The organism is Nocardia sp. CDC153 (assembly GCF_035818515.1).
In the GTDB taxonomy this organism is placed as follows: domain Bacteria; phylum Actinomycetota; class Actinomycetes; order Mycobacteriales; family Mycobacteriaceae; genus Nocardia.
In genome coordinates, this window is the sequence record NZ_JAYKYU010000002.1 from 1,656,415 (window position 1) to 1,712,488 (window position 56,074).

Annotated in this window: 57 protein-coding genes (1 of these 57 cut by a window edge); 26 read left to right on the forward strand and 31 right to left on the reverse strand. The window is 68.4% G+C overall.

The features are described from left to right. Positions 1–137: 137 nt before the first annotated feature. The 4 genes from gatB to VMT65_RS16250 form a co-directional block, all read right to left on the reverse strand. Entirely contained in the window at positions 138–1,652 is a 1,515-nt protein-coding gene (gatB, locus tag VMT65_RS16235; protein ID WP_326309026.1) for an Asp-tRNA(Asn)/Glu-tRNA(Gln) amidotransferase subunit GatB, read from the reverse strand. Between the two features lie 87 nt (positions 1,653–1,739). Then, positions 1,740–4,235, reverse strand: coding sequence for an FtsX-like permease family protein (locus tag VMT65_RS16240; RefSeq protein WP_326309027.1), 2,496 nt, complete (start codon positions 4,233–4,235; stop codon positions 1,740–1,742). Further along, complete coding sequence (locus VMT65_RS16245; protein WP_326309028.1) at positions 4,232–5,014, reverse strand: ABC transporter ATP-binding protein; 783 nt, start codon at positions 5,012–5,014, stop codon at positions 4,232–4,234. The genes VMT65_RS16240 and VMT65_RS16245 overlap by 4 nt, the downstream gene beginning before the upstream one ends. 37 nt (positions 5,015–5,051) lie before the next feature. After that, positions 5,052–5,399: a hypothetical protein gene (locus VMT65_RS16250; RefSeq protein WP_326309029.1), complete on the reverse strand. Its 348-nt coding sequence runs from the start codon at positions 5,397–5,399 to the stop codon at positions 5,052–5,054. A 183-nt stretch (positions 5,400–5,582) separates the two neighbouring features. On the opposite strand from VMT65_RS16250, the gene VMT65_RS16255 reads away from it, so the two are divergent. The 6 genes from VMT65_RS16255 to VMT65_RS16280 all read left to right on the forward strand — a co-directional run bounded on the left by VMT65_RS16255 (position 5,583) and on the right by VMT65_RS16280 (position 12,610). Next, positions 5,583–6,917: a sensor histidine kinase gene (locus tag VMT65_RS16255; protein ID WP_326309030.1), complete on the forward strand. Its 1,335-nt coding sequence runs from the start codon at positions 5,583–5,585 to the stop codon at positions 6,915–6,917. A 29-nt stretch (positions 6,918–6,946) separates the two neighbouring features. Further along, on the forward strand, positions 6,947–7,600 hold the full coding sequence (locus VMT65_RS16260; protein WP_326309199.1) for a response regulator transcription factor: 654 nt from the start codon (positions 6,947–6,949) through the stop codon (positions 7,598–7,600). Between the two features lie 55 nt (positions 7,601–7,655). After that, entirely contained in the window at positions 7,656–9,488 is a 1,833-nt protein-coding gene (locus tag VMT65_RS16265) for a serine/threonine-protein kinase (protein ID WP_326309031.1), read from the forward strand. After that, positions 9,478–10,431: a hypothetical protein gene (locus VMT65_RS16270; protein WP_326309032.1), complete on the forward strand. Its 954-nt coding sequence runs from the start codon at positions 9,478–9,480 to the stop codon at positions 10,429–10,431. The genes VMT65_RS16265 and VMT65_RS16270 overlap by 11 nt, the downstream gene beginning before the upstream one ends. Positions 10,432–10,628: 197 nt before the next feature. Further along, positions 10,629–11,501 (forward strand): hypothetical protein, encoded by an 873-nt coding sequence (locus VMT65_RS16275; protein ID WP_326309033.1) that lies wholly within the window; start codon positions 10,629–10,631, stop codon positions 11,499–11,501. A gap of 77 nt (positions 11,502–11,578) precedes the next feature. Next, a complete protein-coding gene (locus VMT65_RS16280) occupies positions 11,579–12,610 on the forward strand; it encodes an ATP-dependent 6-phosphofructokinase (protein WP_326309034.1) in 1,032 nt (343 codons plus the stop codon). On the opposite strand, the gene VMT65_RS16285 is transcribed toward VMT65_RS16280, so the two are convergent. Beyond that, complete coding sequence (locus VMT65_RS16285; protein ID WP_326309035.1) at positions 12,580–12,837, reverse strand: hypothetical protein; 258 nt, start codon at positions 12,835–12,837, stop codon at positions 12,580–12,582. The two genes, VMT65_RS16280 and VMT65_RS16285, sit on opposite strands and share 31 nt — an antisense overlap. A 132-nt stretch (positions 12,838–12,969) precedes the next feature. After that, positions 12,970–13,548: a CGNR zinc finger domain-containing protein gene (locus VMT65_RS16290; RefSeq protein WP_326309036.1), complete on the reverse strand. Its 579-nt coding sequence runs from the start codon at positions 13,546–13,548 to the stop codon at positions 12,970–12,972. 88 nt (positions 13,549–13,636) lie between these two features. Here VMT65_RS16290 and VMT65_RS16295 point away from each other — a divergent pair, with 88 nt between their 5' ends. Further along, on the forward strand, positions 13,637–14,131 hold the full coding sequence (locus VMT65_RS16295; RefSeq protein ID WP_326309037.1) for a carboxymuconolactone decarboxylase family protein: 495 nt from the start codon (positions 13,637–13,639) through the stop codon (positions 14,129–14,131). Between the two features lie 44 nt (positions 14,132–14,175). Continuing rightward, on the forward strand, positions 14,176–14,388 hold the full coding sequence (locus VMT65_RS16300; RefSeq protein ID WP_326309038.1) for a hypothetical protein: 213 nt from the start codon (positions 14,176–14,178) through the stop codon (positions 14,386–14,388). On the opposite strand, the gene VMT65_RS16305 is transcribed toward VMT65_RS16300, so the two are convergent. Both VMT65_RS16305 and VMT65_RS16310 read right to left on the reverse strand, forming a co-directional pair. Next, positions 14,385–14,582 carry a DUF397 domain-containing protein gene (locus tag VMT65_RS16305; RefSeq protein WP_326309039.1) on the reverse strand — a complete coding sequence of 66 codons (198 nt, stop codon included), beginning with the start codon at positions 14,580–14,582 and terminating at the stop codon, positions 14,385–14,387. The two genes, VMT65_RS16300 and VMT65_RS16305, sit on opposite strands and share 4 nt — an antisense overlap. Further along, positions 14,579–15,460: a helix-turn-helix domain-containing protein gene (locus VMT65_RS16310; RefSeq protein ID WP_326309200.1), complete on the reverse strand. Its 882-nt coding sequence runs from the start codon at positions 15,458–15,460 to the stop codon at positions 14,579–14,581. Before VMT65_RS16310 ends, VMT65_RS16305 begins: the two co-directional genes overlap by 4 nt. Positions 15,461–15,832: 372 nt before the next feature. On the opposite strand from VMT65_RS16310, the gene VMT65_RS16315 reads away from it, so the two are divergent. Further along, positions 15,833–16,030, forward strand: coding sequence for a hypothetical protein (locus VMT65_RS16315; protein ID WP_442790230.1), 198 nt, complete (start codon positions 15,833–15,835; stop codon positions 16,028–16,030). Here the strand turns inward: VMT65_RS16315 and VMT65_RS16320 are convergent. From VMT65_RS16320 to VMT65_RS16330, 3 genes are all read right to left on the reverse strand, one after another. After that, entirely contained in the window at positions 16,027–17,940 is a 1,914-nt protein-coding gene (locus VMT65_RS16320; protein ID WP_326309040.1) for a serine/threonine-protein kinase, read from the reverse strand. The two genes, VMT65_RS16315 and VMT65_RS16320, sit on opposite strands and share 4 nt — an antisense overlap. A gap of 68 nt (positions 17,941–18,008) precedes the next feature. After that, positions 18,009–18,668 (reverse strand): response regulator transcription factor, encoded by a 660-nt coding sequence (locus tag VMT65_RS16325; RefSeq protein ID WP_326309041.1) that lies wholly within the window; start codon positions 18,666–18,668, stop codon positions 18,009–18,011. 131 nt (positions 18,669–18,799) lie between these two features. Next, complete coding sequence (locus VMT65_RS16330) at positions 18,800–20,002, reverse strand: sensor histidine kinase (RefSeq protein ID WP_326309042.1); 1,203 nt, start codon at positions 20,000–20,002, stop codon at positions 18,800–18,802. A 166-nt stretch (positions 20,003–20,168) separates the two neighbouring features. Here VMT65_RS16330 and VMT65_RS16335 point away from each other — a divergent pair, with 166 nt between their 5' ends. Next, a complete protein-coding gene (locus tag VMT65_RS16335; protein ID WP_326309043.1) occupies positions 20,169–20,999 on the forward strand; it encodes a hypothetical protein in 831 nt (276 codons plus the stop codon). Then, entirely contained in the window at positions 20,996–22,465 is a 1,470-nt protein-coding gene (locus tag VMT65_RS16340) for an alpha/beta-hydrolase family protein (protein ID WP_326309044.1), read from the forward strand. Before VMT65_RS16335 ends, VMT65_RS16340 begins: the two co-directional genes overlap by 4 nt. Here VMT65_RS16340 and VMT65_RS16345 read toward each other — a convergent pair. The 3 genes from VMT65_RS16345 to gatC all read right to left on the reverse strand — a co-directional run bounded on the left by VMT65_RS16345 (position 22,426) and on the right by gatC (position 26,338). Continuing rightward, on the reverse strand, positions 22,426–24,417 hold the full coding sequence (locus tag VMT65_RS16345) for an ADP-ribosylglycohydrolase family protein (protein WP_326309045.1): 1,992 nt from the start codon (positions 24,415–24,417) through the stop codon (positions 22,426–22,428). The two genes, VMT65_RS16340 and VMT65_RS16345, sit on opposite strands and share 40 nt — an antisense overlap. A gap of 155 nt (positions 24,418–24,572) precedes the next feature. Next, positions 24,573–26,042 carry an Asp-tRNA(Asn)/Glu-tRNA(Gln) amidotransferase subunit GatA gene (gene gatA / locus VMT65_RS16350; protein ID WP_326309046.1) on the reverse strand — a complete coding sequence of 490 codons (1,470 nt, stop codon included), beginning with the start codon at positions 26,040–26,042 and terminating at the stop codon, positions 24,573–24,575. Beyond that, the gene (gatC, locus tag VMT65_RS16355; protein ID WP_033087118.1) at positions 26,039–26,338 is read right to left on the reverse strand and encodes an Asp-tRNA(Asn)/Glu-tRNA(Gln) amidotransferase subunit GatC; all 300 of its coding nucleotides are present in this window, start codon (positions 26,336–26,338) and stop codon (positions 26,039–26,041) included. Before gatC ends, gatA begins: the two co-directional genes overlap by 4 nt. A gap of 243 nt (positions 26,339–26,581) precedes the next feature. Here gatC and VMT65_RS16360 point away from each other — a divergent pair, with 243 nt between their 5' ends. The 3 genes from VMT65_RS16360 (at position 26,582) to VMT65_RS16370 (ending at position 28,626) form a co-directional block, all read left to right on the forward strand. Continuing rightward, positions 26,582–27,232, forward strand: a complete 651-nt coding sequence (locus VMT65_RS16360) for an amino acid-binding protein (RefSeq protein WP_326309047.1) — start codon at positions 26,582–26,584, stop codon at positions 27,230–27,232. Positions 27,233–27,463: 231 nt separating this feature from the next. Continuing rightward, complete coding sequence (locus VMT65_RS16365) at positions 27,464–27,934, forward strand: hypothetical protein (RefSeq protein WP_326309048.1); 471 nt, start codon at positions 27,464–27,466, stop codon at positions 27,932–27,934. A 44-nt stretch (positions 27,935–27,978) separates the two neighbouring features. Continuing rightward, positions 27,979–28,626 carry a hypothetical protein gene (locus VMT65_RS16370; protein ID WP_326309049.1) on the forward strand — a complete coding sequence of 216 codons (648 nt, stop codon included), beginning with the start codon at positions 27,979–27,981 and terminating at the stop codon, positions 28,624–28,626. Positions 28,627–28,786: 160 nt separating this feature from the next. Here the strand turns inward: VMT65_RS16370 and VMT65_RS16375 are convergent, their stop codons facing one another. Both VMT65_RS16375 and ligA read right to left on the reverse strand, forming a co-directional pair. Next, positions 28,787–29,293, reverse strand: coding sequence for a GNAT family N-acetyltransferase (locus VMT65_RS16375; protein WP_326309050.1), 507 nt, complete (start codon positions 29,291–29,293; stop codon positions 28,787–28,789). Between the two features lie 260 nt (positions 29,294–29,553). Next, positions 29,554–31,632 (reverse strand): NAD-dependent DNA ligase LigA, encoded by a 2,079-nt coding sequence (gene ligA, locus VMT65_RS16380; protein WP_442790231.1) that lies wholly within the window; start codon positions 31,630–31,632, stop codon positions 29,554–29,556. Positions 31,633–31,753: 121 nt separating this feature from the next. Between ligA and VMT65_RS16385 the strand changes: the two genes are divergently transcribed. From VMT65_RS16385 to VMT65_RS16395, 3 genes are all read left to right on the forward strand, one after another. Beyond that, positions 31,754–32,173, forward strand: a complete 420-nt coding sequence (locus tag VMT65_RS16385; RefSeq protein ID WP_326309051.1) for a PPOX class F420-dependent oxidoreductase — start codon at positions 31,754–31,756, stop codon at positions 32,171–32,173. Positions 32,174–32,287: 114 nt separating this feature from the next. Beyond that, positions 32,288–33,529, forward strand: coding sequence for an AAA family ATPase (locus VMT65_RS16390; RefSeq protein WP_442790232.1), 1,242 nt, complete (start codon positions 32,288–32,290; stop codon positions 33,527–33,529). A 51-nt stretch (positions 33,530–33,580) separates the two neighbouring features. Then, the gene (locus VMT65_RS16395) at positions 33,581–33,991 is read left to right on the forward strand and encodes a hypothetical protein (RefSeq protein ID WP_326309053.1); all 411 of its coding nucleotides are present in this window, start codon (positions 33,581–33,583) and stop codon (positions 33,989–33,991) included. A gap of 16 nt (positions 33,992–34,007) precedes the next feature. Here VMT65_RS16395 and VMT65_RS16400 read toward each other — a convergent pair whose 3' ends face one another. Then, entirely contained in the window at positions 34,008–34,853 is an 846-nt protein-coding gene (locus VMT65_RS16400; RefSeq protein ID WP_326309054.1) for an SAM-dependent methyltransferase, read from the reverse strand. 120 nt (positions 34,854–34,973) lie between these two features. On the opposite strand from VMT65_RS16400, the gene VMT65_RS16405 reads away from it, so the two are divergent. Beyond that, positions 34,974–35,531, forward strand: a complete 558-nt coding sequence (locus tag VMT65_RS16405; RefSeq protein ID WP_326309055.1) for a TetR/AcrR family transcriptional regulator — start codon at positions 34,974–34,976, stop codon at positions 35,529–35,531. 9 nt (positions 35,532–35,540) lie between these two features. On the opposite strand, the gene VMT65_RS16410 is transcribed toward VMT65_RS16405, so the two are convergent. From VMT65_RS16410 to VMT65_RS16425, 4 genes are read right to left on the reverse strand one after another with little or no spacing between them, the layout of a single operon-like run. Beyond that, positions 35,541–36,581, reverse strand: coding sequence for a methionine synthase (locus VMT65_RS16410; RefSeq protein ID WP_326309056.1), 1,041 nt, complete (start codon positions 36,579–36,581; stop codon positions 35,541–35,543). A 48-nt stretch (positions 36,582–36,629) separates the two neighbouring features. Continuing rightward, positions 36,630–37,118 carry a hypothetical protein gene (locus VMT65_RS16415; RefSeq protein WP_326309057.1) on the reverse strand — a complete coding sequence of 163 codons (489 nt, stop codon included), beginning with the start codon at positions 37,116–37,118 and terminating at the stop codon, positions 36,630–36,632. After that, positions 37,115–38,236 (reverse strand): tRNA 2-thiouridine(34) synthase MnmA, encoded by a 1,122-nt coding sequence (mnmA, locus tag VMT65_RS16420; protein ID WP_326309058.1) that lies wholly within the window; start codon positions 38,234–38,236, stop codon positions 37,115–37,117. The genes VMT65_RS16415 and mnmA overlap by 4 nt, the downstream gene beginning before the upstream one ends. Continuing rightward, entirely contained in the window at positions 38,237–39,472 is a 1,236-nt protein-coding gene (locus VMT65_RS16425; protein ID WP_326309059.1) for a cysteine desulfurase family protein, read from the reverse strand. A 319-nt stretch (positions 39,473–39,791) separates the two neighbouring features. On the opposite strand from VMT65_RS16425, the gene VMT65_RS16430 reads away from it, so the two are divergent. The 5 genes from VMT65_RS16430 to VMT65_RS16450 all read left to right on the forward strand — a co-directional run bounded on the left by VMT65_RS16430 (position 39,792) and on the right by VMT65_RS16450 (position 44,194). After that, positions 39,792–40,121, forward strand: coding sequence for a hypothetical protein (locus VMT65_RS16430; RefSeq protein WP_326309060.1), 330 nt, complete (start codon positions 39,792–39,794; stop codon positions 40,119–40,121). Positions 40,122–40,125: 4 nt separating this feature from the next. Further along, on the forward strand, positions 40,126–40,467 hold the full coding sequence (locus VMT65_RS16435) for a hypothetical protein (RefSeq protein WP_326309061.1): 342 nt from the start codon (positions 40,126–40,128) through the stop codon (positions 40,465–40,467). Further along, a complete protein-coding gene (locus VMT65_RS16440; protein ID WP_326309062.1) occupies positions 40,464–42,329 on the forward strand; it encodes an alpha/beta hydrolase in 1,866 nt (621 codons plus the stop codon). Before VMT65_RS16435 ends, VMT65_RS16440 begins: the two co-directional genes overlap by 4 nt. Positions 42,330–42,400: 71 nt before the next feature. Further along, a complete protein-coding gene (locus tag VMT65_RS16445) occupies positions 42,401–42,868 on the forward strand; it encodes a hypothetical protein (RefSeq protein ID WP_326309063.1) in 468 nt (155 codons plus the stop codon). 213 nt (positions 42,869–43,081) lie between these two features. Continuing rightward, on the forward strand, positions 43,082–44,194 hold the full coding sequence (locus VMT65_RS16450) for an oxygenase MpaB family protein (RefSeq protein ID WP_326309064.1): 1,113 nt from the start codon (positions 43,082–43,084) through the stop codon (positions 44,192–44,194). Positions 44,195–44,206: 12 nt separating this feature from the next. Here the strand turns inward: VMT65_RS16450 and VMT65_RS16455 are convergent, their stop codons facing one another. The 4 genes from VMT65_RS16455 to VMT65_RS16470 form a co-directional block, all read right to left on the reverse strand. After that, positions 44,207–44,839 carry a class F sortase gene (locus VMT65_RS16455; RefSeq protein WP_326309065.1) on the reverse strand — a complete coding sequence of 211 codons (633 nt, stop codon included), beginning with the start codon at positions 44,837–44,839 and terminating at the stop codon, positions 44,207–44,209. After that, positions 44,836–45,819, reverse strand: a complete 984-nt coding sequence (locus tag VMT65_RS16460; protein ID WP_326309066.1) for a hypothetical protein — start codon at positions 45,817–45,819, stop codon at positions 44,836–44,838. Before VMT65_RS16460 ends, VMT65_RS16455 begins: the two co-directional genes overlap by 4 nt. Positions 45,820–45,978: 159 nt before the next feature. After that, positions 45,979–46,608 carry a VOC family protein gene (locus VMT65_RS16465; protein ID WP_326309067.1) on the reverse strand — a complete coding sequence of 210 codons (630 nt, stop codon included), beginning with the start codon at positions 46,606–46,608 and terminating at the stop codon, positions 45,979–45,981. A gap of 78 nt (positions 46,609–46,686) precedes the next feature. Further along, complete coding sequence (locus VMT65_RS16470; RefSeq protein WP_326309068.1) at positions 46,687–47,262, reverse strand: RBBP9/YdeN family alpha/beta hydrolase; 576 nt, start codon at positions 47,260–47,262, stop codon at positions 46,687–46,689. Between the two features lie 149 nt (positions 47,263–47,411). Here VMT65_RS16470 and VMT65_RS16475 point away from each other — a divergent pair, with 149 nt between their 5' ends. Genes VMT65_RS16475 through VMT65_RS16485 form a run of 3 tightly spaced genes read left to right on the forward strand, consistent with a single transcriptional unit; the run spans position 47,412 to position 50,623 of the window. Beyond that, positions 47,412–48,584 (forward strand): AI-2E family transporter, encoded by a 1,173-nt coding sequence (locus tag VMT65_RS16475; protein ID WP_326309069.1) that lies wholly within the window; start codon positions 47,412–47,414, stop codon positions 48,582–48,584. A 52-nt stretch (positions 48,585–48,636) separates the two neighbouring features. Beyond that, entirely contained in the window at positions 48,637–49,032 is a 396-nt protein-coding gene (locus VMT65_RS16480) for a DUF6153 family protein (protein ID WP_326309070.1), read from the forward strand. A gap of 49 nt (positions 49,033–49,081) precedes the next feature. Next, positions 49,082–50,623, forward strand: a complete 1,542-nt coding sequence (locus VMT65_RS16485; protein ID WP_326309071.1) for a multicopper oxidase family protein — start codon at positions 49,082–49,084, stop codon at positions 50,621–50,623. Here the strand turns inward: VMT65_RS16485 and VMT65_RS16490 are convergent. The 6 genes from VMT65_RS16490 to VMT65_RS16515 form a co-directional block, all read right to left on the reverse strand. After that, positions 50,611–51,579, reverse strand: coding sequence for a lysophospholipid acyltransferase family protein (locus VMT65_RS16490; RefSeq protein ID WP_326309072.1), 969 nt, complete (start codon positions 51,577–51,579; stop codon positions 50,611–50,613). The genes VMT65_RS16485 and VMT65_RS16490 overlap by 13 nt on opposite strands. Positions 51,580–51,585: 6 nt before the next feature. After that, positions 51,586–52,434 (reverse strand): GNAT family N-acetyltransferase, encoded by an 849-nt coding sequence (locus tag VMT65_RS16495; RefSeq protein WP_326309073.1) that lies wholly within the window; start codon positions 52,432–52,434, stop codon positions 51,586–51,588. 312 nt (positions 52,435–52,746) lie between these two features. Next, positions 52,747–54,027: an S-adenosylmethionine:tRNA ribosyltransferase-isomerase gene (locus VMT65_RS16500; RefSeq protein WP_326309074.1), complete on the reverse strand. Its 1,281-nt coding sequence runs from the start codon at positions 54,025–54,027 to the stop codon at positions 52,747–52,749. Positions 54,028–54,193: 166 nt separating this feature from the next. After that, positions 54,194–54,904, reverse strand: a complete 711-nt coding sequence (locus VMT65_RS16505) for an SDR family NAD(P)-dependent oxidoreductase (RefSeq protein ID WP_326309075.1) — start codon at positions 54,902–54,904, stop codon at positions 54,194–54,196. A 59-nt stretch (positions 54,905–54,963) separates the two neighbouring features. Then, positions 54,964–55,725, reverse strand: a complete 762-nt coding sequence (locus tag VMT65_RS16510) for an ABC transporter permease (RefSeq protein WP_326309076.1) — start codon at positions 55,723–55,725, stop codon at positions 54,964–54,966. Next, positions 55,722–56,074, reverse strand: the final stretch of a protein-coding gene (locus tag VMT65_RS16515; RefSeq protein ID WP_326309077.1) for an ATP-binding cassette domain-containing protein. 664 nt of this gene lie beyond the right edge of the window; the window shows 353 of its 1,017 coding nt (coding positions 665–1,017); the start codon falls outside the window, past its right edge — the gene reads right to left on this strand; the stop codon is at positions 55,722–55,724. Before VMT65_RS16515 ends, VMT65_RS16510 begins: the two co-directional genes overlap by 4 nt.

The window sequence follows — 56,074 nt, forward strand, 5'->3', positions numbered from 1 at the left end:
GGGGGTGGGCACCGCCCTTGATCACTCGACGGCGCGGGGCGCGCGGCTGTTGCCGCCCGCCCCGATACGAGAAATTGGTGGGTGAGGTAGGACGCCGTGGCGCACAGGGTCAGCCGTGCGCCGCAGGCTGATTCAGATCAGCCCTCGACTCCGCAGGCGGCGAGGACGAGTTCGCGGACGCGGGCGGCGTCGGCCTGGCCGCGGGTGGCCTTCATGACGTCGCCGACGACCTTGCCCGCGGCCTGGATCTTGCCGGAGCGGATCTTGTCGGCGATGTCGGGGTTGGCGGCGAGGGCCTTCTCGACCTCGGACTGCAGGGCGGAGTCGTCGGAGACCATGCCGAGGCCCTTGGCCTCGACGATCTGGGCGGGCTCGCCCGCACCGGCCAGGACGAAGTCGACGACCTGCTTGGCGACCTTGTTGTTGATGGTCTTGGCCTCGACCAGCGCGGCCACCTCGGCAACCTGCTTCGGGGTGATGGGCAGGTCCTCCAGGGAAACCTGGCTCTCCTTGGCCTTTTCGGTGAGGTAGGCGACCCACCAGGAGCGCGCGGCGTCCACGGACGCGCCCGCGTCGACGGTCGCGATGATCAGGTCCAGCGCACCGGCGTTGACCAGGTCGCGGAACACCTCGTCCGAGAGACCCCAGTCGGACTGAATGCGGGCGCGGCGCAGCCACGGGTACTCCGGAATGGTGCCGCGCAGTTCCTCGACCCAGGCGGCGTCGGGCGCGATGGGCTCGAGGTCCGGCTCCGGGAAGTAGCGGTAGTCCTCGGCGGTCTCCTTGATGCGGCCGGACGAGGTGGTGCCGTCGGTCTCGTGGAAGTGCCGGGTCTCCATCAGGATCGAGCCGCCCGAGACCAGCACCGCGGCCTGCCGCCGCATCTCGTAGCGCACCGCGACCTCGACGCTCTTGAGCGAGTTCACGTTCTTGGTCTCGGTGCGGGTGCCGAACTCCTTGGCGCCCTTGGGCATCAGGGAGACGTTGACGTCGCAGCGCATCGAGCCCTGCTCCATCTTCACGTCGGAGACGTTGAGCGACTTGAGCACCTCGCGCAGCGCGGTCACGTACGCGCGCGCCACCTCGGGCGCCCGTTCGCCCGCGCCCTCGATGGGCTTGGTGACGATCTCGATGAGCGGCACGCCCGCGCGGTTGTAGTCGAGCAGCGAGTGCGAGGCGCCGTGAATGCGACCGGTCGCGCCACCGACGTGCAGCGACTTGCCGGTGTCCTCCTCCATGTGGGCGCGCTCGATCTCGACGCGGAACACCGTGCCGTCGTCGAGCACCACATCCAGGTGGCCATTGGCCGCGATGGGCTCGTCGTACTGGCTGATCTGGTAGTTCTTCGGCTGATCCGGGTAGAAGTAGTTCTTGCGTGCGAACCGTCCCCACGGGGTGATGGAGCAGTTCAGCGCCAGCCCGATGCGGATCGCGGACTCGACGGCCTTCTCGTTCACCACCGGCAGCGAGCCCGGCAGGCCCAGGCAGACCGGGCACACCTGGGTGTTGGGCTCGGCGCCGAATTCGGTGGGGCACCCACAGAACATCTTGGTCGCGGTGCCCAGCTCGACGTGTACCTCCATGCCGAGCACCGGTTCGTACCGGTCGATGACATCGGAGTAGTCCATCAAGTCCACGGTCGCTGCGCTCATGCGCACCATCCTATTAGTGCCCGGTCCGACCACCTCGCGGGCGGTCGGACCGGGCGATCGAACCGATCAGTCGACGGCAGTGCTCGATCAATCGACCGCAATGGCCTCGACGATCGGCAGCCGGGCCGCACGCAGCGCGGGCGGCAGCGCCCCCAGCAGCGACAACCCGAGCGCGATGATCGCGTACGCCACCAGCAGCGGACTGGGGTGGTAGGCGATATCCATCGAGATGGCGTGCCCGAGCGCGAAGGTCGCCAGATAGTGCACGGCCGACCCGACCACGAGCCCCATGACCGCGCCGATCACGCCGATGCCCGCCGCCTCGGTGAGCACCGCCCGCAGCAGGAATCGACGGCTGGTGCCCATGGCCCGCAGCACCCCGAGTTCGCGGCGGCGGTCCAGCACCGACAGCATGAGGGTATTGAGCAGGGCGACGGCCGAGACCAGTACCACGATCCAGAGGATGGCGGCACTGATCGAGGTGCCCTGCCGGACGCTGGACGAAATCGCCGTCACCGCTTGGCGTCCGGTGTCGACGTGAATATCGGCCGGCACCGCCGCGCGCACGGCGGCCATGACCGCCGCGTGATCCGAGCCGGGCGCGAAGTCGACGCCGATGATGGTCTCACCGGGCCGCTGGTACCACTGGCGCATGACGTCGAGATCCAGCACGACCACGCCCGCGATGGCGGAGAAGTAGGGAACGACGCGCAGCACCGTCACCTTGTGCTCACCGGTCGGCGTGGGCAGGGTCAGGTCCGAGCCCTCGTGCACATCGAGCGAGCGGGCCACGTCGCGGGAGATGACGACGCCCTCACCCCGCGCCATGCGTCCCAGATCGGCCTGGCTGACATTGTCCAGCGCGGAGGTGCGTGCCACACCGCCCTCGTAGGCCTGCAACATGACTCGACCGCGCCCCAGCGTGGCGAAAGCCATTTGCGCCGAACCGATTTGGCCGACACCCGGGATGGCGCGCAGCTTCTCCTTCAGATCCGAGGGCAGCAGCGGCCCGGTCGGGAACTGCTCCATGGCGGTCGGGCTGACGAACACGTCGGTGCGCGCCAGACCCTCGAAGCTGTCGGTGGCCGCCGACACCATATTGCGGCTGGCATTGCCGATGGCCACGATGGCGGTCACCGCGATCATCACCGTCATGACCGTGGCCCACACCCGGCGCGGGGCCCGCTCGATGGTGGTCGCGCCCAAAGCGCCCGGGGCGCCGAAGGTTCGGGCCACCGCCGCGACCGCGCGCACGATGGGTTCGGTGGCGGCGTAGCACAGGAAGACGGCTCCGGTGATGGCCAGCGAGATGGAGCCGATCGAGAGCCTGCCGATATCGGCCCGCGCCAATACCACCGCGCCGACCACGATCGCCAGTCCGAGAACCGCCGCGGCCCAGCGCATCACCGGTTTCACGGCGTCGGCGGCACCCACGCCGACCGGGGCCAGCGCCTCGATGGGCGCGACCTTGTACACCTGCCGCGCGGCAATGGCGGCAGCCGCCACGCTGGCCAGCACGCAGGCCAGGATCGCCACCGGCACCGCGTATCCCGGCACCTCGTATTCGGTGCGCGACTCCACCGAATTCACAATCGCGGCGGGCAGCTGATGGATCGCGGTGCGGCCCATGAAGATTCCGATGATCGACCCGCTGATCGCACCGAACAGCCCGAGCAGCGCCGCCTCGGCCAGCAGATCATGCACCATCGGCGCACGTTTGCCGCCCATGGCGCGCAGCAGCGACAGCGTCGGACGGCGTTGCGCCACGGCCATGCTCATGGCGTTGTAGATGAGGAACGAGGACACGATGAGCGCGGCCGCAGAGGATGCGAGCGTGGAGTAGCGCACCAGGGTCAGCGCACCGCCCGCCTGCGCGGTGCGCAGATCCGGGTCGGCGACCACGGCCCGGCCCGCGACCACCTTGGTCAGATCCGAACGTAGTTGGTCCACATCGGTATTCGGCGCGGCGATGATCTGCACCGAGTCCAGCCGCCCGACCCGGTCGGTGATCTTCTGCGCCACCGGCAGCAGCGCGATGGCGATATGCCCGCCATTGAGTTTGGCGGCGGTGCCGTCGTCGATGACGCCCGCGACGGTCGCGGTCACGGTGCCGAGCTGGAGCTTGTCGCCTTCCTGGTGTCCCATGGCGGACCCGACGAGCACTCCGTTGGAGACGGTGAGCAGCTTGCTTGCCTGATCCTTCAGCGTCCCGCCGAGGTCGCTGCCGAGCTGGGCGACCGATTGATCCGCGCCGATCAGCAGCGCCCGGTTGTCGTCGGCCCCGATCGACTGCCGCAGCATCGGCACGGCCGTCTCGACCCCGCCGACGGACCGGATCTGTTGCAGTAGTGACTGATCGAATCCGGCGTCGGTAATGCCGCTGACCTCCAGCGACGCCTTGCCGCCGAGACTGTGGGTGAGCTTGTCCACCGATCCGGTAATGGATCCGGAGATGCTGAACACCGAAACCAGCAGTCCCGCCGAGACTCCCATGACGACCATCGCCATGGTGGTGCGACCGCGGTGGGCGAACAGCTCACCGATATTGAACAGCCGCAACCGATCCCATGCCGCACGGATCATGCGCGCACCGCCCCGGCGTCATCGGCGGCGTCGGTGGCAGCGTCGGTGGGGATGGCGGCGGTGAGTTCCTCGGGGACGGTGCGAACCTCGCCGTCATCGGCGCGCTCGACCCGGTCGATGGATCCGATCCGCCCGTCGCGCAGGTTGATCACCCGGTCGCAGTAGCGCACCGCACCCATGTCATGGGTGACCATGACCACCGAGTTGCCCTCCTTGGTGATATCCGCGAGCAGCTGCAGGATCGACGCGCCGGTCTTGGAATCCAGGTTGCCGGTGGGCTCGTCGGCCAGGATCAGCGGCGGATCCATGATGAGCGCCCGCGCCACCGCGACCCGCTGCATCTGCCCGCCGGACAGTTCGGCGGGCCGGTGCTCGGCGCGCTGGGAGAGTCCGACCAGATCCAGCAACTCCAGCGCGCGCGGCTTGGCCTTGCGCAATCCGGTGCCGTCCAACAGTTTCGGGATGGCGACGTTCTCCCAGGCGGTCAGCGTGGGCAGCAGATTGAAGAACTGAAAGACGAAACCCACCTGGTGTCTGCGGAATTCGGACTGCCGGTCGTCGTCCAGATCGCCGATCTCCTTGTCCTGAAACCGGATCGAACCCGAATCCGGTGAGTCCAGCGCGCCGAGCAGATGCAGCAGTGTGCTCTTGCCCGAACCGGAGGGCCCCACGATGGCGGTGAACTCCCCCGCCTCGATGCGCAGGTCGATCCCGTCCAGGGCGCGCACACTCTGCTCACCCACCCGGTATTCCTTGACGACGTCGGTCAATTCCAGCATGTCCGTTCCCCTCTAACTTCGATGGCCGCCGCTGTGGTCAGCTGGCCATCGCCCGCGCCCGCGGATGGCGCGCATACAAACGATCGGTGTCATAGGTGTCGAGGATCGCGCGCAGTGAAGGCTGCTCGGACGCCAGTTCCTGCCAGACCTGCGGTGCCGATTTGCCTTGTGCCAGTGCGTGATCCAGTTTGACGTTGAGGTGATTCTCCCAGCGATTGCGCAGCGCCAGCAGCACGCCCTCGGGTCCGCCGAACAACCGGGCGAGGTCCGGAATGTCGTCGAACAACCTGGGATCGGCCGGGTTCTTTTCGAAATCCCAGTGAGCCGCCCGATCGAGGACGGTGTGCAGGATGTCGGTACGAGCGTGAAAGTCTGCCCAGGACATGGCCTCAACCTCTCTAGGTGCGCCCAGCTCGTGGCGGGCGCGTGTGCCGTTGTCCTCAAACTACGATCGCCGTCCGGCCCTGTCTTCGTGCCGCGGACCCGACTTGGCCTCCTACTCCGGTAGGAGACCAGCCCCTGCCACCGAACGATTTACGCTGTCTGATTCGGGGGATAGCCTTGCAGAATGAACGTGACCAGCGCCACCCCTGAAGCAATCGGGCGGACGGCGCGGGAACTACGCGAGTGGACGCAGGGCAGTCGCGAGCGCGTCCGCCACTTTCTGCGGCACCCGATCAGCGAGTACCGGCGCTACGTCGAGGAGTTCGGATACGACTATCCCGTCGCGCTGGTCACGCTGGTGGACCTCGTCCTGCTGACGACCGGAGCCGGTGCCGTGGCCCAGCGGTACGCCGCCGGATACTTCCCGAGCCTCGTCCCGCTCGCCGCGCTGCTGATCATCGCCCTGATCGGTCCGCCGTGCGTGATCTTCAACGTCCCGCCGCATCCGGTGTTCATGGCCGGACTCGTCGTGTTCGCCGAAGCCCTGTTCCTGATTCAACCGGTGTCGACGGATATGGCACCCGGGCTACTGGTGATCGGCGCGGGCGAGATCGCCGCGACCGCGTCGACCGCGATCAGCCTGCCGTGTACCGCGATCATGGGCGCGGAGCTGGCCTTCTTCGCGATACGGGGTCATGTCGACGGTCTGGTCTGGTACAGCCTCGCCATGGTCATGGGCTGGATGACCGGGCGAATGCTGAACTATCAGCGCCGCTATCTCTATCAAGAACGCGAAAACCAAGACGTCCGCGCCCGCGCCGCGGCCGAAGAGGAGCGCCGCCGCATCGCCCGCGAGGTGCACGACGTGATCGCGCACTCGCTGAGCGTGACACTGCTGCACGTGACCGCCGCCCGCCACGCCCTGCAGACCGATCGAGACGTGGACGAGGCGATCGACGCGCTCTCCGACGCCGAACGTCTGGGGCGGCAGGCCATGGCCGATATTCGGCGCACGGTCGGCCTGCTCGGCCGGCGGTCGTCGCTGATACCGGAACCCGGCCTGGCCGATATCGCGGATCTGGTCGAGGATTTCGTGCGCGCGGGCCTCACCATCGACTATCGGCTGGAGGGCGACGCGTCCACGGTGTCGGCGGGGCTCGGTCTGACGCTGTACCGGATCTGCCAGGAATCGCTGTCCAATATCGCCAAACACGCCCCGGGCGAGCGGGCCGTCCTACGAATCGTGTTGCACGCCAAATACATCGACGTGACCGCCACCAATACGCTGCCCGGCAACGCGAGCCCGCGGATCGGCCGCGGCATGGGCATAGCCGGTATGCATCAGCGCATCGCACCGGTCAATGGCAGCCTGACCGCCGGACCCGAGGGCGATGGCTGGCGCGTACACGCCCGCATCCCCCTCAACGGCCAATTCCTGTGCCCGGCAGCGCCCGCCGAGGAGCATCTGCGCACAATTCTGCAAACGATGATCGCCAAGCCTGCTCGGGAGGGCATGTGAACGACCGCACCGACGCGGAACTGGTCAGTGTGCTGGTCGTGGATGATCAGGAGTTGGTGCGCGGTGGACTGCGCCGAATCCTGCGCCGGCGTGACGGATTCGTGGTGAGCGAATGCTCCGACGGCGACGAGGTGCCCGCCGCGGTCGCCGCGCACACCCCCGATGTCGTGCTGATGGATCTGCGCATGAAGCGGATCGGCGGGATCGAGGCCACCCGCACGCTGCGGACCATTGCCGACACTCCCCCGGTGCTGGTGCTCACCACCTTCGACGACGATCAGTTGCTGTCGGGCGCGCTGCGTGCCGGTGCGGCGGGATTCATACTCAAGGACTCCCCCGCCGAGGATCTGATCCGCGCGGTCCGGACCGTCGCGTCCGGCGGGTCGTGGCTGGATCCGACCGTCACCCCGCGTGTCCTGACGACCTATCGTTCGGCGCGTCCCGCGCCCGCGCCCGGCGGCAATCGCCTGTCCGAACTGACCGTTCGGGAGCTGGAAGTGCTGGAACTCATCGGCCGCGGCCGGTCGAACGCTGAGATCGCGGCCACACTCGGTATCTCGGAGGTAACGGTGAAGAGCCATGTGGGACATATCTTCGGGAAGCTTGGGTTACGCGACCGGCCCGCGGCCATTGTCTTTGCGTTTGACCACGGCGTAGTGGCACCGGGAGAATCCACCCCCTAGAGGGTGGGTCGCGGATCTCGTCTGCTGCCCTCCCGAGAGTTGGAGGTTTGACGGGGTGGATGCACCGCCATCGCGGGCCGGAAGCAGGTTCGGGCCGTACGAGTTGCGCTCGCTGCTGGGCAGGGGCGGTATGGGAGAGGTCTACCAGGCCTACGACACCTCCAAGGACCGGGTCGTCGCGCTCAAGCTGCTGCCCTCCGAGCTCGCGAAAGATCCCGCCTACCAGGAACGTTTCCGCCGCGAATCGCAGGCGGCGGCGCGGCTGGCGGAACCGCACATCATCCCCATTCACGACTGGGGCGAGATCGACGGTGTGCTCTACATCGATATGCGGCTGGTGAGCGGGCGTGATTTGCGTTCGCTATTGGACGAATTGGGGCCGCTGCCGCCGCTGCGGGCGATCGGGATCATCGAGCAGATCGCGGCCGCGCTGGACGCCGCGCACTACTCGGGCCTGGTGCACCGCGACGTCAAACCCGCGAACATCCTTGTCACCGACGCGGATTTCGCCTATCTCGCCGACTTCGGCATCGCCCGGGCCGAGGGCGATTCGACCATCACCATGACCGGTACGGCCATCGGCTCCTACGCCTACATGGCCCCCGAACGCTTCGACGCCGGGCCGGTGTCCGGTCGCGCCGACATCTATTCGCTGGGCTGCGTGCTGCACGAGTGCCTCACCGGGGAGAAGCCGTTCCCGGCGCACAACATGAGCGTGCTGGTGCGCGCGCACCTGTCCGAGCCGCCGCCCGCGACGAGCATGCTGCGCGCCGGGATTCCGCCGCAGCTGGATGCCGTGGTGGCCAAGGCGTTGGCGAAGGACCCGAACGCCCGGTTCTTCACGGCGGGCGAATTCGCCCGGGCCGCCCGGATGGCGCTCGCGGGTGGCCGTCCGGTGCCGCCGCCGGGCGAGCCACCACGCCCGGGCCGGACCGTACCGCCGGGTCCGCCCGTGGGTGCCCAGCCGGGTCCGGTTGGGGCACAGCCGACCACGGTCATGCCGCCCGCGGCGGGGCCCTTCGGTCCGCTGACGACGGTGCTTCCGGGCGGTTCGACACCGCCACCGCAGGGCGAACCCCGCAATGCCGATCCGACCCTGCGGCAACCGAGTCCACGCCTGACCACACCCACCGGTTCGATTCCGGCCTACATCACCGGCTCGTTCCCGGCCGCCGAGGACTCCTCGCCCTCCGGCGACCTTCCGGTCATCCGCCCCTCGGACCCGACCCGGGTGCGGGTCAGCGACTTCCACTACACCCCGCTCCCGGCCGACGCCCAGGAACACGCCGCGTGGGGACACGCTCAGGCGCAGGAGTTTCCGTACGCGCCCGCCCCCGATGACTCGCTGTATCCGACCGCCGAGCACGCGGTCGTCTACACCGATCCGCCGCGCGCCCGCCAGCGGCGCCGGCGCTCGGTGGCGGTCCCGGTGGCGATCGGCGTCCTGGTGATCGCGGGCGCGGCGGTGGCCGGTGCGGTGGGCTGGCAAGTCCTCGACCGCTCCGGCAACGAAACACCCATAACGACGGCAGCACAGGGTGTTCCGGGGACCACGTCCGCTCCGCGTTCGCAATCGGCGAACCCGACGGTCACGACCACGGCTCCCACCACCGTGCAATTGCCGACGGGAGCGACGTCGTGTCCACCGGTGTACGCGGCGCTCGGCGGTTACGCCACTTCCGCGATCGGAAACACGGTCACGACTTGTCCTTTCGCGGAAGAGGTTCGCCGGGCCTATGCCGACGCGGCTGCGAGTCGGCCGGGTTCGGCAGTTAGTGTGGTGGCAGTGAGCCCGGTGACCGGCCGGTCTTACACGATGAACTGCACGGCCGCAGGCAAATTGGTGACCTGCGTCGGTGGTGAGAACGCGGTGGTGTATGTCTACTGATCCGATTCCGGCCTGTCGCAAGGGGTTTGTGCGCGGGCTGGCCCTGGCGGCCGTCCTGGCCGTCTCCGCGTGCAGCGTGAATCTCGGTGCGCCACACCATTCTTCGTCGCAGTCCGATGGCATCAAGCCGGTCGGCGACAGCTCCAAGTTGCCGTCCTCGAACATGATCGCGCCCGATTTGCCCGAGTTGTTCGGGTTGCCGAAAAGCCTCGCGTTCGCAGCGGATTTCGCCGATCTGAAGGCCGCGCTCGACGGCCGCGTCGGCATCGCCGTCATGCCGGTCGGCGGCGGCGATATGACCCAGCTCGGCGACTGGAGCACCGGCATCGCCTGGTCCACCATCAAGGTGCCCCTGGCACTGGCCGCACTGCGCCACGATCCCGAGGGCATGCGCTCCACCGCCGAGGCCGCCATCACCTTCTCCGACAATGATGCGGCACAGGAACTCTGGAACTCCCTGGGCAATGGCAATCAGGCCGCCGACGCGGTCGAGGCGATTCTGCGCGAGGCCGGGGACACCACCACCGATGTCGCGGCGCGCCACACCAAACTGGCCGCGCTGGAATCCGATGATCTGCTCGCCTTCGGCGCGACCGACTGGTCGCTCGCGGACCAGGTGCACTTCGCCTCGAAACTGCCGTGCCTGCCGCGCGCCAATTCCGTGGTCTCGCTCATGAGTGAGATCACACCCAGCCAGAGTTGGGGATTGGGCCGATTGATCGGCGCGGAATTCAAGGGCGGCTGGGGTCCCGACGACGAGACCGGCAAGTACACCGTGCGCCAATTCGGCCTGATCCCAACGCTGAACGGGCCGGTGGCGGTGGCGCTGGCGGCCGAGCCCACCTCGGGCAGCTTCGACGACGCCACCGACATGATGGACAAGCTCGCACTGCTGGTCGGCGACCACCTGCCCGACCTACGCGGCGGACTCTGCTCCCATTGACACATTTCGGGGTCCGCGCAGGTCAAAACCCCCGGCGCACACCTCGAATCGGGCAATCCACCCCGAAAACCACCCATACCCACCGCATTTGACCCCACCGTCGGCACCCACAACAATCCTTGCGATTGACGGGTTTAGGTGTGTCCGCTAGGAACAGGGAACGCACCGGGCTCCCGGAGCAGATGGAGGTTGCGAGGGTGAGAGCACGGTACGTGCGCGGATGTGGCGTGCTGGCCCTGCTGGTCGGTCTCGTGACCGGATGCACCAGCAAGCCGGTCCTGGTGCCGGACAAGACATCCGCGGTCGCGGCCGCGCCCACCAACACCCTGCCCGCCACCGTCATGGCGCTACCGGGCACGCTGGCCTGGGATTTCGTCAATACGCTGCAGCCCACGCTGGCCGGCAAGGTGGGGCTGGCGGTGCTGCCGGTCGGCGGCGACAAGGTGGTGGCACTGGGTGATTGGAGCACCGGGCCCGCCTGGTCGAGCATGAAGGTGCCGCTGGCCCTGGCGGCGCTGCGCAAGAATCCGGGCAATCAGGTGGCGGCGGTCAATGCCATCGAGTACTCCGACAACACCGCGGCCGACACGCTGTGGCAGTCGCTCGGCACACCCGAGGTGGCCGCGCAGACCGTCCAGCAGGTGCTGCGCGAGGGCGGCGACACCGAGACCACCGTGCCCGCGACCCGCGCCCGCGCGGAGTACTCGGCGTTCGGGCAGGCCGAGTGGTCGCTGGCGAACCAGCTGAAGTTCACCGCCAAGCTGCCCTGCCTGCCGCAGTCCGAGGTCATCACCTCGCTCATGGGCAAGATCAGCTCCACCCAGCGCTGGGGCCTGGGCACCCTCGACGGCGCGGTCTTCAAGGGCGGCTGGGGTCCCGACACCAGCGGCAACTACCTCGTCCGACAGCTCGGGCTGCTCCCGGTCGACGGCGGCCAGATCGCCATCGCGATTGCCGTCCAGCCCAATTCCGGCTCCTTCGACGACGGCACCGCCATCCTCACCAAGATCGCCACCCTCATCGGCAATCATCTAGACGAACTCCGCGGCGGCACCTGCCCCGCCAACTGACCCGCCGAAGGGGTTTTAACCAGTGGTTCACGGGGGTGGGGACCACGGATCGGTCATCTCAGGGCAAGATGGGCTGCATGCGCATCGGAGTCTTGACCGGAGGCGGAGACTGCCCAGGACTGAATGCTGTGATCCGTGCTGTCGTTCGGACCGCGAACGGCCGCTGGGGGGATGCGATCGTCGGCTTCCAGGACGGGTGGCGGGGACTACTCGAGGATCGCAAGATCCAGATTCTCAATAACGACCGCACCGACCGACTGCTCACCAAGGGCGGCACCATTCTCGGCACCGCGCGCACCAATCCGGATGTGCTGCGCGCCGGTCTCCCCCGCATCAAGCAGACCCTCGACGACAACGGCATCGACGCCCTCATCCCGATCGGCGGCGAGGGCACGCTGACGGCCGCCTCCTGGCTGGCCGACGAGGGCGTGCCGGTGGTCGGCGTGCCCAAGACCATCGACAACGACATCGACTGCACCGACACCACCTTCGGCCACGACACCGCGGTCTCGATCGCCACCGAGGCCATCGACCGGCTGCACACCACCGCCGAATCGCATCAGCGCGTCATGCTGGTCGAGGTGATGGGTCGGCACGCGGGCTGGATCGCCATCAACTCCGGCATCGCCGCGGGCGCGCACCTGACCCTGGTGCCCGAGGTGCCCTTCGATCTGGACGAGCTCTGCGCCATGGTGAAACGCCGCTTCCAGCGCGGGGATTCGCACTTCATCTGCGTGGTCGCCGAGGGCGCGCAGCCCGATCCCAAGTCCATGACGCTGCGCGACGGCGGCATCGACGAATTCGGACATGTCCGATTCACCGGTGTGGCACAGCAGTTGGCGCCGGAGATCGAACGCCGCATCGGCAAGGAGGTCCGCGTCACCGTGCTCGGCCACGTCCAGCGCGGCGGCACCCCGACCCCCTACGACCGGGTCCTGGCAACCCGTTTCGGCGTCCACGCCGCGGAAGCCGTGCACGCGGGCAACTTCGGCCAGATGGTCGCCCTGCGCGGCACCGAGATCGAACTGGTCCCCCTCTCGGAAGCCACCAAGCAGCTGAAACTGGTCCCCGCGGAACGCTACCGCGAGGCCGCCGCCTTCTTCGGCTGACCAGCCCGCCGTTCCCGGCGAATCGCAAACGCCACGGCGGCCACGCCGAGTGCCCCGACCACCCAGGTTATCCAGGTCGGGGCACCGTAGTGAATGGCGAGGGCGGGCAGTCCGAAGGGATGCCGCCACACGAGATCGGTGATTCCGGCGCCAAAGCCCTGGATCACCAGGATCAATCCGACCGTCCACCAGAGCTTTTCGTCCTTTTTCTTTTCGTCCTTTTCCACGAAGAGCAGTGTCCGACGCCGGCGGTCGCCCGCACATCGACCTGAAGTCGGCTCTGCCGCGGTGGCTTTCCGCGCTCGAGGATGACGGGAGATCATCCTCGATGCCGATGCCCGTCGGTCTCGGCGCTGGGCTCAGTCGCGATGTTGGGCGTAGTGGCGGGCGGCGCGGGCGCGATTACCGCAGGCGACCGAGCACCATTCCTGGCGGGGGTGGGATTTCAGGAAGTAGCGGACGCAGCGGGGGGCGGGGCAGGTGCGGATTTGGGCTGCCTCGGGGCTGGTGAAGAAGGCGATGGTGGCGTCGGACAGGCCCGCCATGACGGTGTCGACATCGCTGGCGGTGAGGAGACGGTGTTCGGGGTGGGGGCCGGTGGCGTCCCAGTCCAGTAACCGCAGGGCGGGGGCGGCGGCGCGGTTGATGGCGGCCAGCGCGTCGGGGAAGGCGGGCAGTACCGCGGCGTCGGCGGAGCTGGGCGGTTGGGGCGCAACGTATTCCGCGAACAGCGCGCGCACGTTCCGACGCAGCTCGACCAGGGCGGTGCGGTCCGCCTCACTGGGCAAGTAGCCCTCCAAATCCAGGTAGTCGCCGAGGTTTTCGGCATTCGCGATCAGCCAGTCCCGCGTGGATTCGGGGGTGCCGAACGCATCCGTCAGACCACGGCTGGTGGCGCGGATGGTGTTCGCCAAACGGAGTGCCAAGGGATCGACCATGCCCCCATTCTAACGGGTATTGCGCTGTTGGTCCATTATGTTCTAACGTGTGAACACAAGATCTTCCGTTAGAAAGATGAGGCCCGACATGATCACTCCCGTCGAGAACGCACCCCTGTTGGACGAGGTCCGCAAGCGCATGGGCCGCGTGCCGAACATGACCAAGGTGATGGCGAACGCGCCCGTGGTACTGGAGGGTTACCTCGGGCTGTCCGGCGCGCTGAAGAGGGGCACGCTGCCCGCCGCGACCTCCGAGCGGATCGCGCTCACGGTCGGCGCGGCCAATGACTGCGCATACTGCGTCGCCGCGCACACCTTCACCGGCAAGCGGGTCGCCAAGCTCAGCGATGCCGAGGTGGAGGCGGCCAAGCAGGGCAGCTCCGCCGATGCGAAAGAGGCCGCGGCCGTTGCGTTCGCGCGTGAATTGACCGAATCGCGCGGCAAGGCCGATCCGGCCGCGGCACTTGCCGCCGGGTGGACCCAGGAGCAGGTGCTCGAGATCGTCGCCCTGGTCGCCCTGCAGACCCTCACCAACTACGTCAACAAGGTCGGCGAGACCGAAAACGACTGGCCCGCCGCCTGATCCATCCCCGGCACCCGCTCATATCACGAAGAAGGTCGGACATCATGAACACCGTCGAAACCGCCCCCACCCCCGCCGCCATCCTGAACAGCCTGCTGCGCAACGGCATCGTCGTCCGCGCGGTGGCGCTGGCCCTGGCCACCATCGTCCTGATCGCCCTGCGCCACCCGACCTGGGTGCCCTACTCGGTGAGCCTGTACGCCATCTGGAACGCGGCCGCGCTCACCCTGAACTCGGTGCGGGCCGCCCGTGTCTAGTGGTCGAACCGCCCGGCAGCCAGGGCGGTGGTGAAACGATCCCAGTCGGCGGGTGCGAAGACCAGCGCCGGACCGGTGGGGTTCTTACTGTCGCGGACTCCGACACCGGTGGATAGGAAGGCGATTTCCACGCATTCCTTGGCACCGGTGCTCCGGGCGCTCTTGAACCACCGCACGCCGGGATCGACGGTCACGTCGCGTACTCCTTCGCTACCCTGCGCAGGAAATCCCTGCTGGTCGTCTCGTCCAGCGCGGCGCACTGGATCGCTTGGTATGCCTCGCGGTACCGGTCGACCGCGGCCTGCTTCTCCAGGTAGAGGTCGCCGAGAAAATTCTCCAGGTAGACGACCGTGGGTTCGACGGGGCGGTTGCCCGCGTCCCGGCCGAATTCCAGGATCACGAACGGGCCGACGGTGTGACCGATCGGCACGCCCGCCGAGAAGGGTAGTACACGAACAGCGATCGACGGGAGTGTCGACAGATCCGCCACGCGCCGCAGTTGCGCGGCCATCACGCGCGGAGTGCCGACAACGCGACGTAATGCGGTTTCGTGCACCACGACGTCGAAGGAGGCGGGAGAACGCTTGCGCGTCAAGAGGCTTTGACGACGCAGCTTCAGCTGCACCCGGCGGTCCAACTGGTCACTTGCAGCATCCGGCCAGTAATCATGGATCAGGACCCGCGCGTAGTCGGCGGTCTGGAACAGGCCCGGAATGATCTCGGGCTGGTAGGAAATGAGGGCGCGGGCCGAAGCCTCCAGGCCCACATACACATTGAAACCCTCGGGAATCAGATCGTCGTATTCGTGCCACCAGGACTTGACGCTGGCCTGTTGCGCGAGACCGGTCAGCGCGGAACTGAACTCGTCGTCGAAGTCGTAGATGCGGCACAGCTCCCGCACGTCGAGGACCCGAATCTTCTCCGCGTTACCGGTTTCGAGTCTTTGCAGCTTGGACTCGCTCCACTCCATCAGCGCCGCTGCCTCGGCGATCGTCATATTGCACTGCATCCGACCTTCCCGCAGGTATCGCCCCAGCTGACGCCGCGGCAAAGTGGAACCATGCTCGGACATCGAATCCTCCCCCACGAAGGCGGTTTTCGGTCACTGCGAATGATGCTCCCACGCGATATGAATGCTGACCTGGAGCTTTCGGAAAGTTTCCCACCGGGCGGGGGCGTGGATTGTCGGTTCGCCGAAACGGTGCTGGACTGGGAGTCGCGCCCGGTGAGAACCGGAGCCCTGATATCTCTGGACCCACTCGTCCCCGAGCCGGGCGCACCTCCACTCTCATCCGAGAAAATTCCTGACCCGGTGCGATATCGCAGGCGATACCGGCGTGGCGCGCAGGGAATCTCGCTAGGCTGAGAACGGCCCGGCGCGTCTGCGCCGCATGCCGAGCACCAGCGCCGGACCGCGAACTGTTCGGCCCCTGCGCTGCCCCCGGTGGACACCATGATGTATCTGTTCGACTGCACGATGGACCCCGGCGACCTGGCCCTCCCCCAGGCCCATCAAGCCATGCAGATTCACAAGTTCTGCACCGTGGACAACTGCTTGGTGCGCCGCCGCGCCCGCCAAATCCTCGTGGAAAAAGGCCAAATGGTCCTCGACCACCGCGCCACCCAACACCCCTGCTCCTAGCCCGCCACCACCACCGCGACCACCACCAGCAAAACCAACACCACCACCGCCAACCCCAACACCACGAACACGGTCACCTGCGACGCCTCCGCCCGCTGCGACGTGGGAATCAGCCCCGGCCGCACCGTATTCGGCCCGGACGGCCCAGGCGGCGCACCATAAACCGGCCCTTGCGGAGCGTGACCGTAAACCCCGTACCCGGAGTCCGCACCGGCGGTTGCCACCGGCACCCCCGCCGACGTGTTCGAGGCGGTCGACCCGTGATTCGAAGCCGCCACGGCATCGTCGAGGCCCGAAATCCCCTCGGAAACAGCAACGTCCGCGATCTCCGCATCACCCTGCTCGTCGAGACCCGGCCCGGCAGCGGGCGACCCGACGCCCACCCCCGACACCGCCTCGGCGGCAGGCGATACCGACCCCGACGGCGCACCGCCGGGCCCCACCGCGACACCGACCGGCTGCGACAACGCGATGCCCGGCTCGGCGATCAGCTCCGGAATCCCTGGCGAATCGGGCGATTCATGCCGATCGGTATGCGAATCCTCCACCGTCTCTGGCGATACCACCGGCTGCGGAACGATATCGGTCGGGCGCTGCCACGGGTCGTCCGATGACGGTCCGGGCGACTGCGCGGTCGGCGGCGCGGGCTGCGGTTGTGGCGCAGGGGCACTCGGCGGGGCGGGCTCCGGTGCGGCGGGTGGATAGGGGCGAACGGTCGGCCCCGAGCCCACGCGTTCGGCATCCGGTACCGGCTGCGGCGGTGCCCAATTCGCGGGCGGCTGGGGGTTCGGCGCTCCGGACTGAGATTGCGGCGCGGGGTAATTCGGCGGTGGCACCTGTTGTTGCGGGAGCACCGGTTGTTGCGGAGGGACCTGCTGCTGGGGCGGTACCTGTTGCTGCGGTACCTGCTGCGGGGGCACGGGGTAAGGAGAGGGCGGTACCGCGGTGGGCGGGTAGCCCTGAGGCGGGGCGGGATAGGCGGGGGCCGGGTAGGGCTGGGCGGGGTAATTCGGTTGGGGGGCTGGGGGATTCGGGTATTGGGGGCGGAGCTGTTGGAGGGCGGGGTGTTGGGCCGGGGGGCCCGAGAGGGCCTGGCGGGCGGCCTTGGCGAAGGCGGTGCAGGTGGGGAAGCGGTCCTGGGCGCGTTTGGCCATGGCCTTGGTGAGGACGGCGTCCATGGCCGGAGACAGGCCGGGGCGGCGGAGGCTGACCGGGGGCGGGAGGAGTTGGAGGTGGCCGCGGATGAGTTCGGCGGGGTGGGGCGAGTCGAAGGGGCCCGCGCCGATGAGGAGCCAGTAGAGGGCGCAGGCCAGGGAGTACTGGTCGGTCGTGGGGTCGAGGTGGGCGCCCGTCATCTGTTCTGGGGAGGCGTAGGCCAGGGTCGCGGTGAACATGCCCGCCTGGGTGAGGTGGGTCGAGTCCTCGCGCAGGCGGGCGATGCCGAAGTCGGTGAGGAAGACGCGCTCACCGTGACCGGCGACGGCGCGGGCCAGAATAATATTGGCGGGCTTCACATCTCGGTGCAGCACCCCCATGCCGTGCGCGTAATCCAGTGCGCTGGCGACGCCCTCGATCACCTGCACGGCCCGCTCCGGCGGCAGCGTGGCGACATTCACGCTGGCGGCATCGACCCCGTCCACGTATTGCATGGAGATCCACAGCATCTCGTCCTCGGTGCCGCGGTCGTACACCTCGACGATATTGGGATGGTCCAGCCGCGCCACCAGATCCGCCTCGCGCTCGAACCGGGCGCGGATCTCCCTGTCCGCGTACAGTTCCCGATTCAACAGCTTCAGTGCCGTCAACTTGCCCAGGCGCGGATGCCGGGCCAGATAGACCGAGCCCATCCCGCCCTGCCCGAGCAGCCGTTCGATGGTGAACCCGGCGAACACGTCACCGCTGTTCAGCACTGCCTACGACCCCCTTCCGGTGACGTACAAGTCCGTGAGCCTACCCGCCGAAATGCCATTCTGGCAGGTCAGCCGGGGGTCACCAGGCCGGATTCGTAGGCGAGCACCACCGCCTGCGCGCGATCGCGCAGATTCAGCTTGGTGAAAACCTTCGACACGTGCGTCTTCACCGTTTGTTCGGCGACAAAAAGACTTTCGGCGATCTCGGCATTGGACATGCCGCGCGCCACCAGCTCCAGCACCTCGCGCTCGCGCGGGGTGAGCACCTCCAGCTGCGGCGCGGGTGCGCGCCGGGCGCGGCGGCGGGTCACATCGGCGATGAGGCGGCGCGTCACGGTGGGCGCGAGCAGCGCGTCACCGGCCGCCACCACCCGGACCGCGCGCACCAGTTCCTCGGCGGGAGCGTCCTTGAGCAGGAATCCGCTGGCCCCGATGCCGAGCGCCTCGTACACGTAGTCGTCGATATCGAAGGTGGTGAGCATCAGCACCCGCACCGGCGGCTCGAATCCGGCCGACAGAATCGCGCGGGCCGCGTCGAGCCCGTTCATCTCCGGCATGCGGACATCCATCAGCACCACATCCGGGCGCAGCCGTTTCGCCTCGGCCACAGCGGCTTTCCCGTCCGCCGCGTCCCCGACCACGCTGATATCGGGCTGCGCGGCCAACAACGCCCCGAACCCCGCCCGCACCATCGCCTGGTCGTCGGCGATCAACACCGTTATCCCCACAGTCCCACCTCACGCACGCACCCGAGTTTGCCATGTCACGGACGGGTCGGCTTCCGCGACAGCAACTTCGCACCCGCCGCGATTCAATGACTCCCACCCCACACAGATCAGTACTTCCCGCTCCGCGCGGGTCAGCGATCCGAGGTCACCGGGATCAGCATCGCCAGGGGCAGCCGGGCATGGACCGTGAACCCGCCGTCCGGGCGCGGTTCGGCGGTGAGCACGCCGCCGACCGCGGCCGCGCGGGTCTGCATTCCGGCGATGCCGCTGCCGGAGGTGCCCGAGTGCTCCCCCGGCCGTGCCGCGATCGAGCGGTCGTTGCTCACCTCGAGGGTGAGGTCGGCCCCGCACGCGATGCGTACCCGGACCGCCGCCCCCGGCGCGTGCCGCGAGGCATTCGCCAAGGACTCCTGCACGATTCGATACAGCGCGAGACCCGTCGTGTCCGGCACGGTGTCGAGCTGGCCGTCCACGGTCCAGGTGATCGGCACGCCCGCGCGCTGCGCGCCCTCGAGCAGATTCGGCACATCGGCGGCCGAGGGCTGCGGCGCGTGTTCGGGTAGTTGGCCGTCGCTGCGCAGCACACCGAGCATGCCGCGGATCTCGTTCAGGGCCGCCCGGGCTCCGGTGCCGATGGACTCGAATTCGGCGCGCGCGTCCGGGGACAGGCCGCTGATCCGGTAGGGCGCGGTCTGCGCCTGGACCACCACCATGGACATGTGGTGGGCCACCACATCGTGCAGGTCGCGGGCGATGCGGGCCTTCTCCTCGAGAATGGCGCGGCGCGCCCGCTCCAGCTCGGTCTCCTCCTCCGACTTCAGCAGGGCCTGCCGGGAGACCGCCACCCATCGAATGAGCAGGCCGAACACCACCAGGCCGGTAATGGCCAGCGGCCACCCGAAGCCGGCTTCGGCGAAGCTGTCCCCGGTCTGGGCCATGGTGGTGGCGAACAGCAGTGAGGTGGCGACCCACACCACGGCCACCATCCGAATGGGTGCGCGCACCGCCACCGCGAAGACCAGCGCGAACAACGCCAGGATATGGATCACCTGGAAGGGGATGGCGTTGCCCGGCTGATGCGGCACCGCCAGCGCGATCAGCAGCGCCGACCCGGCCGAAACCGCCCATCCGAGGAGCGGATTCACGCGTAGTAGGAGGATCGGGAACGCCGCGAAACCCGCGATGAAAGGCGCGGCCGCCGCCGGCACCTTGTGGGTGAGATGCAGTGTCGGCCACGCCACCGCGATGAAGATGATCGCGAGCAACACCGTGAACGCGTCGACCCACTGTCGCGCCCGCAGGGCACGGGCCTGCCCAGACAACTTTCCGGTCATGCCTTCGACGGTAGAGAACGCGCGCCCCGAACACCTCATACCCCCGATTGATCCGGTACCCCCTACCCCGGTACGACATCGCCCCGCCTCTCCCCCAACCCGCCCATCCCGGAACCGCCCCACAGACCGACGCCCAGGTAGAACCCCGATTCCTAGCGTCGTTCCCATGAGAGCGCACCCGACTTCCACCAGGATTTCGCCCCGTTCCGCCCCGCCCGCCGCCGACCACCGTCTCGACCAAGCCGTCGACGGTCACCCTCGGCCGCGTCGCGCCACGCGGTGGCACGGACCGCGCCGCATCGGCCTGCTCGCGGCGGCCGCGACCGTGGCGTGCTCGGCCGGTGTCGCCTTCGCGCCCACCGCGAGCGCGGCGATCACCGGACCGACGGCCCCGGAGAACACCGCCGCCCGCATCGGAATCCTGGAATCGGTTGCGGCACAGCCGGACCCGGCCGCGATTCCCGAGGACTTCGTCACCACGGCCGGTTACCGGCCGGTGGTCGAGGCGGGCATGCTGCTCAACCCCGGCGGTGACTGTTCCTCCCCCGTCCCCCTGCCCGCCGAGTTCGACCTGGCCTGCAAATCCCATGACCTCGGCTACGACCTGCTCCGCTACGCCGCCGCCCACGGTCAGCCCCTCGGCCCCTGGGCCCGCCAAACCGTGGACGCCGCCCTCGAACGCCGCATGCACGCCGCCTGCGACGTCCGAGAGAACCCGCTCTCCCGCACCCAGTGCCAGGTCATGGCCGACATCGCGACCACCGCGGTCGACCTGAACTCGATTCGCCAGGATTACGGCGACCCGATCTACGAACCGTTCTTCGAGCGCACCGGCCACACACCGTCCCCCGCCACCCTCACTCTGTCGGGCATCGGACTGGCAGCCGGATTGGGGATCGCGACAACCGTTCTCGTGCGCCGGACTCGCGCACGCCGGGCGACGACACACACCGGGGTCGGCTTTCCGCGGCCCGCTACCGAGGCGGTGGCGCTATGACCCTCACCGCCCCGCCGACCAGTGCTCAGGTCACAGCCTCGGGTTCCGACGGCCTGGAGACCGCGACAACGGATGCCCTGAAACACGCGAAGCCGCACCGCGATGAGCGCGGCTCGCGAATTCGGTTCGGGTGGGCTCGGTTTCGCGTCCCGAGTGCCGGAACCAGCATTGCCGTGGCGGGAGGGATAATCGTGTCGCTCGCGCCCGGACTGTTGCCGCGGACGCCCTCGGCGCAGGGGATCCTGACCGCGCTCGTGGTGCTGATCGCCCTGACTCTGGCCGCGGTCGTTCGAATGCTGTTGCGCTGGACTCGATTCGGGATCGCGCGCGTACCGCACGGCCGGACCGCGGCCCTGGTCGTCTCGATACTGCTCGTCGGCGTCGCCATGGGCTATGCCGAGCACTGGCAGAACGAATTGCGAACCGCCATGGGCGTCGGCGGGATCGGTCCGCGGTACTGGGTCGAATGGCTGCTGTGGACCGTGCCGCTGGTCGGCGTATTCGTCGGCCTGGCCCGCGGAGTGCGGTGGGCGGTACGGAGATTGGGGCGGGCGCGCAGTGTGGCCGCCGGGGTCGCCGTGCTGGTGGCCGGGCAGCTGGTGATCGTGCCCTCGATCGTGGAGTGGCGGCAGCGTGCCTACGCCGCGGCGAACTCGTACGTGGATCCGGCGTTGGTGCAACCGGATTCGCCGACCCGGTCGGGGAGTCCGGTGTCGATGGCGAGTTGGCCGTCCCTGGGTGCCCAGGGCCGCAAGTTCGTGGCCGGGACCTCCGGACGGGCGGTCCGGGTCTATGTCGGGCTGAACTCCGCGCCCGATCTGGACGCCCGGGTGGCGCTGGCCATTCGGGAATTGGAGCGCACCGGCGGATTCCAGCGACGGAATCTGGTGGTGGCGGTCCCCACCGGATCGGGCTGGATCGACAGCGATGCCGCGAAAGGCCTGGACGCGCGGTTCGGCGGGGATGTGGCCCTGGTGGGTCTGCAGTATTCGGACGCACCCAGCTGGGTCACCTTCGTCTTCGGCCGCAGCGCCGCCGAGGAATCCGCGCGGGCGCTGTTCCGGGCGGTGGAGCAACGGATTTCGGCCTTGCCCGACCCGCCGAAGCTGTACATCTACGGTCAGAGTCTCGGCGCGCTCGGCGGCAGCTCGGTCTTCACCGACGACGCCGACGAGGACAGCCGCACCTGCGGCGCGCTCTGGGCGGGGCCACCGGCGGGCGATGTCCATCACGGCCGCGCGGCGATCCTGGCCAATGCCTCCGATCCCGTGGTCCGGTGGTCGCCGTCGCTGCTCTGGCGCGCACCCGATCTCACCGGCACCCGCCCGGATGCCCCCGTCCCGCCGTGGATTCCGGTGGTCAGCTTCCTACAGACCACCGCCGACCTGCTGGGCGCACTCGACGCCCCGTCCGGCCACGGTCACCGCTACGGCACCGACCAGGGCACGGTGCTACCGGGCTGCTGAGCCGCCGCCCGGAATTCCCGAGCGAAGTCGGCGGCCAGCCGTTCGATGGCGGCCGCCGCGTCGAGCCGGGCGCGCCACGGCTGCGGAATCGCGTTCACGCCGAGCCGCGTACCGAGCAGCGCACCGCAGATCGCACCGGTCGAATCGCTGTCACCGGAGTGATTGACCGACAGCAGCACCCCATTGCGGAAGATCTGTTCCGGTGTGCCGCCGATATTCTCGGCGCACACCGCCGCGCAGACACCCAGCGCCATCGCCTCGGACCCGATGACCCCGGATCCGAGCCGTTCCAGCACCCCGGGCACCGGCATCGGCCGTCCGCGAAACGCCACCGTGTCCGCCAGCCGCACGGCCGCGTCCAGCGCCTGCGCGGTCTCCTCGTGGTCGCGGTGCCGAACCAGTTGCGCCCGAGCCTGTTCCAGCGCCGTCCGCACATCCAACCCCCGGCACAGCCCGAAGATCGTCGCCGCGAGCGTCCCCGCGGGCAGCCAGCCACTGGGATTGCCGTGGGTGAGCGCCGCGGCGTCACAGGCCAATTCGAACGCGTGATCCATGGACGACATGAGCCCGCACGGCGCGGACCGCACCACCGCGGCGCACCCCTTGGAGTCATTGATCGGATGCTCGCGCGTACCCAGCGGCACCTCGGGCCGCTGCCGCGCCGCCACCCGCCGCATGGCCGAGATGGTGGTCTGCGTCGGCCCCCGATTGGTCATCAGCTCCGGATATCCGGTCAACCCGCTCTGCAAGGGCACCGGCTGCTCCGGCAGCGCACCCTGCCCCTGCCCGCGCAGCCACACCAGCAGGTTCTCCTGAATCAGGCCGACCGTGGCCGTGGTTCCCGGTTCCCGGCTGCGCGCACCCCGGATCAGCGCCTCCATGGTGAACAGCGCCAGCTGCGTCTCATCGGAGATCCGCCCCTTGAACCCGCTCCCCTCCCCCGTGACGCCCTGAACCCCGTAGCGCTGCTGGATGTTCGGCAGCAGCATGGTCTCGATCGGCGCTCCCAGCGCGTCCCCGACCGCGCCGCCGAACAGGCAGCCGAGCACCGCCTCCGCGCGCGGCACCCACGCCGCCGCGGTCGTGCGCGGCCGCCGCACCAGCGAGACCGGTTCGGCCACGGTCTCCCACGCGGTCTGCGCGAATTCGAAACAGGTCTCGTAGCGATCCCGCGGATCCTTCGCCAGCGCCTTGTGCAGCACGACGTCCAATTCCCGTGGCAGGTCGGGCCGGTAGTAGCTGGCGTCCGGCGGCGGCGACTGCAGATGCCCGAGCATGACCGTCGCGATATTCGGCGCGTCGAACGGCCCGCGCCCGGTGAGCAGCCGAAACAGCGTGCAGGCCAGCGAGTATTGATCCGAGCGCGGCCCCATGGGCGCGGAGGTCAACTGCTCGGGCGAGGCATAGGCCAGGGTGGCGTTCAGCATGCCGGTGCGGGTCAGATGCGCGGTGTCGTCGAGCACCCGCGCGATCCCGAAGTCGCTCAACAGCGCCCGCTCGGTGAATCCGGTCCCGATCCCGCCCGAGCGCGACAGCAGGATATTGGCGGGCTTCACATCCCGATGCAGCACGCCGCGCTCGTGCGCGTAATCCAGTGCGGCCGCGGTCTGCACCACAATCGCGACCGCCCGGTCCGGTGTCAGGTCATAGGGGTCGATGGTCGCGCAGTCCACGCCGTCCACGTACTGCATGGCGATCCACAGCTGTTCGTCCTCATCGCCACGGTCGTAGACGGTAATGATGTTGGGGTGGTCGAGCTGGGCGATGACATCGGCTTCCCGCTCGAATCGCTTGCGGGTCTCGTTCTCCCCGAACATCTCCCGGTGCAGCAGTTTGAGCGCGATCAGCCGGGGCAGGCGCGGGTGGCGAGCAGCGTACACCGATCCCATTCCCCCGCGGCCCACTTCGCGCTCGATCACGTAGCCAGCGAAGACCTCGCCGCGTCGCAACATCCCCTGCAGCACCCTTCACACATGCCGGACCAGAGCCAGCCTACCGGTCTGGACCGACACGCCGCAGGCATTGCCGAATCGCCCGAGCGGGGTGACGGGTCGGCCCCCACCGGATGCACCGGCAGGGGCCGAATTCGCTTGCGGGAAGCGCTCGATCAGGCGATCGGGCCGCGGGCCGCCTCGTAGGCCGCGCCCACGCGGTACAGGCGGTCGTCGGCCAGGGCCGGGGCCATGATCTGGAGACCGACCGGCATGCCGTCGTCGGCGCTCAGGCCCGACGGAACCGACATGGCGCAGTGCCCGGCCAGGTTGGTGGGCAGGGTGCACAGGTCCGACAGGTACATGGCCAGCGGGTCGTTGACCTTCTCGCCCAGCTTCCACGGGGTGAACGGACTGGTCGGCGAGACCAGCACGTCGACGGTCTCGTAGGCCTTGTCGAAGTCCTGCGCGATCAGGGTGCGGACCTTGTTGGCCTGACCGTAGTAGGCGTCGTAGTAACCCGCCGACAGCGCGTAGGTGCCGATCATGATGCGGCGCTTGACCTCCGGACCCAGCCCGGCCTCACGGGTCATGGACATGACCTGCTCGGCGGAGTGCGTGCCGTCGTCGCCGACGCGCAGGCCGTAGCGCATGGCGTCGAAGCGCGCGAGGTTCGAGGACACCTCGGACGGCAGGATCAGGTAGTAGGCGGGCAGCGCGTACTCGAAGTGCGGACACGACACCTCGATCACCTCCGCGCCCAGATCCTTGAGCTGCGCGACCGCTGCGTCGAAGGAGGAGATGACGCCCGGCTGGTAGGAGTCGGAGTGAAGTTCCTTCACCACACCGACTTTCACGCCCTTCAGATCACCCTTCGCGCCCTCGCGGGCGGCGGCGACCACCGGCGGTACCGGCACATTGCGGGAGGTCGAGTCCTTCGGGTCGTAGCCCGCGATGACCTCGTGCAGCAGCGCGGTGTCCAGCACGGTGCGACCGCACGGGCCGCCCTGATCCAGCGAGGACGCGCAGGCGACCAGGCCGTAGCGGGACACGGTGCCGTAGGTCGGCTTGGTGCCGACCGTCGCGGTGACCGCGGCGGGCTGGCGAATCGAGCCGCCGGTGTCGGTGCCGATCGCCAGCGGAGCCTGGTAGGAGGCGAGCGCGGCGGCCGAGCCACCACCCGAACCACCTGGAATCCGGTCGGTATCCCAAGGATTGCGAGTAGGACCGTACGCGGAGTTCTCGGTCGAGGAACCCATGGCGAACTCGTCCATGTTCGTCTTGCCGAGAATCGGGATGCCCGCGGCGCGCAGCTTGGTGGTCAGCGTCGCGTCATAGGGCGACACCCACCCCTCGAGCATCTTCGACCCGCAGGTGGTCGGCATGTCGGTGGTGGTGAAAACGTCCTTGAGCGCCAAGGGAACACCGGCCAGCGGCGAGGCGACGGTGCCGCCCGCGACCTGCCGGTCGATCTCGGCGGCGGTGACGAGCGCCTGCTCGCCGGCCACGTGCAGGAAGGCGTTGATCTCCCCGTCGACCTCGGCGATGCGCTGAATGTGCGCCTCGGTCACCTCGACCGCGGACACCTCACGCGAGTGGATCTTGTCCGCGAGATCCGCCGCGGACAACTTCGTCAGGTCGGTCATTCGCCCTCTCCCAGAATCTGCGGAACCATGAACCGCTGCTCTTCGACCGCCGGAGCCATGGCGAGTGCCTGCTCCGGGGTCAGGCAGGGCTGTTCCACGTCCGGGCGGGTGACATTGGTCTCCGGATTCGGGGATGCGGTGGCGGGCACGTCGGCGGCGGCGACCTGCGAGATCTGTGCGACGTGGGTCAGGATGGAATCCAGCTGACCGGCGTACAGATCGAGTTCGTCGTCCGTCAAAGCGAGCCGGGACAGCCGGGCGAGGTGAGCGACCTCGTCCCTGGAGATGGCGGGCACCGCGGGACCCCTTTCGGCATGGTTCGAGCTTGGTGATTGGCCATCCCACAGCCTAGTGGGTCTGTTCCGGCCACCGGTCGCAGGTGTGCGCGAGACCTGGCAACATCAATGTGTAACCGATGGGTAAGTGGCCCGCCTCACACCAAACCTTCGATTCGGTAACCAGCTCTCGAGGGTGTAAGTATTGCGGGACTCGGGTACCCGTCCGAAAGTTTCGGTGGCAAAGGAAAGAAAGGAAGGCACGTGTCCTACCTGCTTCGCGTGCAACTTCCGGATCGCCCGGGAAGTCTCGGATCTCTCGCCCTCGCATTGGGTTCCGTCGGCGCGGACATTCTCTCGCTGGATGTCGTGGAGCGCGGCGACGGCTTCGCGATCGACGACATCGTCGTGGAGGTGCCCGCGGGCGCACTGCCCGACACCCTCATCACCGCGGCCGAATCCCTGCACGACGTGCAGGTCGATTCGCTGCGGCCGTACTCCGGAATTCTGGATACGCACCGCGAACTCGAGCTGATCGATCAAGTCGCCAATGCGCGCGACGATCGGCTGCAGGTACTGGTCGACGGTGCGCCCCGGGTGCTGCGGGTGGGTTGGTCGACCGTCATCGACATGGGTCCGCAGGGCGCCTACCGGGTGGTGGGTTCGCAGAGCGCGCCCTCGACCCAGGCGGGTTCCGCGCCGTGGATGCCCCTCGAAAAGCCCGCCGTGCTCGACGGCGAGGGCGACTGGGTGCCGCAGCTGTGGAAGGACATGGACACCAAGCTGGCGGCCGCGCCGCTGGGCAACAGTGGCAAGGTTTTGCTGCTGGGTCGACCGGGCGGACCGGATTTCCGGCCGTCGGAGGTCGCGCGGCTCGGCTATCTGGCCGGGATCATCGCCACCGTGCTGGGCTGAATCACCGCCCATGCCGGGCTGAACAACTCTGCTACACAACACTTCACGCCCCTGTCGGAAGTTCCGACGGGGGCGTTGTCTTGCGGTCCGGGCACCGCAGCCCACCTACGGTCGAACTCAGTAGATTCACAGGCTTTACCTACTATTCAACTACGTAGAACATCTACGGTCATACCCAGTAGGCAAGTCACCGACGTGACCTGAACCGGCACGCAGAGAGGCAATGAAGCCATGCAGCAAGCCCATCGATCACGCCCGACCATCCGACGGCTGGGTCTACTGCTGGCCCCGCTCGCGGGCGCGGCCGCCACCGTTCTCGCCGCCGGGCCCGCCACCGCGGAATCCCTGTCGCGCGGTACCGATTCGTCCACCTCCTCCAGCCCGTCGGGAACGCTCTCCGGCCGCGGCCTCACCGGCGAGCGCGCTTCCGGCAGCGGCGGACCCACCGGCAGGTCCGGCACCGGCATCATCACCCACGGCGACGACCCCACCGGCGTGCACGCCAACGACCCCTTCGGCTACTACCACTCCGACATGAACCCCGTTCTCCAGAACCAACATCCGCGCTCACCGAGCACCCCCGCGGACCCCACCCCGCAACCCCTGAAGTCCCGCGCGGGCAGCCCCGCCACCTGGTCCCCCTCCTGGAGCGAAGACGGCAAGTCCTACACCGTCTGCCGCCCCCTCGCCACCTACTGCTGACCCCACACCCCAGCGCCGACCAAGTCCACCCGAGCGGAGCCCAAATGCCCACCACCCCAACCGAACCCACGACCGCCCCACCGGGCCATGTCGCTCTGACCGAGTACGACGTCTCTCGGGAGCGCGCCGTTGGGGATCGGCCTACCGCACCCCGCGCCCGAGCGACCAGCGGTGGCCGCCGCCTCGGCCGAATGGTCACCGCCCCAATGGCGATTGCCGCACTGGCCGTCGGTGGCGTACCCGTCGCCGCGAGCGCCGACGCCGCCGAGGCGGAGGACCGCCGGGCGCGGGTGAGCAGTGGATGTCTGTGGGCGGGAAAGACTTACGCGCCGGGCGACACCGTCGCGGCGGGCGGCACGAGTTTTCGCTGCGGCACCGAAGCCGCCATGCCGTACTGGTTCGCGACCGCGCCGACCAACCAGCCGGATACCGTGCCGACCCCCGGCGCGATCGCCAGCCCCGTCGGCCAATTCAGCCCCGGCGCAAGGCAACCCGGCACCAGCTACACCGACTACTGCGTCGGCAACCAATTGATCCCCGGCACCGACGATGTCTACCAGGTGGTTCGAGTCTCCGGCGGCAAGCTGCTCTGGAAGGCCGCCCACCCCATCGCGAACTGGAAATTCTCCGGCCCACCACCGGAGCCAACCTGGCGCACCCCCGCCCTCTGCATCGACGGCATCCTCACCTGACCCGAAATACCAACGCCCGCTCCCCCTCCGCGGGCCCGCGAGGTAGGCCGACTCGGCCCTCACCGGCCGAGCCGGTCCGCCGCCCCGCCATCCGCCGAGTGGCACATCCTGGAGGCGAAAACGGACAAATCCCCTCCAGGATGTACCACTCGGCGAGGCGTTACAGGGGGAGGCGCATCACTGTCAGAGGGAGGCCGGTGGAGGTGCGCCAGTCTCGGTCGGGGACGTGGCGGAAGCCGAGGCGGTCGTACATGCGGCGGGCGTCTTGCATGGTGGGCATGGTGGTGAGGACGACCGCCTCGAAGCCTTCGGCGCGGGCGGTATCGATGACCTTTTCGAGCAGCGCGGTGCCGATCCCGAGGCCTCGCGCTCGCTTGGACACCGCGAGCATGCGGAATTCGAACTCACCGGGCCGCGCGATATCCGCGTAGGGCGTCCCCGGACGAGCCATGGTGAGCGAGCCGAGCACCTCATCACCCCGCACCGCCACCAAGATCTCGGCGGATTCGGCCCGCGTGGCCGTGTCCGCAAGCTCTGCGACATAAGGGCTTTGCGGATTCACATGCCCCTCCCCCACATAAACCTCCACGGTCAACTCCCCCACCGCCGCGAAATCCTTCACCTCCGCATCCCGAATCACCACGCCACCAACCCCATCCGCACCCATCACAACTCCATCCTCACTAGGCATACACACCACTCTCGATCCGCCGACCGCCCCCGTCGACCGTCAATCTCCCCCTCGCCCCGACGACCAGCACACCGACCGCCGCGAAGTCCGTGACCCGACGAGCCGAACAGCCGCCCTCGTCTCTCGAGCCGATCCACTCCCGTCATCCCCGCATGCTCGAGGCCGGGATCCACACTGCCGCGGCGTGGATTCCGGCCAAAAGCGCGCCGGAATGACGCGGTTGGCGGCGCACGGATTCACGAGACCGCTTCGGGGCCGCCCTCGAGGAGCTTGACGAAGCCTTCCTCGTCGAGGATCGGGACGCCCAGTTCCTCGGCCTTGTCGGCCTTCGAGCCGGGGGAATCGCCGATCACGACGAAAGCCGTTTTCTTCGAGACGGATCCGGCCGCCTTGCCGCCGCGGACGAGGATGGCCTCCTTCGCACCGTCGCGGGTGAAGTTCTGCAGGGAACCGGTCACCACGATGGACAGGCCCTCGAGATTGCGCTCGATGGACTCGTCGCGCTCGTCCTCCATGCGGACCCCGGCGGCCGCCCACTTGTCGACAATGTCGAGATGCCAAGGCACGGTGAACCATTCGGTCACCGCGGCGGCAATTGTCGGGCCCACGCCGTCGGTGGCGGCCAACTCCTCGGCCGAGGCCTCGCGAATGCGGTCCATGCTGCCGAAGGCGGTGGCCAGCGCGCGGGCGGCGGTGGGACCGCAGTGGCGAATCGACAAACCGACCAGTACCCGCCAGAGCGGACGGTCCTTGGCGGCCTCCAGATTCTCCAGCAGCCGTTTGCCATTCGCGGACAGGGTGCCGTTCTTATTGGTGAACAGCGTGGTGGTGAGCAGCTTGTCCGCGTCGAGCGAGAACAGATCACCCTCATCGGCGATCGCACCCGACTTCAGCAGATCGATGGCGGCCTCGTAGCCCAGCGCCTCGATATCGAACGCGCCGCGCCCGGCCACGTGGAACACCCGCTCCCGCAATTGCGCCGGGCAGTACTGCTGGTTCGGGCAGCGAATATCGGCGTCGCCCTCCTTGGCCGGAGCCAATTCCGTCCCGCATTCCGGACAGTGGGTCGGCATGACGAAGGCGCGTTCCGAGCCGTCCCGCGCGTCGACCACCGGGCCGAGCACCTCGGGAATCACGTCACCGGCCTTGCGAATCGTCACGGTGTCGCCGATGAGCACGCCCTTGCGCTGTACCTCCGAGGCATTGTGCAGCGTCGCCATGGCCACGGTGGACCCCGCCACCGTGACCGGACGCATGACCGCGAACGGCGTGACCCGGCCCGTGCGACCGACATTCACCTGAATGTCGAGCAGCTTGGTGGTGGCCTCCTCCGGCGGGTACTTGTAGGCGATGGCCCAGCGCGGTGCGCGCGAGGTCGCCCCCAGCCGCCGCTGCAGGCTGAACTCGTCGACCTTGATGACCTGGCCGTCGATCTCGTGCTCGATATCGTGGCGGTGCTCGCCCCAGTACTTGATGCGCTCGACCACCGCGTCCGCGCCCTGGACCCGCACCGTGTGCGCCGACACCGGCAGCCCCCACGCGGCCAGCGCGCGATACGCCTCGTACTGCGATTCCGGCGAGAACCCCTCCAGCCGACCGAACCCGTGGCAGATCATGCGCAGCCGCCGCCGCGCCGTCACCGCCGGATCCTTCTGCCGCAGGGAACCGGCCGCGGTATTGCGCGGATTCGCGTACGGCGGTTTGCCTTCCGCGACGATAGCGGCATTGAGCGATTCGAAATCGGCCAGCGTCATGAACGCCTCGCCGCGCACCTCCAGCAACTTGGGCACCGGGAAGTCGTCGCTGTGGGTCAGCTCGTGCGGGATGTCCTCGATGGTGCGCGCGTTGAGCGTGACGTCCTCACCGGTGCGGCCGTCACCACGGGTCGCGCCGCGGACCAGCTTGCCGTCCTCGTACACCAGGTTGAGCGCGACACCGTCGATCTTCACCTCGCACACATAGTGGATGTCCGCCCCGGCATCGGCCTCCACCTTGGCGATCCACTGCCGCATCTCGTCCTCGTTGAAGACGTTGTCCAGCGAGTACATCCGCTCCAGGTGATCCACCGGCGCGAACTCGGTGGTGAAGCCGCCGCCGACCACCTGGGTCGGGGAATCCGGGGTGCGTAGATCCGGGTGCGCCTCCTCGAGCGCCACCAGCCGATTGAACAGCGCGTCGAACTCGCCATCGGTAATGATCGGCGCGTCCCGCACGTAGTAGCGGAACTGGTGGTCGCGGACCTCCTCCGCCAGCCGCTGCCACTCGACCCGCTCGTCCCCGCTCGCCGCGGTGATCTCCAACCCAGATTCGCTCACATCAGGCACTCTATCGCTCCCCACCGACACCGATGATCAACATTCCCGCACGTCGCGCCGTGTAATGCGGCGATTTCCCGCCCGCGGGAACAGCACCGCGACCGCCCGGGTTCCACCACGTATGGACCTCGCCAAGGCACTCGATTTCGCGCGCTCCCACCAGGGTTCGGTGCTCACCACCATTCGACGCGATACCCGTCCGCAGCTGTCCAATGTCACGCATTGGGTCGGCGCGGACGGCATCATCCGCATCTCGATCACCGCCGACCGTGCCAAGTACCACAATCTGCGCCGCGTGCCCTGGGCCGCCCTCCACGTGACCAGCCGGGACTTCTGGTCCTACGCCGTGCTCGAGGGCGACACCGAACTCTCCTCCGTCGCCGCCGACCCGCACGACGCCACCGTCGAGGAACTCATCACCTACTACCGCGCCCTCAGCGGCGAGCACCCCGACTGGGACGACTACCGCCGCGCCATGGTCGCCAACCGCCGCGCGGTGGTCCGCTTCATCCCCACCCGCGCTTACGGCGCACTCCGCTGACCGACGGCTGACCCGCTGGCGCACAGCGGCATTCGGCCACCACCTCGCAACCCCGCCGTCATGTCCGAATAAGGTGAGTCGCATTTCCGACCCGCTACCGGCAGGATGTCCAAGGTGTTGCGTAGTTTTCAGGTGACGAACCATCGGTCGCTCGCCGAACCGCAGGAACTGCGGCTGACCAGAGGTAGCGGGCCGATCGCCACACCGGTCACGGCCGTGTACGGCGCGGCCGCCACCGGCAAGACCGGGCTCATCGACGCGCTCGAGAAGATGCGCGACGCGGTCTTGAACTCGGTCACCGGATGGGACCCGTACTCCGGGCCGGTGCGCACACCGCATCTCGGATTCGCGGACCGCCCTTCGGAATTCGTCGCGAACTTCATCGCCGAGGGCTGCCCGTACACCTACGGCTTCCGGCTCGACAATGCCGATGTGGCCGCCGAGTGGCTGCACTCGCATCCGCACAATCGCAAGCGCGTGGTGTTCGAGCGCGCCGGGGACGATATTCGCATCGGCCCAATGTTCGAGGCCGCTCGGTACGGTTTGGGGGCGGTGGTACCGCTGGTGCGGCCGAATGCCTTGCTGCTCAGCCTGTCCGGGCAGCTCTACGCCGAACCGCTGGTGCCCGCCTACCGTTGGTTCCAGTCGCTGCTGGAAGTGCAGTGCGGGCAACCGGATACGTCCGACATCGCGCACCGGGTGGGCGCGCACATCTCCCGCTCCACCGACCACGCGGTACGCCTGCTGACGCTGCTGCGCGCCGCCGATCTCGGCATCACCGATCTGCTGCTGCCCTCGGACGATCCGATGTACGCCGACTACCTGCGCGACCTGGACACCGATATCGCCGCCACCACAAAGGAAATCGAGTCCTGCACCGTCTCGGCGAACTACGCAGAGGAGATGTTCCTCGAACACGGCATCACCGTCACCCTGCTGCAGCGCGAACTGGCCAACCTCTACGCCGCCCGCGACGCGCTGTACTCGCGCATGGTGGCGCGCCGCGGTGTCGGGCTGGGCCTCACCCACGAGGGCATCGAGACCGCCTTCGACATCACCGACGAGTCCAGCGCTACCCTGGCCATGCTGCGCCTGCTCCCGCCCATGCTGGACGCCCTCGACACCGGCGGCGTGCTGGCGGTCGACGATATCGACGCGGCGCTGACCCCGGAGACCGCCGACAGCCTGATCCAGCTGTTCCAGAACCCCGAAACCAATACCCAGGGCGCGCAATTGGTGTTCACCACCGCCAACCGGACCCTGATCGACCGGGGCAACGGGCGTTCGCAGAGCAAGCGCACCACGGTCTGGCAGCTACGCCGCCACGAAGGGGTCTCCGAACTCACCGCCCAGTGAGCCTGGGCTGCCCAACCGTGCTCGACCACCGGCCCGCCTAGCATGGAGGTCATGCTCACGCAGCTGATGTTCGTCCTGCTGATCGGCACCGCCCTCGCGGCCGCGCTGGTGTACTACCGCCGCGGCAATGGCGGCGGCTTCCGCGCCCGGCCGGGGCTGGGCGCCTTCGGGAACGCCGCGCCGGTGGAGCTGGAGACCGGGACCCTCTACGTGACCGGCGTGAGCCCACGACCCGAGGCTCCCGGCGAGCAGTACGTGACCATCAGCGGCAGCATCTCCGGGCCGTCGGTGGTGGCGCACGAGGTGTACGGGCGATTCGCCTGGGACACCTTCCAGTGGCCCGCCATCGGCGATCAGATTCCGGTCCGGTATCCGTCGGGCAAGCCCGACAAGTGGCAGCTCGACCATCCGGGCGTGCGGCCGTACTTCGGGTCGAAGCGGCCGAAGGGGCAGGGCTACTGACCCTCCGGCTCGGGATTCAGCGACGGACCGCGGCGATGGTGCCGATGCGCGGATCGAGTGTTCCCGCCGGGCGGGGCAGGTGCGCGGTCATGTCGTTCCAGCTGTGGAATTCGGTGTCCCAGCCGATCTCGTCGAGCCAGCGCTCGACATCGAAATCAGCGGTGTGTTCGGTGGGAATCTGTGCGGGTGCGGAGTCCCCGGCGACGAAGGCGCGCAGCTCTCGGTACTGGGGTGCATCGGGGTCGACCACCATTCGACCCGCGCCGAAACGGCTTCCCGGAGCGGACAGTTCGGTGAGGGTGCGCACCACCCGCTGATTCCAGTCCTGGTTCAGGTAGCCGAGCGACCCCTCGTCGACCCAGCAGGTTGGCACACTCGGCTGGAAACCACTGGCCAGTAGGGGTTTTCGCCAATCCTCACGCAGATCGGCGACGACGACGTGGCGGTGACAGGTCGGGGTCGCCCCGGATGCGGCGAGGACGGGCTCCTTGAAGTCGAAGAGTTCGGGTAGGTCGATCTCGAAGACGTGGATGTCCTCGGATAGCCCCATGCGGTAGGCGCGGGTGTCCAAACCGGCTCCGAGCAGCACGATTTGGCGGCAGCCCGCCTCGATCGCCTGCCGGAACCGGTCGTCGACCAGGCGGACGCCAATGGTCCGGCCCGCGTAGAACTGGTCGGCGAGCGCCTCCATGCGCGCCCAGCGGTCCGGGGCGAAACCGGCCCGCGCGGCCTCGACGAACTCCTTCGCCTGCGGGTCGACATAGAGCCGATCCTCCCGCTCGCTCTCCCGGGCTCTGATGACGGCCACCCCGATCGCGGTCACGGCGACGCCGTCGACCGGCACTTTCACTGTTTCGGCCATGAATTGCTCCCCACGCAAATTAACTTGCCGCCCGGCTAGGTATCTACCGGTGGGGTCGACGGTAGGCTCCCTACTTGCCGGGCGTCAAGGTAGTGACCTCGAAAGGCGTGGAAGGACTCGATGGACAGGCGACGCAGCGATACGCGGGAACGAATCCGGTCGGTCGCGATGGAGCTGTTCTCCGAGCGCGGCTACGAAAAGACCTCGCTGCGCGAGATCGCCGAACGGCTGGGCGTCACGAAAGCCGCGCTGTACTACCATTTCCGGACCAAGGAAGACATTGTCGCCAGCCTGTCGGAGGATCTGCGCGGGGGCATCGACGAGATCGTGCGATGGGCCGAGGCCACGCCGCCGGGACGCGAGCGCGCCGAGGAGATCGTCCGCCGCTACGGGGCGCTGCTGCACAGCCTCGGCAAGGACATGATCCGCTTCTGGCACGAAAACCAGCCCGCGTTCCGCGATCTCGGCTTCGGCACCAGCCTGCGCTACCAGTTCCGAGTCCTCGCCGACCTCATGGCCGCTCCCAGCCGGGAACCGATCACGATCTTCCACGCCCGCCAGGCGCTCCTGGCGATCAGCTGGAGCCTGTCGATGATGGGCGACCTGGAGCTCTCCGATGAGGAGAGCAACGACGCGTCGGTGGCCATCGCGATGGATATCCTGCGCCGAATGCCCTAGCGGGCAAGATCATTCGAAGCTGAGCGACTCCGGGTCCTCCGCATAGGCCCGTGCCGTCTCGGCGGCCAGGCTCAGGGCCTTACGAGCCCAGGTCAGCGGCGCTCCGGCCAACCCGCAGGCCGGGGAGACCAGGATCTGATCGGCGAGGAGTCGGCGCGGGAAGCCGAGTCGATCGATCAGGCGCACACCGGGTTCGGCGATATCGCGCCACGTGGCGGGGGTGGCGGGCGGGGTGGTCGGGACCAGACCCAGCACCAGATGCTTTCCGCCGTCGAGCAATTCGCCAATGCTGTCGAGGTCGGAGGTGCCGATGGCGGCCATGTCGAAGCCGACGGCGGCCGCGGCGCTGCGGCGCAGGAAGCCGAGGGCGGGGCGATCGGCGCAGGTGTGCACGATCACCGGCACCGACTGGCTGCCGACCACGGTGTCCAGCACATGCAGGGCCTCGGGTTCGGGCATGGCGCGCACGGTGTTCAGCACGCTCACGCCCTTCAGGGTGCCGTTCAGCACCGCGGTCAGGTCCGGTTCGTCGACCTGCAGCACGACCCGTGTACCCAGCCGCTTCCCCACCTCGGCCACGTGATTGCGCACACCCTCAGCCAGTGATTCCGAAAGGTCGCGCAGCGCACCGGAATCCGTCAGAATCCGATGTCCGCCCGGCAACTCCACCTCCGCGGCCACCGACAGTGGCCCGGCCACCTGCACCTTCACCGGATGCTCGGACCCCGCGAAACCGCCGGTCTCCCAGGCCTCTTCGAGTGCATCGAGATCACCGCGCAGCAGATCGTGCGCCCGCCGCGCCACCGCCCCCGGCCGCGCCGCCAGCCGGTACCCGCGCGTGGTGCTGTCGAACTGCATATCGACCAGCAGCCCGGACACCCGCCCGACCATATCCGCGCCCACGCCCCGAGCGGGCAGCTCGACCAGATGCGGCAGCCGCCCCAGCTCCCCCACCACGGTCGCCGCGGCCTCCCGCACATCGGTCCCCGGCCACGACCCCACCCCGGTCGCGATCCCGCCGCGCAGCACCGGGTTCACCTCGTCAGCCATGCAAGCCACTCCGAATCATTCGCCCCGCCGTTCCGCCGCCGGGCGGCGTCATTCCTCGGCATCGCCGCGATCGGTTTTGCCACTCGAGTTCGTGTACCAGTCCCAGGCTGTCGCGTTGACGAACCAATCCCAGGTCTTGCCCGCGCGCTCGGGCCCGTCGGCGGGTGCGCCCGAGGCGATGCGGCCGCGCTCGGCGTAGGGGGCGACGCGGACGACGACTCCCGCGCGTGCACGGATCGGCATGTCACCGGTCCGGGCCTCGGCGGGCCCGGCGTCGGTGGGACGTTCCGGGGCGGGTTGCGGTTCGCCGGGCCGGAATTCGCCGGTGTCGGTCCGCGCGGGCTCGGTCTGCTCGGCGGAACCGGCCCGGTTGGCGGCATTGCGGCGGGCGAGCGCGGCCTTGCCGGGCGCGCGGCGCGGACGCAGATTCACCGGCTGCGGCATGCCCGCACGCCACACCACGCGACCGCGCAGGATTGGCCGAACCTCTTGTGCCACATATGACTTCGCGACGCTGCGCGAACGACGGTCGCTCACCGTGCGCTATCCGAGACCAGTTCGCTTGCGTACGCGTGTAGTTCGCGTTCGGTGCCGGAAATCGTGCCGCTGCCCAGCACCTCGTCGCCCGCCTCGTCGGGGCGGTAGAGCACCACGGCTTGGCCGCGCGCCACACCGGTCAGCGGCTCGCGCAGCCGGACCACCAGACCACCGTCGACCGCCTCGGCCACCGCGGGCGCGGTGCCGCCGTGCGCACGCACCTGGGCGACGCATTCGATTGGGCCGGAGGGCGTTTCGCCCGACGTCCAGATGGCGCGCTCGGCCAGCACCGTCCACACCTCGAGATCCTTGGCCGAACCCACGCGCACGATCCCGGAGTCCGGATCGATATCGGTCACGTAGCGCGGCTTGCCGTCGGCGGCCGGACCCGGCAGGCCCAGCCCCTTGCGCTGACCGATCGTGAACCCGTGCACGCCATCGTGATCGGCGAGCTTGGTGCCGTCGGCATCGAGCACCGCGCCCGGGCGGATGCCGATCTTCGCGCCCAGGAACGCCTGGGTGTCGCCGGAGGGGATGAAGCAGATGTCGTGGCTGTCGGGCTTGTTGGCCACGGCCAGCCCGCGCTCGGCGGCCTCCGCGCGAATCTGCGGCTTGGGGGTGTCGCCGACCGGGAACATGGCGCGCGAGAGCTGTTCGGCGGTCAGCACGGCCAGCACGTAGGACTGGTCCTTGTCCGCGTCCACGGCCCGGCGCAGCACTCCGTCCTCGAGACGCGCGTAATGCCCGGTGACCACGGCGTCGAAGCCCAGCGCCACCGCGCGGTCGGCCAGCGCCGAGAACTTGATCTTCTCGTTGCAGCGCAGGCACGGGTTGGGGGTCTCACCGGCGGCGTACGCGGCGACGAAGTCGTCGATCACGTCCTCCTTGAACCGGTCTGCGAAATCCCAGACGTAGAACGGGATTCCGAGCACGTCGGCGGCCCGGCGGGCATCGCCGGAATCCTCCTTCGAGCAGCAGCCCCGCGACCCGGTGCGCAGCGTGCCCGGATTCGCCGACAGCGCCAGGTGCACGCCGACCACCTCGTGTCCGGCATCCACGGCGCGGGCGGCCGCCACCGCGGAATCCACGCCACCACTCATCGCGGCAAGCACTCGCATCTAGAAGCCTCCCTTCGCTCCGGCCAGTCCGGCCGCCTTCGCCCGCTCCACCACCTGCGGCAGCGCGGCCAGCAGGGCATCGATATCGGCGTCGGTCGAATTGTGTCCCAATGAGAATCGCAGGGATCCGCGCGCCAGCGCCGGTTCCACACCCATGGCCAGCAGCACATGGGAGGGTCCGGCCACACCGGCATTGCACGCGGATCCGGTCGAGCATTCGATCCCGGCGGCGTCGAGCAGCATGAGCAGCGAATCGCCCTCGCAGCCCGGGAACGTGAAATGGGCATTGCCCGGCATGCGGCGCTCGCCGCCCCCGCGGCTCGGGTCCGGGCCGTTGAGCACCGCGTCCGGCACGAGGGCGCGCACGCCGTCGATGAGCCGATCCCGCAGCCGCTCCAATTCCAGTGCGCGCACGGCCATTCCGGCCACGGTCTCGCGCAGGGCGGCCGCCAGTCCGGCCGCCGCGGGCACGTCGGAGGTGCCCGAGCGAATATCGCGCTCGTGCCCGCCGCCGTGCAGCAGCGGCACCGCGGGCACCTGCCGACCCAGCAGCAGCACCCCGGCCCCGTGCGGTCCGCCGACCTTGTGGCCCGCGAACGAGGCCGCGGCCAAACCGCTGCAGGCGAAGTCGATGGGCAGCTGCGCGGCGGCCTGCACGGCATCGGAGTGCATGGGCACCTCGAATTCCTGTGCCACCGCGGCCAATTCCTCGATCGGCTGAATCGTCCCGACCTCGTTGTTGGCCCACATGACGCTGACCAGCGCGGTCTCGTCGGCATACAGCGCCAGGGCGTCGCGCAGCGTCCGCGGCGAGACGACACCCTCGGCGTCGCACTCCAACCACGTGATCCGCGCGCCCTCGTGCTGCTCGAGCCACTCCACGGTGTCCAACACCGCGTGATGCTCGACCGCGCTCACCAGAATCCGCGTCCGCTTCGGATCGGCATCACGGCGAGCCCAATAGATCCCCTTGACGGCGAGATTGTCGCTCTCGGTCCCACCCGAGGTGAAGATCACCTCCGAGGGCCGCGCCCCCAACCCCTCCGCGATCGACTCCCGAGCCTCCTCGAGCAGCCGCCGCGCGGCCCGCCCCGACCCGTGCAGCGACGACGCGTTCCCCGTCGTCCCCAGCGCAGCACACATCGCCTCGACCGCGACCGGGAACATAGGTGTAGTGGCCGCGTGATCGAGGTAGACCGTCTGGGCACCGACCGGACCCGGGAAAGCCGACTTCATGACCGTCCAAGGATAGCCGCCACCGTAGCGACGATATTCCCGCCATCCCCGCACCACCCACCCACCCCACCCCTCCACCCCTAGCCAACCCACCACCCACCTCCACTCCCAGCGGCAACGCCACCCTCCCCACGCGCCCCCGTAAGTACCACGAACCCCCACCCACCCCAGTTCGCCTGTGACACGCATCATGCGCGGTCATTACGAAGTATCGGGCGACAAGATGGGAAGGCAAGCGCCATAACGGCAGCGGCAACGGCACTTACCTGCATATTTGATACTGTGCAACCTCTGAGCTACCGAATGGTTTGGGGGACGAATGCACGACGACACCGACCCGTTGCAGCGCAGCGTCGACCGACTGTCCGAGGCGCTGACCGTGAACCGAGCCCGTGCGCAGTCACGGAGCGGCCTGCTGTGGGTCGACGCCTGCGCCGACGGCGAGCTCACCATTCATATCGATGACCACGCGCTGCCGCTGAGCGGGGAGGAACTCGGTCGCCAGCTCACGGCTCTGGCCGCGCAGGCCCTCGCCGAGGCCCGCGCCCAGGCGCACAGTGCGCTCAAGGCGTTCCGCGCGGATCCGCGCATCGATGCCGTGGTCGCCGAAACCGCCTTCGCCATCGACCGTCCGCGTCCGGAGCGGTGAGCCCATGGGCAGCCGACTAGCCGAATCGCTGCGCATCGATCAGGCCGATGCCATGTCCCTGGCCAACTCCACGCGTGCTCATGGGCAGTCCTTGACCTCGCTCACCGAGGGCGGCAAGGCCATCGGTGCTGCGGCCGCGGGAGTCGGTGCCGGGTTCGCGGGGTTCCGGCTGGGCGCGGTCTGCGCCGAGCGGTCGAAGGACACCGCCGAGGCGGTCGGCATTCTCGGCAAGGCACTCGAACGGATCGGCAACAACACGGTGCTGTGCGTGGACGCCTTCCATCACACCGACAACGCGGTCCGGCTGAACATCGTGAACGCCACGACCCACCTGCCGAACTCATGACCGCGGCCCCGGTCACGAAATCCCAGGTCTACGCGATCGACCCCGGATCGCTCAGCGCCCAGATCACCGAGTGGACCGGTGCTCGCGACGCTACCGAACAGCACCTCACGCAGGCGGCCCGCGATTACGCCGACTCCACCGCCTACTGGATCGGCGCGGCGGGCGACCGGGCCCGAACCTCCAGCGCCGACACCGCGACCGCGGGTCGGGCGGTCACCGACGCGCTCACCGCCGCGATCACGGCGGCCACCGACGGACAGACCAAGATCGCGACCGCCAAACGGGTCACCATCGCGGCCATCGAACTCACCGAGAAGAACAAGTTCAAGGTCGCCGAGGATGGCACCGTCACCGCACCCGACGCCAAGCTCTCGCTGCCGAGCAATGCCACGGCCGATGACATCACCAAAGCCCAAGCGGCCCTGGACTACAAGGCCAAGCACGTCTACGAGCCACCCATCAAAGAGGCGCTGGCGGGTCTGGGGCAGATCCTCGAGGACACCGCCTCGAACATCGACAAGGCCTTTGCCGATATCGGCGGAATCCGCTCCCTGCCAACGACTCTGCCGGTCGCACTCGGCGAACGCAGCCAACAGGTCCAGGACGTCATCGACGGCAAGGCCGCACTCCCCGCCGACCCCAAGGCATTCCACGACTACTGGGCCACCCTGAGCCAGGAAGACCGCGACGCCCTCTGGCAGCACGACCAATACCTCGGCAACCACGACGGCATGCCCGCAGTCGATCGTAACCACTACAACCTGATGAAGCTCGACGACGAAATGACCAGGGCGGCAGCCGTACACGACCCGATCGCAAAGCTGACCAGCGAACACCCCGACTGGGCGAAGTACACCGGGACGAGCAAGGAAGCCGAAAGCTGGCTCGCCACCCACCCCGGCTACAAGGAGTGGAAAGCACAGTGGGACAGCGCCCATCAACAGCCCGACGGTGGCGGAATGGGCAAATCCTACGACGATCTGAAAAAGATCTACGACATCGTTCACGATCCGAAGCACCCGAACCGCATGCTGCTGCAACTCGACAGCCAGACCGGCGAACGGGTCCACACGATCATCGCGGACGGCAACCCGGACACCGCAAGCCATGTGACCACCTATGTGCCCGGCACGGGGTCCCGGCCATCCGAAATGGGCGGGGACATGGATCGGGTCGATGCCATGAGTCGGCAAGCGCGATGGGCGGGAGCATCCGCGCCGGTGACGATCGCGTGGCTCGGTTACGACGCGCCGCCCCAGATCGTGTTCGATGCAGCGCATCAGAAATTCGCCGATGCCGCTGCGCCCGCTCTGGACGACTTCCAGGAAGGTCTGCGTGTCACGCACGACGGTCCGCCGTCACGGAATATCGTGCTGGGGCACAGTTACGGGACAACGGTGGTGGGCGACGCCGCATCCCACGGCCGGACGCTGAACGCAGACATGATCACTTTTGTAGCGAGTCCCGGTACCACCGTCGACCATGCGACCGATCTTCATCTCACGGGCGTGTCGGACGGCCAGCAGTACCTGCACGTGTACTCGACGAAAGCAGCGAACGATCCGGTACCGCTATATCCGTTGGTTTCCGGATTGCTGCCGGGCACAGACGATTTCGGACGCGATCCAACCGACTTCATGTTCGGAGGCCAGACGTTCACCTCGGACCCGGGTACCGCGAGTTACGTCGCTCCGGCAATAACGTCGCTGGTTCCGGGCGGTTTGCCCCTCGCGGCGTATCTGGCGGCCCACCCGTACAGCGGAGACGCACACAGCCAGTACTGGGTTCACAACTCCAAATCCCTTGTCAATATCGGCTACATCATCACCGGCGATCTCTCGAAGGTGGGCTACACAGAATGATCCGAATGCGATGTGCGGTTGTTCTCGTGGTCGCGCTGGCCACGGCAGGATGTCATTCGAAAGGATCGGACGTGGACGCATCTCTGACCGCGCAGCGCGCGCAGCAGCGCATCTACGAACTGATGACCGATACGGTGCGGGGTCTGCCAGCCGGGATCGCGTTGTCCAAAACGCCCGACAGCCCGGTATTGGGCAAGGACACCAATCTGTATCCACTGACGATCCCATGCTGGGAAGGAAATACCCAGACGGAAGGTCCCCACTACCTCAGCGTCGGCTACTGGATCATCGGCGTGCCGCCCGGGGCGACCCGGGACTACTTCGATCGCATCAAACGAGTGTGGCAGGACCGTAATTGGAAGCCGGTCAATTCCACCCAGTGGGTGCTCGCCGTGAAAACCGAAGACGGCTATGGTCTCCAACTCCAGGATGCCGACAAAGGCGATGGGTCGCTGAGTCTCACCGGTATGTCCCCGTGCATCCCCCAATCCGCGCTCGAACCGATCGATCCGGATCCGGCGGAGATCAAGGCGGGTTAGCCGGTCGCGTGTCCAGTCTGTTTTTCGAACCGCTATGCCAAGCTCCGGTTTATGCGAATTGCGACAACTGTCCTGATCGCTGTTGTGCTGGCATGTGGGTTGGTGCCGGTTTCCGGGGCTCGGCCGGATGATCCGTCGCGGGCGGGGTGGGTTTTGCCTGGGCCGCAGGCTGCGGATGAGGGGGATCGGGAGGCTGACGAGTTTGTCGACGGGTTGTTTGCGAACAATCAGGTCGACGCCGTCAATGCGGCCCTGAAGGGGTGGAAACGGAATGATCAGGAGCTGCCGGGGAACGCTCCGAAAGAACTGCGCGCCTGGGTGGCGCAGCACAAGGTAATTCCGAACTGGATCGACATGGATGCCGCGCGCCGCGGGTTCAAATTCGTGACCGACAATGCCGTGGTCATGTATTCGATTGTCGGATTCGGCGAACTGTTCGAGTCGTTGGCCGATCCGCTGTTGGCCCGGGCGGTTTATCAGGCGAACTTCGATCTGGTCAACGATCCGGGCATGCGGTTGGCCCGCACGCTGGGTGCCACCTGGACGGCTTTGGACGACGGCAATCTGGATCCCAAGGGCGCGCTGGTCCCGGTCACGGTGAAGTTGCGCCTGGTGCACTCGGCGGCGCGGCACAGCATTCTGGCCGGGGGCGCCTGGTCCAACGAGCGCGATCATTGGCCGATCAGCCAGCGCCTGGAGCTCGAAGAGCTGTTGCTGCTGACCAGTTGGACCGTGGACAAAATGGCGAAGCTGGGGGTCAAGGTCACCAAGGCCGATGCCGACGACGTCAATGAGGCGGGCCGTCTGTTCGGGTACATGCTCGGGATCAAGAAGGAATACCTACCGACGAACGCCGACCAGGCGCGTCAGGTGATCACCGATGTCCAGCGGCATTACCAGCAGCCATCACCGGAGGGCACGTATTTCAGTGCCATGATGACCCGCGAATACGGCCGGAAGCTGCTGTTCCCCGATGCCTGCAATTTCGCCATGGGCTTCTCCCGAATACTGCTGGATCCGGGAGAAGCCGACATGCTCGCGATTCCGAAATCACCGGTGTGGGAATGGCTCCTGAGTACCGGCGCACCCCTGGTTTTCGGTCCGGCTCAGCAGGCCCTGGCCGCGTTCGAGCCATTACAGGTATTGCATCAACAGCTGTTCGGGTTCGCGCTGAACATCTTCACCGAGTACGCCAACAACTGGCGCAGTCAGGAACTGCAACTCCCGACCGGCATGCACGGTCCCGCGACCGCGCCTCCCCCGCCGCCGAAAGCATCCCTCTGGTGCGAGATTCCCACGGGCAGCTCCGAATCCGGGTCCAACTGAGCCCCGCCGTCCCTAGGTGACCGAGTCGAGGGAAGAGAAGACCACGACGTTGGATTCGTAGCTCTTGGCGGATTGGTCGAAGTTGCCGCCGCAGGTGACGACCTGGAGGGTGGCGCCGCCGCGGGGACCGAAGACCAGTTGGTCGGGGAATTGGGATTTGAGGTACATGCGGACGTCGGTGACCTTGAAGTGGGCCACCTTGCCGTCGGCGCGGGTGACGTCGATCATGTCGCCGGGCTTGGTCTTCTTGAGGGAGAAGAAGATTCCCTCGCCCTTGTAGGAGTCGACGTGGCCGAGGATGACGGCCGAGCCCTGTTCGCCGGGGGCGGGACCCTGCTGGTACCAGCCGGCCTGCTTGTAGTCGGCGGGGACCTGGACCGAGCCATCGGCGTTGAGACCCACCGCGATCAGCGATCCGGAGGTGTTGATCGACGGGATGGCGAACGACGTCGGGGTGGAGCGGCTGATCGACGCGGCCGTCTTCACGGTGGCGCTGGGCACCGCCGCGCTCGTCGTGGACGCCACCGGGGTGCTCGAGGACGAGCAGCCCGCGAGCAGCGGTGCGGTGACGGCCATGACGGCGGCCAGAGCACCGAACAGGGTCCGGCGAATCCGCAACGCCCCCTGGGTGTTCGGGGTGCTCACTGGTTCCTCACCGCGTTCGCCATGCCGCCCGCGCCGGTTTCCGGTGCGCCCTTGGGGATCACGTAGCCGCCGGCCGGGACCTGGTCGGTGACCGCGGTGCCGCCGGGAATGCCGGTGGTCGCGCCGACCGGAATCGCCATGCCCTGCACCACATCCGCTCCGGCCGCGCCCGCACCGGCCACGGTCAGGTCGACGCCGCCGAGCGCACCGCCCGTGATCACGCCGCCGATGTTCGTGTTCCCGCCGACCTGCACGCCGCCGCCGGCATTCCCACCGATCTGCGAATCACCGCCGACCTGAACGCCACCCCCGGCATTGCCACCGATCTGCGAGTTGCCACCGATCTGCACACCGCCACCAGCGTTCCCACCGGCCTGCGAATCACCGCCGACCTGAACGCCACCCCCGGCATTGCCACCGATCTGCGAGTTGCCACCGATCTGCACACCGCCACCGGCGTTCCCACCGGCCTGCGAATCGCCACCGATCTGCACGCCACCCCCGGCAGTGCCACCGGCCTGCGAGTCCCCACCGATCTGCACACCGCCACCAGCATTTCCACCGGCCTGCGAATCACCGCCGACCTGAACGCCCCCACCGGCATTCCCGCCGACCTGCGAATTTCCGCCGACCTGAACGCCCCCACCCGCGTTCCCACCGGCCTGCGAATTTCCGCCGACCTGAACGCCCCCACCCGCGTTCCCACCGGCCTGCGAGTTACCGCCGATCTGCACCCCGCCGCCCGGATTCGCCGGGGTCACGGTGGGACTCGGTTGCGCGGAAACCGAGGCATTGCCGCCGCCCCCGGCCTGGGCGTCGATGCCCACCTTGACGCCCCCGGGGCCAATGCCCACGTCGACGCCCAGTCCCGCGCCGGGGGCGGGTGCCGTGGTCGTGGTGGGGTCTGCGGTGGCCGACGACGCGCAGAGGGCTACGGCGGCCATGGCGAGGGCGGCCGCCGTGAATGTCCTTGCCGACATTGTGAATTCGCTTCCAGAAGATGTGGTTCGTCGCCTTTCCGTCGAAAGGACCAGTCGGTGTGTTACGCCGAATTGCCCCGAACTCTGAAAGTTAGCCACATCAGGGAGCATTCAAGACCGGACGCCTGCACAACTCCCTAATGGCAGACGCCCAATCCCCTAACGCGACCCGCTGCGCACCGAGGCGGCCTGCCAGGCGAAGCCGTCCGGATCGGTGAAACCCGCGGTGTCGCCACCGATGACGAGGCGATGCGAGCCGTCCCCCTCCGAGGACACCCCCGCATCCTTGGCCAGGGCGCGCCGCTTGTACAGCCCCAGCTTGACCGGGCTCCCGCCAGCTTCGAACTCGACGTACATGGGCCCGAAGCTCTTCGCGACCGTCAGCCCGTGCTCGATGTAGAAGCGCTTGCTCGCACCCACATTCGCGACCCCGAGCAACAGCACCAGCGAGTCGAAGCGCTTGGCGGCGGGCCCGGAGTTCTTCTTCGTCGAGGTCGCCGCCTTCCAGATCGCGCCGTCGGGGGCCTGCACGACACCGCCGTAACCCCACATCGACTTGGCCGCCGGTTTGAGCGTGCGCGCCCCGGCGGCGACCGCCGCGTCCAGATAGGCGTCGACGTCGGCGGGCTGGGCCACGGTCAGCGAGAGGGTGAAACCGCGGAACCCGCTGCTGGGTTCCTGCGCGGCCCGCAGCCGCAGCCGCTCGTCCAACCCGAAGGCGGTGTCGTAGAACTCGGCGGCGGCCTGTACATCAGCGACATCGAGAGTGATGTTTTCAATGGAAGTCATGTCCGCAACGCTATGGTCCGCACCCCCACCGGCGCTTCTCGATTCCTGACCAGATGCGCGCCGCCGCCGTATCGACCGTCACCCGGCCGCGACGAACCCCTGCACCAGCTCCACGGCCTCGGGCAGTTCGATGTGATCCTCCGGGTACGCGCCCAGATGCCCGCCCGCGGGCAGCACCGTCGCCACCGCGCCCAGCTCCCGCACGAAGATGCCGACGTGCTCGAGCGGCTCGGGCGCGTTCACCGGGTCGTCGATGGCCTGCAGCACGTGGAATCCCTTGGCGGCAGCCCGAATTCGCGCCCAGTCGAATCCACCCTCGAAGAAGGAGGCGAGCAGTTCGTAGCCGACCTCGTGCGCCGACGCCGAGACCAGCACCGCACCCGCGAACACACCCGCCGCGGGATCGTGGGACTCCAGCAGCCGCAGCACATTGACCGCGCCGATGCTGTGCCCGACCAGAATCGTGTCCTCGGGCCGACCGGGGACGGCCTCGGCGAGGGCCTTGCGCCACGCATCGCGCTCGGGGCTGTCGGTGTCGGGCAGTTCAGGGATGATCACGTCATGGCCGCCTCCGGTCAGCGCGGCGCGGAAGGTGGGGAACCAGACGCTGTCCGGACGGGCGCTGAGGCCGTGCGAGACCACGATGATGCTCATGCGATTTCTCCTTGATCGACTGTGGGACAACGAACGTGGCAAGCGCGCCTGGCATTCCCCTGGCAGCTGTTCCTCCAACCGCCCCGTGTCCACCTGCGGTGTTACCGGCGCGTCGGTGGGTATCGCGGGGAAATGACGGAGGCAAGATCATGAGCGAGTCCGCGCACAGCCCGTGGGTCGGGCAACCCCATCCGACCGGAGAGCCGGAACCGATCTCCGCGGCCGAGGAGCACGCGGCGCAGCTGGCCAGCGACAGCCACCCGCTCGGCACCCCCGGCCGCCGCTTCGACCGGCGGTCGCCGTTCATGATCGGATTGACCGCCGCGGCGGGCGTCCTGGTGACCGTGGGCGCGGTGCGTTTGGTGTTGGCCGCGCACGAGGTCCTGCTGCTCGTGGCGGCGGCGCTGTTCCTCGCGATCGGGATCGAGCCCGCCGTCTCGTGGCTGACCCGGCATCGGGTGCGGCGCACGCTCGCGGTCGCCCTGGTCTTCGTGGTCGTGCTGCTCGGCCTGGCCGGATTCCTGTGGGCCGCCATCACCCCGCTGGTCGATCAGGGTCAGGCGCTGGTCACCCATGCCCCGGACAGCCTGCACCACCTCGAGGACAAATATCCGGTGATCCGGTCCGCCGCCGACCGCTTCCATCTCGAGGACAAGTTGCGTCACGGCGTCGACACCAATGCCGAGAGCCTGCGGAACGGTTTGATCGGGGCCGGGCAGGTGGTGTTCGGCGCGATCACCGGGACCGTCATCGTCGCCGTGCTCACCGCGTACTTCTCGGCCAACTTCCCGAGCCTGCGCGCCAATCTGTATCGCCTGTTCCCCCATGCCCGCCGCCCCCGCGCGATCCTCATCGGCGACGCCATCTTCGCGAAGGTCGGCGGCTACGTGCTGGGCAACCTGCTGATCTCGCTCATCACCGGATTGCTCACCTTCATCTGGCTGGCGTCGTTCGGTGTGCCGTTCCCGCTCGTGCTGGCCGTGCTGGTGGCCGTGCTCGACCTGATCCCGCTGGTCGGCTCGACCCTCGCCGGTGTGGTGATAACGCTTGTGTCCCTGACGGTTTCGCTGCCCACGGCACTGTTCACCCTCGGCTTCTTCATCTTCCTGCGCCTGCTCGAGGACTATCTGCTGGCCCCGCGCATCATGGGCCGCACCGTGCGGGTGCCCGCGGTGGTGACCGTGGTCGCCGTCCTCCTCGGCGGCTCCCTGCTCGGAGTCCTGGGCGCGCTGCTGGCCATCCCGTTCGCCGCGGCGGTGCTGCTGCTCGTACAGGAGATGCTGTTCCCGCGATTGGACCGGTCCGAGCAGCGCTCCGAGTGAGGACGGATACCCCTAGGGGGTTCACACGGCGGATCGGGCTACCCTGGGTCTCGTGTCCGAACAGCGCGTACCCCGACGAGCCTCCGGAGTGATCCGGTGGCTCGGGGTGCTGGCGCTGCTGGCCGGCATCGCCGCGATGCACGCCGGGGTCTTCTCGATCGAGACACCCGAGATGGGCGGATCGACGAGCGTGCTCACCGCACCCGCCACGCACCACGACTCGCCCGCGATGGACGAGCATCCGGGTCCGATCCATGTCCGGCACGGGTGCGCGGCCTTCATTCTCGCCGCCGTCGCCTTCGCCATCGGTCTGATGCTGCTCGGCTGGATCGGCCGACCGGCGCAGCCCGCTCGGCCGTCCGATCCGGAATCCGAACGCGCACACCGCGAACGGGCCCCGCCGTGGACCGTCCCGACACTCGCCGACCTGTCGATTCTCCGCATCTGATGAATTCGCGCCCGCCCGCGACCCATTCATCGAACCGAGGAGAATTCACATGTCCCAGAAAGGCTTTCCCCCCACCCTGAACCGGCGCGGCTTCCTCGCGCTGGGCACCGGTCTGGCCAGCGCCGCCGCTCTCGCCGCGTGCACCGAACGCCGGTCGAACTCACCCGCGCCGGTGGGCCCCGATTCCGACGCGGTGCGCGAGGCCGAGAACGCCCGCCGCGTCACGGGCGCGGCCACCCGCGAGGCGACGCTGCGCGCCGAACCCACCACCGTGGATCTCGGCGGCGTCCAGGTTCGGACCTGGACCTTCGGCGGCTCGCTGCCCGGCCGGGAAATCCGGCTCGCCAAGGGCGAGACGCTGCGCGCGGAACTGACCAATGCCCTGCCCGCACCCACGACCGTGCACTGGCACGGGGTGGCGCTGCGCAATGACATGGACGGCGTGCCCGACGTGACCCAGTCGGCGGTGGCACCGGGCGGCGGCTTCCGCTACGAGTTCGTCGTGCCCGACGCCGGAACCTATTTCTTCCACCCGCACGTGGGTGTGCAACTCGACCGCGGCCTGTACGCGCCGCTGATCGTCGAGGACCCCGCCGACGGCAGGGACTACGACCTGGAAGCCGTTGTCGTGCTCGATGATTGGCTCGACGGTGTGGACGGCCGCGATCCCGACCAGGAACTGAGAGAGCTTCGCCAGCAGGGCATGTCCGGGATGACCATGGGCGGCGGCATGAACATGGGCGGCATGAACCACGCCGGCATGGGCATGTCCGACCCGACTGCACCGCTCGGCTCCGACACCGGCGACGTCAAGGCTTACCCGTACTACCTGTTGAACGGCCGAATCGGTACCGACCCCGTCACTTTCACCGGACGCCCCGGCCAACGGCTGCGGCTGCGCATCATCAATGCCGGGTCCGACACCGCGTTCCGGGTGGCGGTCGGCGGCCATCGACTGCGCGTCACCCACGGCGACGGCTACCCGGTGCAGCCCGTCACCACGGACTCCCTGCTGCTCGGCATGGGCGAACGCTACGACGCCATCATCGATCTCGGCGACGGCGTCTTCCCGCTGGTCGCGTCCGCCGAGGGCAAGAACGGCCGGGCGTTCGCGCTGATCCGCACCGGCGGCGGCGAGGCGCCAGCCGCCGATGTCCGGCTCACCGAACTCTCCGCGCCGCCGCTCACCGGCGACCGGCTGATCGCGGCCGAGTCGGTGCGACTGCCTGCCCGCCGGCCCGACCGGACGCTCGACGTCGCGCTCGGCACGGGCCAGGGCAACTACGTGTGGACCATCAACGGCAAGGCCTACCCGGACCACTCCATGCTGAATGTGACTCAGGGCGAACGGATTCGACTCCGCTTCACCAACAACACCATGATGTTCCACCCCATGCACCTGCACGGGCACACCTACCAGGTGGTGAACCCGGCGGGCACCGGCCCGCGCAAGGACACCTCGATCGTGCTGCCCATGCAGACCGTGGAAGCCGACTTCGACGCGATCAACCCGGGACAGTGGATGGTCCACTGCCACAACGCCTATCACGGCGAAGCCGGAATGATGAGCGTGCTGTCCTACACCCGCTGAGCGACATCGGCGTGGTGCGTCCCCGTCACCTCGACGTGGCGCACCGCGCCGGTGCCCACCGCTTCGACGTTCTCGCTGCCGTGGATCACATCGGTGAAGGCGCGGGCCACGGTGTCGCCCTCGAGGGCGCGCTCGCAGCGGCGGGCCAGGTCGAAGCGGTCGACGGTCGGGTATTCCAGTGGCTGCAAGGCGATTTCGGCGACCACGCCCTTGGAGCGCAGGACCCGGCGGATCGAATCGGTCAGGGAGTCGGTGCCGACGAAGCCCGGGACCGTGGACAATTCGCCATTCCGGTCCAGGTAGCGCAGGCGCAGGGGCTGCACCGGGACCTGGGCGTCGATGGCCGCCTGGAACAGGGCCGGGCGCAGCGTGCCGTGGGCGCGACCGCACCAGGTGGTGCCCTCGGGGTAGAAGGCGACGCGCTCGCCCGCCCGCACCCGGGCCACCATGGTGGCGATGACCTCCGGAAGTGCCCGCAGCCGTTCGCGTTCGATCGGAATGACGCGGGCCTTGCGGGCGACCTCACCGAGCATCGGCCAGTCGATCAGATCGGCGCGGGCCACGAAACCCATGGGCTCGACGGCGGTCAGCGCGACGATATCGGTCCAGCCGACGTGGCGGGCCACCACCAGCAGGCCGCCCTCGACTCGCTCCTCGGCACCACGGTTGTCGAGCACGCGCACCCGAATCCCACAGCAGGCCAACAGGGCTCGCGCATAGCGGCGCTGCAGGGCGGCGCGGCGGCGCCGCGGGGTGGCCAGGTGGGCCAGCGGGAAGCTCAGCAGGACCCCGGCGACACCGGCCAGCCGGGCCGCGACCCGCAGTGTTCCCGCCTCGGCGGGAGCATCGACACACGAAGCGCCACAGGGGCTGTGCGGCATCCAGGCGTGCGCGCTCGCCTCGGCGGGCGGGCAGGACAGCGCACCGGTCTCAGGGGAGAGCAGAGCGGGCATCATGGGGCATCACCGGGCGTCCAGGCTATTGGCCGCGCCCTGCAGGCGCTCCAGGTAACGGGTATTGATGGTCTCGAGGCCGAGCAGGCAGACGAAATCGGCCACCGCGAACGCCGGATCGTGGGCGGGCTCGCCGCAGATCTCCGCGCCCAGGCGCAGGTAGCCGTTGAGCAGCGGCGGCAGCTTGGGTCGGGCCGGGGGCTCCAGCTCGTCTAGGGTGCGGCCGTCCACGAGCACCGGGTTGTACGGGCGCACATGGCGTTCCGCGTCCAGCGCGTGCTTGCGCAGCAGCAGATCGCGCACGCCGCGCACGTTCACGCCGGGCTCATCCTCCGGAGTGAGCTGCATCGGGACCGAGACGCAGCCCATCACCCAGTCGTATCCGGTGAGCTGGATGTAGTGCAGGATGCCCGCCCACATGAGCGTCAGCACCGAGCCGTTGCGGTGGTCGGGCACCACGCAGGCGCGGCCCATCTCGACAATGCGATTGCCGACGGGATCCAGTGCGTCCAAATCGAATTCGGTGGCGGTGTAGTAACCGCCCGCCGCCGCCACCTTGTTCGGGGGCAGCATGCGGTAGCAGCCGACGAACTGCTCGGTGAGCTCGTCGCGCACCAGCAGGTGGTCGCAGTGCTCGTCGAACCGGTCGGCGTCCAGGCCGGTTCCATTGTCGGGGATGGTGAATCCCGGCTCGTTCGCGAACACCTGGTAGCGCAGGCGCTGTGCGGCCTCGCGATGCTCGGCATCAGAGGAGACGACCAGGGAGTACTGGGAGCGCCCGGTGGTGCGGGGGGCCTCCGGGGCGGGCTTCGACGCGGCTGCTAGCAGGCTGGAATTCGACGCTGCCATGGTGGTCATACGCTTGATCAAGCCAGTCCCAGACTGCGCTGACGCAACCGCCGGTTTACCTGTTCATGCCAGTCCGGTGAACGCGACGCAGACCGCACCCGGAGTTCACGCGACGGCTTCTAAAAGTTCTCTACCAGGACAAACGCTCGTATCCCCACGGGGTACCGGCGGGTAGGAACCCGGTCGAACGACTAGGTCGACACGGCGGGCGAGCACCCCGCAACGAGCGGAAGAGGCAAGCGTACGCCACCATTTCGAACCTCGCACCGGCGGGCCGGTGTGCCCGCGACGGCGCTGCGTCGATCCGGAGGAGCCGGTGCGTCAGTCCCGGAAGAGCAGCGCCGTATCGCCGAATTCGTGCCACAGATACCCGGACTCGAGCGCCGCCCGATACGCCTCCCCCACCACGCGCGCCCCCGCCACGGCTTCGAGCAGATGCAGATGTGACGCCCCGGGCGCGTGCCACCCGGTAATCAACCCGTCCACCGCCCGCGCCGGACGCGACCCATCGAGCACCAGATCCGTCCAACCACCCGCCGCCCGCACCAAACCCTGTGCGTCAACCGCGGATTCGAGCGCCCGAGTCACCGTCGTCCCCACCGCGACCACCCGCCCGCCCGCCGCATGCGTGGCATTGACCAACCGCGCCGTCATCTCCGGCACCGCGAACCGCTCCGGACTCGGCGGCTCCCCCGCCTCGGGCGAGGAGACCCCGGTATGCAACGTGATCGGCGCGAGCCCAACCCCGCCCGCCACCAACTCGGTCACCAACTCCGCGGTGAAAGACCTTCCCGCACTCGGCATCTCGGCACTTCCCGGCTCGATCCCGAAGACGGTCCGATAGTAGGAGGCCGACCAGCGCTCGGAGAGATACGAGTAGGCAATCGGCCGCCCATACCGCGCGAGCAACCCCCGCACATCGACGGCTGCGCTCACTTCCCGCCCGCCGACCCGCCCTGTCATTCCGGCGTGCTGTCGGCCGGAATCCATCCCCGCAGACGAGGTCCCGGCCAAGGACATGTCGGGGTGACGCGTGGGGCGGCGCTCACGGTGCCCATCGCGAGCGGCAGTCCCGCCGGATGTCTCGACGGCTGCGCGACGCGCCTTCGTGGCGGCGGTCGCCGACTCGTCACCGGTCGTCGGTGCGCTCCGCACGCGACGGTGACCGGCCACGATGGCGGCGACCCAGAGACGGTCGGTGCCGGGCAGCCAGGGTTCGACCAGAATGGCGAGATTGTCATCCGGAAGGTCAAGGCGGGCACCGGGTTTCACGGCGCGGCCGCGCCAGGGGATGCCCGCCGGGTCGCGGAGTTCGACCACCCAGCGGCCGTCGTCCAGCCAGGTGGAGAAGTGGAGCACTGCGGCCTCGTCGGCGTAGCGGGCGTCCACGGCCGCGCTGAGCATGGCCGAATTGTTCACCACCACAAGGTCTCCGGCGCGGAGGAAGCTCGGCAGCTCTCGGAAGCGCGCGTGGGTGAGGACACCGGCGTCGCTCACCATCATGCGCACCTGGTCGCGGGCGAGTCCTCGCGCCTCGGCGGGGCGGGTGGCGGAAAGTTCGTCGGGCAGCACGAACGTGTGCGCGTCGAGACCGGTGGTCATGGGGTCACCATGCTTTCGGATGCGGCATCGACGGCGCCACGGACTCGGTTCGAGCACGCGGAGCGGAGCCGGGACGAGGGTTTCGAGGCGGTCGGGGCCGCTCGCGGTGGCACGATCACCGACAGCGGGTCCGCGAGCATGAACGCGAGCTCCTCCATGCCGGAAGTCATGACGCCACCGGGACTTCCGAGGCGATGTATCTGCCGCTGGGCGGGCGGGTTTCGAGGAGGTGGAGCAGGGCCGGGACGACGGTTTCGGGCTCCGGGCGGTCGGAGATGTCTTCGCCGGGGAAGGCGGCCTGGTGCATGTCGGTGCGCATATCGCCGGGGTCGAAGCTGTAGACGCGCAGGTCCGGGTTTTCGGCGGCGAGGACATTGGTGAGTTGGTCCAGGGCCGCCTTGGAGGCTCCGTAGCCGCCCCAACCCTCGTATCCACCGATCGCGGCATCGGAGCTGACGTCCACCACCACACCGTCCGAGGCGCGCAGCGCGGGCCAGGCGAGTTGCAGAATCGCCAGGGGTGCAATCACATTGGTGGCGAAGACGGTCGCGAGTTCATCGAGCGGGTATCGATCCAAGGTCGGCAGCGGGCTCGGGCCGAGGGCGCTGGCATTGTTGAGCACCAGGTCCAATCCACCGTCGCCCACCGCCGCGGCGATCCGCTCCCGGACCGCCGGATCCGCGACATCACCCGCGATGGCCGCGACATCCCCCGCAATGCCAAGAGCGCGGGCCGCGGACCGGACTGTCTCCAGCCGATCCGCGCCCCGCGCCACAATGATCAATTCCCAATCTCTCTCGGCGAGCGCGAGCGCGACCGCTCGGCCGAAGCCCGCCGACGCCCCGGTGATCAGGGCTCGTTTGTTGTTTTCAGGCATACCGCCATCGTGAAACCTGAACTTCACTCGAGGTCAATGAATTTCTCCCGGAGCGAAGCTCAGGCGTTCTCCCGGGCGAAGCTGCGCGCGGCGATCACGACCAGCACCACCGTGACCGCCAATGTCACCGCCGTGCCGATGTAGACCTCGTGCGCCCCGAGGTCGCCGCGGAACAGTGCGCGGGCCGCATCCACGGTGTGCGAGAACGGATTCACCTTGCCGAGGTTCTGCAACCACTTCGGGCCGACCGTGAGCGGCAGCAGAATGCCCGACAGCAGCATGATCGGCACCGAGACCGAGTTCAGCAGCGAGGCCAGGGTGTCCTCCGAGCGCGCCCACAGGCCCAGCGCGTAGGACGCGGCCGCCAGGCCGCCGCCCATGACCGCGATCAGCAGCAGCGACAGCACCAGTCCGAGCGGGTCCGGCCGCAGCCCGAACGCCACGGTCGCCACCGCGACCAGCACGAGCGCCTGCACGGTCAGCACGGTCATGTCCTTGAGCACCCGACCCAGCAGCAGCGCGCCGCGCGGGGCGGGCGTAACCCGTTGCCGCTCGACCACTCCGGCCCGCCATTCGGCCACGATGCCGAAGCCGACGAACAGCGCGCCGAAGAGTCCGGTCTGGATGACCAGGGCCGGGGTGAGGATCTTCCACGGGTCAGCTCCCGGACCGAAGGATCCCGAGACGCCCTTCACCAGCGGCCCGAACAGCACCAGGTAGATGATCGGCTGCATCAGCCCGATGATCACCCACACCGGATTGCGCAGATTGGCCCGCAGCTGGGACCAGTAGATCAGTCCGGTATCGCGCAGGAATGTCATGACCGGTCTCCTTCCCGGAGCGAACGCCCGGTGAGCGTGAGGAATACATCGTCGAGGCTGGGCCGCTTGACGGTGAGCGCGCCGGGCGTGATGCCCTTGTCGCCGAGCGCCCGCAGCAGCGGAACCACCGCGGCATCACCGTGTTCCACGGTCAGATGCACGAGACTCGTTCCGGCACGGCCGCTCTCGTCGGTGCGCAGTTTGGAGCGCAGCTCGAGCACCTCGGACGCGATCTCCAGGGCCAGATCGGCGCTGGCGGAATCGATTTCGAGACTGATCACATCGCCGGAGATGCGCCGCTTGAGCTCATCGGGCGTGCCCTCCGCGACAATGGTGCCGTGATCCATCA

What these genes read in the sequence shown, in the direction of transcription:
- VMT65_RS16245 (WP_326309028.1), bottom strand. Translation starts at nt 5,014, where the DNA reads ATGCTGGAATTGACCGACGTCGTCAAGGAATACCGGGTGGGTGAGCAG.
- VMT65_RS16495 (WP_326309073.1), bottom strand. Translation starts at nt 52,434, where the DNA reads ATGACCACCATGGCAGCGTCGAATTCCAGCCTGCTAGCAGCCGCGTCG.
- VMT65_RS16385 (WP_326309051.1), top strand. Translation starts at nt 31,754, where the DNA reads ATGGACCTCGCCAAGGCACTCGATTTCGCGCGCTCCCACCAGGGTTCG.
- VMT65_RS16255 (WP_326309030.1), top strand. Translation starts at nt 5,583, where the DNA reads ATGAACGTGACCAGCGCCACCCCTGAAGCAATCGGGCGGACGGCGCGG.
- VMT65_RS16370 (WP_326309049.1), top strand. Translation starts at nt 27,979, where the DNA reads ATGCCCACCACCCCAACCGAACCCACGACCGCCCCACCGGGCCATGTC.
- VMT65_RS16300 (WP_326309038.1), top strand. Translation starts at nt 14,176, where the DNA reads ATGAACACCGTCGAAACCGCCCCCACCCCCGCCGCCATCCTGAACAGC.
- VMT65_RS16280 (WP_326309034.1), top strand. Translation starts at nt 11,579, where the DNA reads ATGCGCATCGGAGTCTTGACCGGAGGCGGAGACTGCCCAGGACTGAAT.
- VMT65_RS16425 (WP_326309059.1), bottom strand. Translation starts at nt 39,472, where the DNA reads ATGAAGTCGGCTTTCCCGGGTCCGGTCGGTGCCCAGACGGTCTACCTC.
- VMT65_RS16310 (WP_326309200.1), bottom strand. Translation starts at nt 15,460, where the DNA reads ATGTCCGAGCATGGTTCCACTTTGCCGCGGCGTCAGCTGGGGCGATAC.
- gatB (WP_326309026.1), bottom strand. Translation starts at nt 1,652, where the DNA reads ATGAGCGCAGCGACCGTGGACTTGATGGACTACTCCGATGTCATCGAC.
- mnmA (WP_326309058.1), bottom strand. Translation starts at nt 38,236, where the DNA reads ATGCGAGTGCTTGCCGCGATGAGTGGTGGCGTGGATTCCGCGGTGGCG.
- VMT65_RS16470 (WP_326309068.1), bottom strand. Translation starts at nt 47,262, where the DNA reads ATGAGCATCATCGTGGTCTCGCACGGCCTCAGCGCCCGTCCGGACAGC.
- VMT65_RS16460 (WP_326309066.1), bottom strand. Translation starts at nt 45,819, where the DNA reads ATGTCGGCAAGGACATTCACGGCGGCCGCCCTCGCCATGGCCGCCGTA.
- VMT65_RS16335 (WP_326309043.1), top strand. Translation starts at nt 20,169, where the DNA reads ATGAGAGCGCACCCGACTTCCACCAGGATTTCGCCCCGTTCCGCCCCG.
- VMT65_RS16375 (WP_326309050.1), bottom strand. Translation starts at nt 29,293, where the DNA reads ATGGGTGCGGATGGGGTTGGTGGCGTGGTGATTCGGGATGCGGAGGTG.
- VMT65_RS16340 (WP_326309044.1), top strand. Translation starts at nt 20,996, where the DNA reads ATGACCCTCACCGCCCCGCCGACCAGTGCTCAGGTCACAGCCTCGGGT.
- VMT65_RS16250 (WP_326309029.1), bottom strand. Translation starts at nt 5,399, where the DNA reads ATGTCCTGGGCAGACTTTCACGCTCGTACCGACATCCTGCACACCGTC.
- VMT65_RS16395 (WP_326309053.1), top strand. Translation starts at nt 33,581, where the DNA reads ATGCTCACGCAGCTGATGTTCGTCCTGCTGATCGGCACCGCCCTCGCG.
- VMT65_RS16510 (WP_326309076.1), bottom strand. Translation starts at nt 55,725, where the DNA reads ATGACATTCCTGCGCGATACCGGACTGATCTACTGGTCCCAGCTGCGG.
- VMT65_RS16440 (WP_326309062.1), top strand. Translation starts at nt 40,464, where the DNA reads ATGACCGCGGCCCCGGTCACGAAATCCCAGGTCTACGCGATCGACCCC.
- VMT65_RS16500 (WP_326309074.1), bottom strand. Translation starts at nt 54,027, where the DNA reads ATGACCACCGGTCTCGACGCGCACACGTTCGTGCTGCCCGACGAACTT.
- VMT65_RS16365 (WP_326309048.1), top strand. Translation starts at nt 27,464, where the DNA reads ATGCAGCAAGCCCATCGATCACGCCCGACCATCCGACGGCTGGGTCTA.
- VMT65_RS16295 (WP_326309037.1), top strand. Translation starts at nt 13,637, where the DNA reads ATGATCACTCCCGTCGAGAACGCACCCCTGTTGGACGAGGTCCGCAAG.
- VMT65_RS16490 (WP_326309072.1), bottom strand. Translation starts at nt 51,579, where the DNA reads ATGATGCCCGCTCTGCTCTCCCCTGAGACCGGTGCGCTGTCCTGCCCG.
- VMT65_RS16435 (WP_326309061.1), top strand. Translation starts at nt 40,126, where the DNA reads ATGGGCAGCCGACTAGCCGAATCGCTGCGCATCGATCAGGCCGATGCC.
- VMT65_RS16465 (WP_326309067.1), bottom strand. Translation starts at nt 46,608, where the DNA reads ATGACTTCCATTGAAAACATCACTCTCGATGTCGCTGATGTACAGGCC.
- VMT65_RS16400 (WP_326309054.1), bottom strand. Translation starts at nt 34,853, where the DNA reads ATGGCCGAAACAGTGAAAGTGCCGGTCGACGGCGTCGCCGTGACCGCG.
- VMT65_RS16290 (WP_326309036.1), bottom strand. Translation starts at nt 13,548, where the DNA reads ATGGTCGATCCCTTGGCACTCCGTTTGGCGAACACCATCCGCGCCACC.
- VMT65_RS16505 (WP_326309075.1), bottom strand. Translation starts at nt 54,904, where the DNA reads ATGCCTGAAAACAACAAACGAGCCCTGATCACCGGGGCGTCGGCGGGC.
- VMT65_RS16410 (WP_326309056.1), bottom strand. Translation starts at nt 36,581, where the DNA reads ATGGCTGACGAGGTGAACCCGGTGCTGCGCGGCGGGATCGCGACCGGG.
- VMT65_RS16270 (WP_326309032.1), top strand. Translation starts at nt 9,478, where the DNA reads ATGTCTACTGATCCGATTCCGGCCTGTCGCAAGGGGTTTGTGCGCGGG.
- gatA (WP_326309046.1), bottom strand. Translation starts at nt 26,042, where the DNA reads ATGACCGACCTGACGAAGTTGTCCGCGGCGGATCTCGCGGACAAGATC.
- VMT65_RS16330 (WP_326309042.1), bottom strand. Translation starts at nt 20,002, where the DNA reads ATGACCGGAAAGTTGTCTGGGCAGGCCCGTGCCCTGCGGGCGCGACAG.
- VMT65_RS16475 (WP_326309069.1), top strand. Translation starts at nt 47,412, where the DNA reads ATGAGCGAGTCCGCGCACAGCCCGTGGGTCGGGCAACCCCATCCGACC.
- VMT65_RS16240 (WP_326309027.1), bottom strand. Translation starts at nt 4,235, where the DNA reads ATGATCCGTGCGGCATGGGATCGGTTGCGGCTGTTCAATATCGGTGAG.
- VMT65_RS16405 (WP_326309055.1), top strand. Translation starts at nt 34,974, where the DNA reads ATGGACAGGCGACGCAGCGATACGCGGGAACGAATCCGGTCGGTCGCG.
- VMT65_RS16430 (WP_326309060.1), top strand. Translation starts at nt 39,792, where the DNA reads ATGCACGACGACACCGACCCGTTGCAGCGCAGCGTCGACCGACTGTCC.
- VMT65_RS16485 (WP_326309071.1), top strand. Translation starts at nt 49,082, where the DNA reads ATGTCCCAGAAAGGCTTTCCCCCCACCCTGAACCGGCGCGGCTTCCTC.
- VMT65_RS16345 (WP_326309045.1), bottom strand. Translation starts at nt 24,417, where the DNA reads ATGTTGCGACGCGGCGAGGTCTTCGCTGGCTACGTGATCGAGCGCGAA.